The 57,671-nt window shown below is 62.1% G+C and carries 24 protein-coding genes (1 of these 24 running past the window's edge); 20 read left to right on the forward strand and 4 right to left on the reverse strand.

The annotated features are described in order from the left end of the window. The first annotated feature begins 18 nt into the window (after positions 1-18). The 6 genes from B9Z51_RS17770 (at position 19) to B9Z51_RS17795 (ending at position 11,555) form a co-directional block, all read left to right on the forward strand. Positions 19-8,391 carry an S-layer family protein gene (locus tag B9Z51_RS17770; protein WP_233255041.1) on the forward strand — a complete coding sequence of 2,791 codons (8,373 nt, stop codon included), beginning with the start codon at positions 19-21 and terminating at the stop codon, positions 8,389-8,391. Positions 8,392-9,198: 807 nt separating this feature from the next. Then, complete coding sequence (locus B9Z51_RS17775; protein WP_108376511.1) at positions 9,199-9,543, forward strand: BrnA antitoxin family protein; 345 nt, start codon at positions 9,199-9,201, stop codon at positions 9,541-9,543. A 233-nt stretch (positions 9,544-9,776) separates the two neighbouring features. Next, entirely contained in the window at positions 9,777-10,094 is a 318-nt protein-coding gene (locus B9Z51_RS17780) for a DNA-binding transcriptional regulator (protein WP_108376512.1), read from the forward strand. Positions 10,095-10,208: 114 nt separating this feature from the next. Beyond that, complete coding sequence (locus B9Z51_RS17785) at positions 10,209-10,406, forward strand: DUF2283 domain-containing protein (RefSeq protein ID WP_053173388.1); 198 nt, start codon at positions 10,209-10,211, stop codon at positions 10,404-10,406. Between the two features lie 586 nt (positions 10,407-10,992). Continuing rightward, positions 10,993-11,274, forward strand: a complete 282-nt coding sequence (locus B9Z51_RS17790) for a BrnT family toxin (RefSeq protein WP_108376513.1) — start codon at positions 10,993-10,995, stop codon at positions 11,272-11,274. Then, on the forward strand, positions 11,274-11,555 hold the full coding sequence (locus B9Z51_RS17795) for an antitoxin (RefSeq protein ID WP_108376514.1): 282 nt from the start codon (positions 11,274-11,276) through the stop codon (positions 11,553-11,555). Before B9Z51_RS17790 ends, B9Z51_RS17795 begins: the two co-directional genes overlap by 1 nt. Positions 11,556-11,694: 139 nt before the next feature. Here B9Z51_RS17795 and B9Z51_RS17800 read toward each other — a convergent pair whose 3' ends face one another. After that, complete coding sequence (locus B9Z51_RS17800) at positions 11,695-12,024, reverse strand: nucleotidyltransferase domain-containing protein (protein ID WP_108376515.1); 330 nt, start codon at positions 12,022-12,024, stop codon at positions 11,695-11,697. After that, positions 12,021-12,446: a nucleotidyltransferase substrate binding protein gene (locus B9Z51_RS17805; protein WP_108376516.1), complete on the reverse strand. Its 426-nt coding sequence runs from the start codon at positions 12,444-12,446 to the stop codon at positions 12,021-12,023. Before B9Z51_RS17805 ends, B9Z51_RS17800 begins: the two co-directional genes overlap by 4 nt. Before the next feature lie 588 nt (positions 12,447-13,034). On the opposite strand from B9Z51_RS17805, the gene B9Z51_RS17810 reads away from it, so the two are divergent. The 12 genes from B9Z51_RS17810 (at position 13,035) to B9Z51_RS17870 (ending at position 53,665) form a co-directional block, all read left to right on the forward strand. Then, positions 13,035-13,493 (forward strand): DUF6088 family protein, encoded by a 459-nt coding sequence (locus B9Z51_RS17810; RefSeq protein WP_233255042.1) that lies wholly within the window; start codon positions 13,035-13,037, stop codon positions 13,491-13,493. Further along, a complete protein-coding gene (locus B9Z51_RS17815; RefSeq protein WP_108376517.1) occupies positions 13,465-14,433 on the forward strand; it encodes a nucleotidyl transferase AbiEii/AbiGii toxin family protein in 969 nt (322 codons plus the stop codon). Before B9Z51_RS17810 ends, B9Z51_RS17815 begins: the two co-directional genes overlap by 29 nt. 157 nt (positions 14,434-14,590) lie before the next feature. Beyond that, the gene (locus B9Z51_RS17820) at positions 14,591-14,971 is read left to right on the forward strand and encodes a DUF6516 family protein (protein WP_233255043.1); all 381 of its coding nucleotides are present in this window, start codon (positions 14,591-14,593) and stop codon (positions 14,969-14,971) included. After that, positions 14,968-15,330 carry a transcriptional regulator gene (locus B9Z51_RS17825; protein WP_108376518.1) on the forward strand — a complete coding sequence of 121 codons (363 nt, stop codon included), beginning with the start codon at positions 14,968-14,970 and terminating at the stop codon, positions 15,328-15,330. Before B9Z51_RS17820 ends, B9Z51_RS17825 begins: the two co-directional genes overlap by 4 nt. A gap of 786 nt (positions 15,331-16,116) precedes the next feature. After that, positions 16,117-16,335 (forward strand): DUF2281 domain-containing protein, encoded by a 219-nt coding sequence (locus B9Z51_RS17830; RefSeq protein ID WP_233255044.1) that lies wholly within the window; start codon positions 16,117-16,119, stop codon positions 16,333-16,335. Beyond that, on the forward strand, positions 16,326-16,688 hold the full coding sequence (locus B9Z51_RS17835; protein WP_199227588.1) for a type II toxin-antitoxin system VapC family toxin: 363 nt from the start codon (positions 16,326-16,328) through the stop codon (positions 16,686-16,688). Before B9Z51_RS17830 ends, B9Z51_RS17835 begins: the two co-directional genes overlap by 10 nt. A gap of 1,053 nt (positions 16,689-17,741) precedes the next feature. Further along, positions 17,742-47,150 (forward strand): Ig-like domain-containing protein, encoded by a 29,409-nt coding sequence (locus B9Z51_RS19025; RefSeq protein ID WP_108376520.1) that lies wholly within the window; start codon positions 17,742-17,744, stop codon positions 47,148-47,150. A gap of 601 nt (positions 47,151-47,751) precedes the next feature. Then, positions 47,752-48,744 carry a glycosyltransferase gene (locus B9Z51_RS17850; protein WP_108376522.1) on the forward strand — a complete coding sequence of 331 codons (993 nt, stop codon included), beginning with the start codon at positions 47,752-47,754 and terminating at the stop codon, positions 48,742-48,744. Further along, positions 48,734-49,561, forward strand: coding sequence for an FkbM family methyltransferase (locus B9Z51_RS17855; RefSeq protein WP_108376523.1), 828 nt, complete (start codon positions 48,734-48,736; stop codon positions 49,559-49,561). The genes B9Z51_RS17850 and B9Z51_RS17855 overlap by 11 nt, the downstream gene beginning before the upstream one ends. A gap of 65 nt (positions 49,562-49,626) precedes the next feature. Next, the gene (locus B9Z51_RS17860) at positions 49,627-51,957 is read left to right on the forward strand and encodes a tetratricopeptide repeat protein (protein WP_108376524.1); all 2,331 of its coding nucleotides are present in this window, start codon (positions 49,627-49,629) and stop codon (positions 51,955-51,957) included. Between the two features lie 486 nt (positions 51,958-52,443). Beyond that, entirely contained in the window at positions 52,444-53,118 is a 675-nt protein-coding gene (gene pcp, locus B9Z51_RS17865) for a pyroglutamyl-peptidase I (RefSeq protein WP_108376525.1), read from the forward strand. A gap of 118 nt (positions 53,119-53,236) precedes the next feature. Further along, the gene (locus B9Z51_RS17870; RefSeq protein ID WP_108376526.1) at positions 53,237-53,665 is read left to right on the forward strand and encodes a c-type cytochrome; all 429 of its coding nucleotides are present in this window, start codon (positions 53,237-53,239) and stop codon (positions 53,663-53,665) included. Positions 53,666-54,158: 493 nt separating this feature from the next. Here the strand turns inward: B9Z51_RS17870 and B9Z51_RS17875 are convergent, their stop codons facing one another. Continuing rightward, entirely contained in the window at positions 54,159-54,734 is a 576-nt protein-coding gene (locus B9Z51_RS17875; RefSeq protein ID WP_369959567.1) for a lipocalin family protein, read from the reverse strand. A gap of 72 nt (positions 54,735-54,806) precedes the next feature. Beyond that, complete coding sequence (locus B9Z51_RS17880; protein ID WP_108376527.1) at positions 54,807-55,601, reverse strand: SDR family oxidoreductase; 795 nt, start codon at positions 55,599-55,601, stop codon at positions 54,807-54,809. A 71-nt stretch (positions 55,602-55,672) separates the two neighbouring features. Between B9Z51_RS17880 and B9Z51_RS17885 the strand changes: the two genes are divergently transcribed. Both B9Z51_RS17885 and B9Z51_RS17890 read left to right on the forward strand, forming a co-directional pair. Continuing rightward, positions 55,673-56,545: an oxaloacetate decarboxylase gene (locus B9Z51_RS17885; protein ID WP_108376567.1), complete on the forward strand. Its 873-nt coding sequence runs from the start codon at positions 55,673-55,675 to the stop codon at positions 56,543-56,545. A gap of 241 nt (positions 56,546-56,786) precedes the next feature. Next, positions 56,787-57,671: the 5' portion of a tripartite tricarboxylate transporter substrate binding protein gene (locus tag B9Z51_RS17890; protein ID WP_108376528.1), read on the forward strand. Its footprint extends 111 nt past the window's final position; only the first 885 of its 996 coding nucleotides appear in the window; it begins with the start codon at positions 56,787-56,789; its stop codon lies off the right edge, out of view.

The raw sequence follows: 57,671 nt of genomic DNA on the forward strand, positions 1-57,671 counted from the left end.
AGCAATGGCGGCACACCCGTGGCCATCAGCCTGGCCGATACCGGCGCAGTGGCAGGCAACACCATTCAGCTGAACTACGGCGGCCAAACCATCAGCTACACACTGACAGCCGCTGACATTGCCGCTGGCACGGCCAACGTGCCGGTGCCGACCGCCACACTGACCACCGTGACCGCCATTGGCGCCAGCGCCGATGTGCCCGCCACGGTGAGTTTGTTGGATGGCACGACCACGATTTCTGCAGGCGATCCGCAGACGATTGCGGTGAACTTCACCTTGCCAGCAGCGCCAACCATCAACGATGTGGCTTGGGCGGCGGCAGGTGCTGCCAATACCAGTGCGATTTCGGGTATTTCGGAGGCTTATTACGACAAACAACTCAGCGCTTTCCCGACCGTCACATCGGGCTTTGTGGTGGACAACAAGCTTTACTACTCCGAAGCGGTGGCCAGCACCAACAGCGGCACCATCATGCGTGTGCAGATACCTACTGCGGGTGTCACTGGCGTGGTTAACCCTGCGTTGGCGAATGACGTCCTGAACGTGTCATGGGGCGATCAAGCCCTTGCACCCATCACGCTGAGTGCTGCCAACATCACCGCTAAATTTGTTGAGATTTTGGTGCCCTTCAGCACCATCGACAGCCAGACATTTGGTGATGTGGCGGTGACTGCGACCATCACCAGCGCAGTCACCGGCAATACTTCGGCACCGGCCACCGTCAATGTGGACTGGTCCTACGATTTGCCTGCTGCACAGCTGACGGCTTTGAGTGCTGGCTTTGCCATCAATGGCATATTGTCTGCCGATGGAACGGGCAACCGCGCCCAGGGGGTCGTCAATATTGGCGACATCAACGGCGATGGTTACGACGACTTGTCGATCAACCAGATCACCACAGGTGGTGATATTTCCACGTTCCAATACATTGTGTATGGCCGCTCCAACCTGAGCAGCGTTGAGCTGTCCAGTATGACGACAGCAGGCAACACCATTGGCTTTGTGGTCAACGGAAGTTCTGACAACAACAGCCGAGGTGGCGACATCAACGGGGATGGCTACAACGACATCATCATCAAGCGAAATACCACCGAAACCTATGTGGTTTATGGTGGCAGCGTCAGCCCTGGGGTGTTCAATATCAGCGCTCTGGCTGCCAGCGCTGGCTTCAAGATCACCACCGCTGCATCGCTGGGCTACACGTCCAACATTGTGGGTGACGTCAACGGCGATGGTTTTGATGACATCTTGATCAACTTGCCAACGGGCGACAACTTCTTGATGTACGGCAGTGCCAACAACACGAACGTGACGGTGCCCACAGACATGACCGTCTCCTATACCAACGGATTCTTCCTGGATGGTAAGGCGGGTTTGACATCGGGTGGTTCTCTGACCGGAACATTCGGCGACATCAACGGTGACGGTTACAGCGACATGGTGCTGAACAACTACGGTACTGGCGGTGCCAATGGATTTGTGGTGTTCGGTGGCGCTAACCTGAGCACGATTGCACTGACCGCACTGGCCGCTGCCAGCAGGGGCTTTGAGATCTCTAGCGTGAGCGAAGCGGCAACCTCGTATTTGATACAGAACACGGGCGATGTGAACGGTGACGGCATGGCTGACATCATCTTCAACAACGGCTCTGTCAACGGCAACGCTGCTTATGTGGCGTTTGGAAAGACGAGCAGCAGCACGGTTCAGATCAGCGCTTTGACGGCGGGTTCGGGTGGTTTCATCATCAATGCCGGAGGCAACAGCAGGATCACAAGTGTCGATGTGATCGGCGACTTCAACGGCGATGGTCTCGCCGATATGGTGGTGGCCTCTGACGTGGCTACGATAGAAGGCGTGGTGGCGGGCGCAGCTTATGTTGTGTTTGGCCGAACAGCTACAACAGCGCTCACGATGACTGACTTGTCGGGCAGTGAAGGTTTCCGTATCAATGGCATATCTGGCGTGAAATTCTCTTCTGCTGTGAGTGCAGCGGGCGATGTGAACGGCGATGGTTTTGACGATCTGCTGGTGTCGGCTCCTTTGGACAGTCCGACCAGCACCCGTATCCAGGCCGGTATCACGCGTGTGATCTATGGTGGCGTTGACAAGCTCGAAGGCATGACCTTCCAGCTCTCCAACGGCGATGTCATCGGCACCAGCGCTGCAGACACCCTGACGGGCACTGCGGGCAATAACCAGTTGGTGGCCGGTGACGGCAACGACACGCTGGTAGGCGCAGGCGGTGCAGACGTGTTGTATGGCGGCCGAGGTGACGACACCCTCGTCATCAACGCGAGCAACATTGCGGCCTTGGCCGTCAACACTGGCAACGCATCGCAAGCGATTGCGCGCATTGACGGCGGCAACGGTGTGGACACGATCGAGATCAGCGCAGGTTCGCTGGACATGAAAGCGATCAGCGATGCGGCCATTCAGAGCATCGAGCGCTTCAACCTGTCGGGCACGGGCACGTCGCTCAAGATGGGCGTGCTGGATGTGCTGACTTTGTCCGAGAAGAACAACCCGTTCAACACGGCCACAGGCTGGACAGCCACAGCCACAGGCGGCCCGGCCAATTGGGGCACGGTCAACGTGGGCGCCCAGGTGGTGGTGGATGGCACGGCCAACAGCGATTTGTACCTGTCGGGTTCATGGGTCAGCGTGGGCACAGTGCAAAACAACGGCAAGACTTACACCGTGCTGGAAGACACCACCAAGGCCATGGCCCAGGTGCTGGTGGAAGGCAGTGTGAAGGTTCACTTGTCGCCCAACATCTTGACCAATGCCAATGAGTTGGCCGGTAGCCTGAACCTGGCCGAAGCGCAAAGCGATGGCGGCACGCTGGTGGGCATTTCTTTGCTGGGCACCGGTGCGGTGGCAGGCAACACGCTGCAACTGAACTGGGGCGGCCAGACCATCAGCTACACGCTGACAGCGGCTGACATTGCAGCAGGCACGGCCAACGTGCCCGTGCCTTTGGCCACGCTGACGGCGGTAACCGCCGTGGGCGCAACGGCCTCTGTGCCTGCCTCGGTGACGCTGCTGGACGGCACGACCACCGTGTCGGCCAGTGATCCGGTGGCGGTGCCTGTGAGCTTTACCACGCTGCCTGCACCGACCATCAACAGCGTCGCCTGGGCCGCCACGGGTGCAGGCAGCACCAGCGATCTCAAAGGTATCCCCGAGGCTTATTACGACAAGCAGACCGCCACGACGACCGGCACCTTCACGACCGTGGACAACATGCTGTATTACAGCGAGGCGGTCAACTCCGGCAACAGCGGCACGGTCTTGCGCGTGCAGCTGCCCATCGTGACGGGCTCGACACAAAACCCGGTGGCTGGCGATGCCTTGACCATCAACTGGGGTGACCAGGTGCTCAAAGTGGGCAACCTGACCGCCACCGACATCACCAACAAGTATGTGGATGTGACGGTGCCGTTTGCAACGGTGGACAGCCAGGCCTTTGGCACGGTGGTGGTGAGTGCGCAGTTCACCAGCGCCGCCAGCGGCACGATGTCGGCGGCAGCGCCTTTGAACGTGACTTGGGCTTATGACTTGCCGGTGGACAACCTGGCTGGTTTGAGCGAGGGCTTTGCCATCAATGGCCGCAGTGCCAGCAGCAAGACGGGTTACCAGTACCAAACGCAGGGCGTGGTCAATTTGGGCGACGTCAACGGCGACGGCTTTGATGACTTCTCATTGGTCGAATCTGTGGGCGGTGCCAAGTATGTGGTCTATGGCCATTCGGGTCTGGCAGCGGTCGAGCTGTCCACACTCACGGCACCGGGCAACACCAATGGTTTCATCATCAGCGGTGGTTCGTACTTCAACACCACCGGTGGCGATTACAACGGCGACGGTCTGAACGATGTGATCGTGCACACCGGCACCAGCACTTATGTGGTGCTGGGCAACACGGCCAGCCCGGGTGCGATTGCGGTCAGCAGTCTGGCCGCCAGCCAGGGCTTCAAGATCACGTCGCCCACTTATGCGGTGTCGGCACCGACCTTTGTGGGGGACATCAACGGCGACGGTCTGGACGACATGGTGCTGGACTTTGAAGTGCAGGGCACAGCATGGGGCAACTATGTGCTGTATGGCAGCACGAACACCTCGAGCCTGACCCTGCCAACGGGCAGCACGGGCACCTTTGCCAATGGCTTCTTCATCAACACCGGCAGCACCAACTTGGTGTCGGGTGCCCGCACGTTTGCCAAGAGTGGTGACTTCAACGGTGACGGTTACAACGACTTCATGTTGAACAACTACGTGGCCGATGCCACGTCGGACACGCCCAGCTATGTGTACTTTGGCGGCCCCACTTTGTCGGGCATCACGTCAAGCGTCATGAGCGTGGCAGGCAGTGGCCGTGGCTTTGCGGTGCAGGGCATGACGGGCAAGCATTTGTCCAACTACGGTGTGTCCACCGGCGACATCAACGGCGATGGCATGGACGACATGCTGTTCAACGATGGCACAACCCGCGCTTTTGTCTTGTTTGGCAAGACCAGCGATGCACCGGTGAACGTGTCCAGCTTGACCGCTGGCTCGGGTGGCTTTGTGATGACGGGCAACGTGGTCGATGTGGACGTGGTCGGTGACTTCAACGGCGACGGCCTGGCCGACATGCTGGTGGGCAACGATGCCATGAGCTGGAACGGTGTGGCCTATGGCGGTGCTTATCTGGTGTATGGCCGCACCAACACCAGCGCGATCACGCTGAGCGCTCTGGCGCCTTCGGATGGCTTCCGCATCGACGGTGTGTCGGTGGCGACCACAGCGTTTGGCAATTCGATCAGCGGGGGTGGCGACATCAACGGTGACGGCTTTGCCGATCTGTTGATCACGGCCAACAGCGATGACCCGACAGGTCGTCTGGACGCCGGTATCACCCGCGTGATTTACGGCGGTATTGATCGCATGAATTCGATGACCTTCCAGGTCAGCAATGGCGACGCCGTGGGCACCAGCGCAGCAGACACGCTGACAGGCACCGCAGGCAACAACCAGATCGTGGCCGGTGACGGCAACGACACGCTGATTGGCGGCGGTGGTGCAGACGTGCTGTACGGCGGCCGGGGTGACGACACGATCACCATCAACGCCAGCAACATCACGGCGATGGGCACGTACACCGGCAATGCGGCGCAAGCAGTGGCACGCATTGACGGCGGTGCGGGCACTGACACGCTGGAGATCACGGCGTCGCTGGACTTGACAGCGATGCGGTCGGTGCCGGTGCAGAGCATTGAGCGCATCAACATGAGCACAGGCGGCACCTCGCTGACCATGGGCTTGATCGATGTGCTGACTTTGTCCGAGAAGAACAACCCGTTCAACACGGCCACAGGCTGGACAGCCACGGCCACTGGTGGCGCGACCAACTGGGATGCCGTCAACAACGGCGCCCAAGTGGTGGTGGACGGTGGTGCAACCAACGACTTGTATCTGCAGGGCACTTGGCAGAGCCTGGGCACGGTGACCAACAACGGCAAGACCTACAAGGTGCTGGACGATTTGACATCGGCCAATGCGCAGGTCTTGGTGGATGACAGCATCAAGGTGCACATGGCGCCCACGATCATGACCAGTGCCAATGAGTTGGCCGGGGTGCTGAACGTGCCTGAAGCCAACAGCGACAGCAGCACACCCGTGCGTGTGTCGCTGGCCGACACGGGTGCTGTCTTGGGCAATACGATTGAGCTGAACTGGGGCGGCCAGAAGTTCACCGTGGTGTTGACCGCTGCCGATGTGGCGGCCAACTATGTGGATGTGACGGTGCCTTTGGCCACCTTGACAGCCATCACGCCCATGGGTACAGCGGCCAATGTGAATGGCATCGTGACGCTGCTCAATGGCACGACCGATCTGTCACATTCAGGCGGTCAGCCCATTGCCGTGGACTTCACTTTGCCTTCGACGCCGATCATCAGCGCAACGCGTTGGTCCACCACGACGACGGGCAGCGCCTTGAGCGGTATCCCAGAGGCGTTCTACAACATGCAGACCACGGCATGGCCGACCACCACCACGCCGATCGTGGATACGACGTTGTATTACACCGAGGCGGTGGGCACAGCCAGCCCAGGCACGATGTTGCGGGTGGAGTTGGCCACGGCGACTTTGGGTGCGCCTGTGCCTGCCCAAGCCGGTGACAAGCTGGTGGTGCGTTGGGGCGATCAGCTGATCAATGTGGGCACTTTGCTGGCCACGGACATCACCAACCAGTATGTGGATGTGACGGTGTCTGAGGCGATTGTGGCCAGCCAGCCTTTTGGCGCGGTGTCGGTCAGTGCCGAGATCACCAGTGCGGTCAGTGGCAACACGTCTCTGACTTCGCCTGTGAAGGTGAATTGGGCCTATGACTTGCCGTTGGCAGACTTGGTGGCCATGAGTCAGGGCTTCATGATCAACGGCAGCACGGCCAATGCGCAGATTGGTTTGACCAATGAAAACCAGGGCGTGATGAACGTCGGCGACGTGAACGGCGATGGCTACGAAGACATCGAGATCACCGACCTGAACGGTCAGCGTTACATCGTCTACGGTGGTAACCGCAACACGGCACTGAATGTGTCGGACATGACGGCGCCAGGCAACACCAATGGTTTCATCATCACCACCAACACGCTGCAACCTAGCCGTGGCGGTGACGTCAACGGTGACGGCCTGAGCGATATCGTGATCGGTAACGGCACGACGGCGTATGTGATTTACGGCGCCACCAGCAGCCCAGGCAAGATGAACGCCACAGCTTTGTTGGCCAGCCAGGGCTTCAAGATCACGTCGGCCAACGCGATGGTCGAGCCAAGCGTGGTGGGTGACGTGAACGGTGACGGTTATGAGGACATCTTGTTCAATGACAACACGGCGCTCAAGAACTACCTGGTGTTTGGCGGCTCCAACGTGGCGCCTACGGGCACCATCGCGGCCACGGCTGCACCGGGTGTGTCGATCACGCCGCTGGCGAACTTCACCCCGGGCGGCATCTTGTCGACCTTGCACGGTGACTTCAACGGCGACGGTTACAGCGACTTTGCCTTGGCGCAAATGCCATCAACCAGTGGCACCGGCCCTGCCTTTGTGTACTACGGTGGCACGGGCTTGACGAACTACACCAACGCCGCATTGACGGTGGCTGGCAACGGCCGCGGTTTTGCGATCAACGGTTTGACGGGCCTCAACTCGCTGAAGTTCACGTCCTCGACGGCGGGCGACATCAACGGCGACGGCATCGACGACATCATCTTCAACGATGGCGATACACGTTCGTTTGTGATGTTTGGCAAGACGGACAGCACGTCGATCAATGTGTCGCAGCTGATAGCGGGCAGTGGTGGCTTTGTCATCAACGCGGCAGGGCCGAACACGGCCACCGTGGTCGATGCTTTGCTGTGGGATACCGATGTGGTCGGCGACTTCAACGGCGACGGCTTGGCCGACATGATCGTGTCCAACAGGAACATGGCCATCAACGGCTCGGCCGTCGGCGGTGGTTATCTGGTGTATGGCCGCACAGCGACGACAGCGATTGCGCTGGCCGAGTTGCAAGCGTCCGAGGGCTTCCGCATCGACGGTTACAGCGCGACAGCAGGCAAGAGCCTGGGCCGCTCGGTCAGCGCGGGTGGCGACATCAACGGCGACGGCTTTGCCGACCTGGTGTTTGCCGACTACAGCGGTGAAGACGTGGGCACGCTCACGGCAGCCGGTGTGGTGCGCGTGATCTACGGCGGCGTGGACAAGCTCGACAGCATGACGTTCCAGACAGCCAACGGCGACGCCATGGGCACCACGGGCGCCGACACGCTAACAGGCACCGCAGGCAACAACCAGCTGGTGGCCGGTGACGGCAACGACACGCTGATTGGCGGCGGTGGCGCAGACGTGCTGTATGGCGGCCGTGGCGACGACACCTTCGTGCTGAACGCCGACAACGTGACGCAGCTGAGCAAGTCGGGCACGAGCCAGAACATCGAGCGCGTCGACGGCAGCACAGGCATCGACACCATCAAGCTCGACGGCACAGGCCTGGTCCTGGACCTGACAGCGGTGGCCGCCACAGCGGTGCAAGACATCGAGAAGGTCGACCTGACCGGCAGCGGCGACAACACGCTGAAGCTGAACCTGACCGACATCCTGCAACACGCCACCAGCTCCAACGCGTTCAACGCCAGCAACACCACCAGCGGCCTGGCCGCCACGGTGACGAAGAACCAGCTGATGATCGACGGTGACACCGGCGACAAAGTCGTCCTCTCCGACCTGACCAACTGGACCGCCGACGCGACCCACGTCGTTGCCAACGGCCACAGCTACACCGCTTACAACCACAACACCTCAGCAGCCCAACTGCTGATCGACGACCACCTGCTGGTGAGCCAGGTGTAAAGGCAAGTAGGTCGGGTTTTCGTAGGTCGGCACTCGAAGAGTCCGACGTTGGCTGTTCAACCACCAACGTCGGGGTCTGCGACCACCGACCTACGAACTCCACACCCGCATACCAACCCGCCCCTCGTGGCGGGTTTTTTTATCCCCCGCCCCTTGTAGGAGCGGCGCCCCCGCCGCGATAGAGCCTTCGCCCAACCACCACCGTCAGCGCGAAAGCCACCGACCCCCGCCCCTTGTAGGAGCGGCGCCCCCGCCGCGATAGCGCCTTCGATCAACCACCACCGTCAGCGCGAAAGCCACCGACCCCCGCCCCTTGTAGGAGCGGCGCCCCCGCCGCGATAGCGCCTTCGCCCAACCACCACCGTCAGCGCGAAAGCCACCGACCCCCGCCCCTTGTAGGAGCGGCGCCCCCGCCGCGATAGCGCCTTCGCCCAACCACCACCGCCCAATCCAATCCCCAACCTACAAAATAACTTCTAACAACCTTGTTGTTTGATGCCTTAAGTATCCATCAGGAATCCCAAAAATATCCTCATGGCCTATTTCTATTGTTTTAATTTGTAAACGCCCATCAATCCATCAGCAAACCCAAAACCATCACCCAACACCCCACCGCCCCATCCCCCTGTAGGAGCCAGCCCTGCTGGCGATCAACCCCCGCAAACCACCGCCATCGGCACCCGCCACATACCGCCCTTCGTAGGTCAGCGGCTTCAGCCCCGACACAGGCCTGCGCCAACACCAACAACAGGTCGTTTCCTTAATGTATGCACAATGAATTGAATTTTTCAGCTAGGCTTAAACGCTATGCAAATACGCACTAAATCTGTCCGCAGCGTCGAGTTGCCGACCAAAGAGGAAGACGCCCGCATCAACGCGGGCGTAGCCGCCGACGCCGATAACCCAGAGTGGACAGAGGAAGACTTCGCGCGCGCCTTGCCAGCAGCCCGGTTTTTCTCTCCCGAGGTGTACGCCGCGCTGTGCGCGCAACGTGTGCGCGGCCCAAAAAACAAACCCCTCAAAGTGCCCACCACCATCCGCTTGGATGCAGACGTTCTGGCCGCGCTCAAAGCCAGTGGACGTGGCTGGCAAACCAGGGTGAATGACGTGATGCGCGAATGGGTGCGCCAGCATCCAAGCCCGCTCGGTTGACCACCACATCGGCACCTGCCCGTACCGGCCTGCATGTACCGGTATGCGTAGGTCGGTAGCTTTAGCTTCGACGTTGGTGGTTTAACAAGCAATGTCGGGGCTAAAGCCACCGACCTACAAACACCGAAAGCCCTGTCCCTTGTAGGAGCCAGCCCTGCTGGCGATCAACCCCCGCGATCTTTTTAACGCCGTCCATCGCGTGACCAACGGCCAGTTTGAAGAGGTAAATTGATATGGTGAAAAAATACAAAAGCGATGCGCTCGCCGCTGTCCACGAAACGATGGAGGCGCTGCACGACGCAGGCGCAGTGAGCCGCCAGACCATGCGCGAATTCGACGCCGCATGCCTGACGCCCATCGAGCCTTTGGCTCCCGAAGAGATCAAGGCTTTGCGTCTGCGCGAACACATTTCCCAACCGGTGTTTGCAAGGTATTTGAATGTGTCCAAAAACCTGGTGTCAGACTGGGAACGCGGCATCAAAAAACCCGGCGGACCCGCCCTGCGCCTGCTCACCGTGATCCAGCACAAGGGCTTGCTGGCGATTGCCTAAAACACCCCAACGTCCCCGTAGGTCGGCGGCTTCAGCCCCGACATGGAGCCTTCGATTAACAAACGTCGGGGCTAAAGCCACCGACCTACGAACACCAACTTTGGATCATGAACCATGAAAACCACCTACTACGATCAGGACGACATTCTGGTGATACACCTCTCCGACAAACCCATCGCCCGAGAGGTGTCGCAAGACTGGAACACGCATGTCAGCTACGCCGCAGACGGCACCGCCGTTGAGGTGGTCGTCCTCGACGCTCGGGCCAATGGCGCCTTGCCCGTAGAAATACTGCACGGCCAAGCCGCCTGACACATCCACTTAAACCAAATGCCCCGCGTTGCGATGGGGCGAAATGGTGCGCTTCGCTTAGCTCCGCAACGCCGTCGACCGCCTCGTAGGTCGGCACTCGAAGAGTCCGACATCTCCCCAATCGACCCCATTGCCCAACCCGCCCATCGAGGTCAATCATCCAACGTCGGGGTCTCCGACCACCGACCTACGAAATCCCGGCCCCCCCGAAATGCCCGTGCCTCACCGGTAGGTCGGTACTCGAAGAGTCCGACATGTGTGTGATCCACCACCACCGCCCAATCAAACACGCTGGCCATGCAACCAACGTCGGGGTCTCCGACCACCGACCTACGAATACCAAATGCCCCGCGTCCCGACGGGGTGAAATGATCCCGCTTCGCTCCGTATCTCCCTCGTAGGTCGGCGGCTTCAGCCCCGACATGGAGCCTTCGTATAACAAATGTCGGGGCTAAAGCCACCGACCTACGAATACCGACGGTCTCATGTGTCTGGAGTTTCACTCCCAATCAATTCAACAAGCAAAAAAGTACCAACCTTATTCAGTTGTTTGACGCCTTGTGCTGTGTGTGCCTAAAATGCACACATGCAGAATCCGAAAATTTACAATTGGAATGCTGAAAAGAACGAGCTTTTGGTTCGCGAACGTGGCATTTCTTTTGAGCGGATTGTTTTCGAGATCAGCAACGGTAATGAAATCGACGTGGTCGCGCACCCCAATCAGAGCAAATATCCCGGCCAGATGATTTCGCTCGTGGAAGTGGATGAATACGTCTATGCCGTACCGTTCATTGAAAACGAAACCGAGATTTTTTTGAAAACCATCATCCCCAGTCGCAAAGCGACACGGCAATACAGGAGCAAGTGATGAAGAAAAAACCAACGTACGACGATGAAGAGTTGGAGATCTTGCAAGCGATGGAGGCCGGTACGCTCAAGTCCGTGCGCAATGCGCCAGCGCAAATCAAAAAACACCGTGCTGCAGCCGACGCAACCTTCAAAAAAGATCAGCGATTGAATATCCGAATTTCAAGCAGAGACTTGAAAAACCTCCAGGCACGCGCACTGGAGGAGGGCGTCCCCTATCAAACATTCGCAGCCAGCTTGCTCCACAAATTTGTCAGCGGCCACCTCGTCAGCTCAAGATAGAAAATTAACCACGTTCGGCTCGGCCAGTCCAGACATGGAGCCTTCGTTAACCAAGTCCCCGTAGGTCGGCGGCTTTAGCCCCGACATGAACCCACGCCGAAGCCCCGCAGGTTCGTGCCAATTCTCCCGACTTGCGGGCTCATGGATGGCGTTTGTAAATCACCTGTCCGACTCGGTCAATGTGGGCTGTGAGTTCTGCGTGGTTCAGGTGTTCGTATAAAGACAGGTCGATTTCGTAGGGCAGGAGCAAGTCGTCCAGACTCTGCTCGATATCGCCCAATAAAGAAAAATTCAGCATCGGCCCGCGCAGCGTCAGGTCGATGTCCGAGCCGGGTTTGAAGGTACCCTTGGCGCGTGAACCGTACAAGACCGCTTGCTCTACCTGCGGGTATTGGGCCAGTGCTTGCTGGATTCTTTTCAGCGTGTCATCACTCAATCCATGGCGCGCCCCATCAGGACAGCCGTTCATGCGGTGTCACCCTCGATCAGTCGTGTGCTGAGGGTCTGACTCAGCGCCACAAATGCCGGATAAAAGCGGCTCAATATGGATTGCGCGACGTCGTTGGCCACATCCACGTTGTACGTGTGCGAAGTCTGATTGCGTGCCTTGATCATGTCCATCCAGGCCTCGCCATCGGTGACCAAGCCATTTTTAAAAGCCGACCGACTGGCATCACGCGATCCAATCAGGCCCGAGATGCCTTTGAACTCCATAAAATCCTTGAGCACATTCCAGGCCAATTCGTGGGTGAATTCGAAAGCCTGAATCAGGCCTTGTTGTTCCAGATTGCTCAAAGGCCGCTGACCCGCCAGCGCGACAGCCTCGCTCAGGTTCTGCATGGCCTTGGTGTAATTCGAAAAACGCTGCTGCCAGCGGATGTCGTGTGTCATGACCGAATGCCTTGATGTGTGAAACCGTACATGCACGAATGGTAACCAATCCATCTGGCACAGTTGTCGGGGTATATGTCTATCGAGCAACGACTGCCCAATGCCCCGCGTGCCGACGGGCTGCAATACACGCACTCCGCTTCGCCGTCGACCGCCCTCGTAGGTCGGTACTCGAAGAGTCCGACAGCTCCCCAATCGACCACCACCGCTCAATCAAACACGTCCACCACACCAACCAACGTCGGGGTCTTCGACCACCGACCTACGAAAACCAACGGCCCCGCGTTCCGACGGGGTGCAACACTCGCGCTCCGCAACGCCGTCGACCGCCTCGTAGGTCGGTACTCGAAGAGTCCGACATCTCCCCAATCGACCACCACCGCCCAATCAAACACGCTGGCCATGCAACCAACGTCGGGGTCTTCGACCACCGACCTACGAATACCAAGATGTAACTTGCATCAAAACACCAACCCCAGCAGTCTTCGACCACCGACCGACACATACCAACGCCTCGTAGGTCGGCACTCGAAGAGTCCGACATCTGCCATAACACCCCTGCAAATTTCTCGATTTCATATATAGTGCATGAGCATTGTTTGCATCACCAGGGAGGGCGCGATGAGTCGGTATAGTTTGAAAGACAGGATGGTTCGGTCCATTGCTTTGCGCAAGGGTGAGGTGGTCATGCGTGCTGATTTCGAGAAGATGGGCAGCGCGAGTCAGATTAGCCGGGTTCTCAAGGAGTTGATTGCTGAGGGCAAGATTGTGCGTTTGGGTTATGGCACGTATGCCAAGGCCCGGCCAAGCACGCTGTCGGGCAAACCTGTGCCGCGGGTCACGCTTGAAGAGTTGGCTCAAGAGGCACTTGGAAAATTGGATGTGCCCGTCACGCTGGGTCGTGCGCAACGGGCTTATGTCGAAGGCAGGACGACGCAGATTCCGGTGCGCACGACGTTCAATACGGGGCATCGTCGCATCTCTCGAAAAATCACTGTCGGTATCAGCACGGTGCGATATGAAAACAATTACAGCGCAAGAGCGTAAACAGATTCTGGATATTCGCAACGAATCTCTGTCGTCGTTGCCGCCGGGAATATTCGAAAAAGACCTCCTCCTGACCGAAGCCCTCCGCCACATTGCCAGCACCGACAGCGATGGCATTGGCTTGGTGTTTTGCGGCGGCACTTGTTTGTCCAAGGCGCACAGGCTGATTGAGCGGATGTCCGAAGATGTGGATTTCAAGTTGGTTGTGCCGCAGGGGCTGTCGCGTACGGCCCGAAGCAAGCGGCTCAGTCAGTTCAAGAAGCGTTTGGCCCAGGTGTTGGGGGATGCGGGTTTTCATGTGCCGCCGGAGCAGATCGTTGCGCGTGACGAGAACAGTTATGTGGCCATGAATTTGCTTTATGAAAGCCGCTTTTCGCCGGTGGCCAGTTTGCGCCCGGAGATCAAGGTGGAGTTCAATGCACGCCCGCCGGTTTTGCCTACGGCGCCGTTGCCTGTTCGCTCGATGCTGGATGAGTTGATCGGGGCACCCACCGATGATTTCAAAATCGAGTGCATCAGTGTGGACGAGACTTTGGCTGAGAAGGTCTTGTCATTTTTGCGCCGCACCGCTGAGGCGCGTGCAGGGCGCAACCGTGCGCAATACGACGACCGCCTGGTGCGTCACCTTTACGATGTGCGAGCGATTGCCGCGAACCATGATCGTTTGGTGAATGCGTTACCACATGCGCACTTTGCAACGCTGGTGGCTGGCGATGCGGCGCAGTATCGCAATCAGTATCGCGAGTTCGAGCGCGACCCGGTAGGCCAGATGCAAGCGGTGTTGCAGGCCTTGCACGCAGAGCCCGACAGTTTTGAACGCGATTACCTCCAGTTTGTGGACGAGCTGGTCTTTGGCGAGTCCGTTTCCTTTGCCGAGGCCCGGTCCGTTTTTGTCGATCTCGCGCATCGACTCCTCAGCCCGTTGACCGTTTCGTGCTGAGTGGGTGACGTGGTGATCTGTCGGGGTCAAAGACCACCGACCTGCGAAACCCATTGCCCGAAATGTCGTCACTGACCTTGTAGGTCGGCACTCGAAGAGTCCGACGTTGCCCGCTCAAATGGGTTTTCATATTTATCAATCCATGATAAGGTTAGGCATGGATTCGAAGCATTCATCGGTCATGGGTTTGGAGTTTCTGCTGGGCATGGATGGCAACATCGAAGTTCAAAATGATGCCGGCTATTGGGTCAAGATGAAGGTTTCACGTGTGGCCGAGACGCCGGAGCGGCCACACGGTATCAACTACAGCCTGACCTTGCATGCACCGGACAACACGCGGCTGATTGGTTTTGACAATGCGCATGGTGTAAAGCCTGCCGGTTCGCGTTTCAAGCACGCGGGCAAAAAATTTCCCTACGATCATCGCCACCGCCATGCTCTCGACGAGGGCGTTTTGTATGAGTTTGATACGGCGTTTCAGTTGGTTAGCGATTTTTACGATGAAGTGGATCGCGTTTTGAAAGAGGTTTGTCCATGAACAAAGTTTTGAAATTTGCCATCGCGCCAGTGTCGGTACAACGCGCGCGCTCGCTGGCCATAGCCGCCGGAAAACGTCAGCGCAACAAAGACGATCCCGATGTGTGGTTCCCGAGTGTTGCAGCCATGGCCCGCGTGTTGTCGGACGAGAACATGGCCTTGCTCAAGGTGATCCGCGAAAGTCATCCCGATTCGATGGATGCCTTGGCCAAGGCGGTCGGCAAGCACGTACCCAACGTGTCGCGCTCACTGCACACGATGGCCCAATACGGCTTGGTCACCCTCACCAAACAAGGCCGCACCGTGATGCCCCAAGTCACCTCCGACCGCGTGACCGTTGATTTTTCCTGGGCGAATTAACATCCATAACCCAAACACACACCATTGGATTGCCACGACGCTCGCAATGACAGAGATGAACGCATTCCGTCATTGCGGGGAGCTTGCGACCCGATAATTTGGTGTGCGCGTTGTTGGTCCTCGAAAAGTCCGACGTTGCCCGCCCAACCACCAACGTTGGGGCTAAAGCCACCGACCTACGAACACCGCATACAGTTTCTGCTTGCGTTGCGTATGGGTCTGCGTAGGTCGGCACTCGAAGAGTCCGACGTTGCCCGCTCAACCACCGTCGGGGCTAAAGCCACCGACCTACAAATACCCCAACCCAACCCGCCACCCCATGGCGGGTTTTTTCATATCCCCCCGCCCTCCTGTAGGAGCCAGCCCTGCTGGCGATCAACGCTGGCCCGCCCACCAACGTCGGGGTCTGCGACCACCGACCTACGAACACCCCATTGTCCGAAATGTCCTCGCTGACCTCGTAGGTCGGCACTCGAAGAGTCCGACGTTGGCCAAACCACCAACGTCGGGGTCTGCGACCACCGACCTACGACACCCCATTGCCCAAAATGTCCTCACTGACCTCGTAGGTCGGCACTCGAAGAGTCCGACGTTGGTCAAACCACCAACGTCGGGGTCTGCGACCACCGACCTACAAACACCGCTTCCCTGTGGGTCGGCTGTTCGCATGTCGGCACTCGAAGAGTCCGTCATCTGCCCGCAATGCCGAAACCCCACCCCGACATTTCCCCGCCCCATGTTTTGTCGTACGATGAAACGCTTGATCAAGGAGATGCAATGCCAACGATGGCCGAACGGCTTTGGGATGTCACTCGCACACTGCCCGAGCCTTTGCTTGCAGAGGTTCTGGACTTCGCCGAGTTCCTGCAATCCCGGCACGCTCATGCGCCTGAATCGGTGAAGGAAATCGGTCTGGCGCAATTGAGTGGTGGCCTGGAAAAGTCCACGGCATTTGCCGCGTCGCCCTTAGAGCTCCAGCGGCAATTGCGCGATGAATGGCATTAAGTATTTGCTCGACACCAATTTCATTTTTGGGGCTGCTCAAGTCTTCACCAGAAGTGATGGCGCTGGTGTCCGAGCGGAATGTGTTGGCCAGCGAGTGTGCCTACAGCAGTATCACGCGCATGGAGTTGTTGGGTTTTCCTGATTTGTCCGAGCCCGAGCAGCAGTTGATTGAAAGCCGTTTGGCTGCGCTGACCTATCTGCCGGTGTCACCCGCCGTCGAGGATCAGGCGATCAGATTGCGCAAGCAGCGCAAAGTCAAATTGCCCGACGCCATCATCGGCGCCACCGCACAAACCTACGCCCTAGAACTCCTGACCCTGGACGCAGCCCTGCAGTCCGTGATGGCCGGATAACCTCCCAAACGTCGGGGTCTGCGACCACCGACCTACGAACACCCCATCGCCCGAAATGTCCTCGCTGACCTCGTAGGTCGGCACTCGAAGAGTCCGACGTTGGCCAAACTACCAACGTCGGGGCTAAAGCCACCGACCTACGAATACCTGTGCCCCCGTAGGAGCCAGCCCTGCTGGCGATCAACGCTGGCCCACCCACCAATGTCGGGGTTTGCGACCACCGACCTACGTACACCCCATTGCCCAAAATGTCGTCGCTGACCTCGTAGGTCGGTACTCGAAGAGTCCGACGTTGGTCAAACTACCAACGTCGGGGCTAAAGCCACCGACCTACGAATACCTGTGCCCCCGTAGGAGCCAGCCCTGCTGGCGATCAACGCTGGCCTGCCCACCAACGTCGCGGTCTGCGACCACCGACCTGCGAACACCCCATTGCCAGCCCTGCTGGCGATCAAGCCGTGTCGGTTGCTGGCTCTCAATCCTTTAAATGTCAATCATCAAATTTGACGCCATAGACAAATTTCGGATGCAGCATTCACAAAATCATTAAAAGGAATACCCCAATTGGGGGTTTTGCTGTGTCATTTTTGACGGTATCTTGAGGTATTAATTAATAAATTCAAGAAAAAAGTCAGAGATTGGGCATTGCAAAAAATGTCATTTTTTGAGTTTTGGGGTGCTGAATTCATGAGGAAAACATGAATTTGGGATGGACCCAACGGCCAGGCACCGCACGACCTTTTACAGAGGGGCGTGGGGTGCTTGGGTGCGTGTGTTTGCGGACTCAAAAAGGGCAGGGCGGGACAGCGCGAGCGCTGGCTCGTGGCTGGTTTCAAGGCTGCAAGCCAAGCTGGCGCATTCATGAATCCGGACATAAGACTGACAAAAACGCCATGCTTTTTGATTGCCGCAAAGAAACCATGAATCTGTGCTTATTTACAACGTACATGCCAAAAAAACAAAAAAAACTTCAAGCGCAGTTGACCGGCATGTCCCTCATCACGCTGATGGTCCAAGCCCTCAGGCCCCCATATCGAAGCAGGTGGTGACCCCATGACCGACACCACCAGCAATTCCACGCCCTCGACCACCAACACCGTCACCCAAACAACAACAGGCCTCACCATGAACGACAGCACCACCCCCTTCATCGCCATCGCTGCCAGCAAAACCAATCTGTCTGTGGGCGAAACCACCAACCTGTCGTTCACCCTGTCACAGGCCAGCACCAACTTCAGCGCCGCTGACGTCACGGCCATTGGTGGCAGCCTGAGCAACTTCGCAGGCTCGGGCACCAGCTACTCCGCCACCTTCACGCCCAGCGCCAACGTGTCGAGTGCCTTCGTCATGGTCGGCAGCGACACCTTCAGCAACGCCACAGGCACCCTCAACAAAGACGGCGCAGACGCCAACAACGCCGCATCCTTCAGCGTCGGCCTGCTGTGCAACACCAACGCCCCCGCAGACACCACGGCCCCCACCGTGATGATCAGCAACACCAAAACCCGTGTGCGCCCCGGTGACACTGACCTCATCACCTTCACGCTGTCCGAAGCCAGCAGCAACTTCACGCAAAGCGACGTCACCGTCATCGGCGGCACCCTGAGCGGCTGGACACAAAGCGCCACCAACCCGCTCGTCTACACCGCCACCTTCACGCCCAACGCCAACGCCCTGAGCGCAGCCCTCTTCATTGCCAGCGAAAGCTTCACCGACGCCGCAGGCAACTTCAACCAGGACGGCATGGAGTTGAACAACATGGCCTCGATCGCCATCCAGTGCAAGATCGACACCACGCCGCCCACGATTGTTGTCACCGCTGACCAAACCGCTCTGGCCGCAGGCCAGACGGCTGTCGTCACCTTCACCCTGAGCGAACTCGCCACAGACTTCACCGCCGCTGATGTCACAGTCATGGGCGGCACGCTCAGCGGTTTTGCCCAAAGCGCCACCAACCCTCTCGTCTACACCGCCACCTTTACACCCGCTGCAGGCAACACCAGCGCCACCGTGCATGTAGACAGCAACAAATTCACCGACGCTTCGGGCAACCAGAACGCCGACGGCGCAGACGCCAACAACACCGCCAGCCTCACGCTCAACCTCGACACCACGCCCCCCACCGTCATCGTCAGCAGCCTCAAGTCCAGCCTCGGGGCAGGGGAGACGGCCACCGTCACCTTCACCCTGTCTGAAGCCAGCGTCAACTTCACCGCCGCCGACGTCACCGTCACCGGCGGCACGCTGAGCAACTTCAGCGGATCGGGCACCAGCTACACCGCCACCTTCACACCCACAGCCGGTGCCAGCACCGCCAGCGTCAAGGTCGACAGCAACCGCTTCACCGACGCCGCAGGCAACAACAACGCCGACGGTGCAGACGCCAACAACACCGTCAGCTTCAACCTCGACAGCACGCCGCCCACCATCATCGTCAGCACCGACAAAGTCGACCTGCTGCAAGGCCAGACGGCCACCATCACCTTCACCCTGTCTGAAGCCAGCAGCAACTTCACGCTGGGCGACATCAGCGTCACCGGCGGCACGCTCAGCAACTTCCAGGGCTCGGGCACCAGCTACACCGCCACCTTCACGCCCACCGCCACAGGCTCCAGCGCCATGATCGTGGTGTCCAGCAACACCTTCACCGACGCCGCAGGCAACAACAACAAAGACGGCGCCGACATCAACAACGCCGTCAGCCTCAAAACCAACTGCCCGCCAGAAACCACCCCCGTCACGCCCCCCGCAGCCGACACCACGCCGCCCACCATTGCGTTGGCCAGCGACAAAGACATCCTCAACACCGGTGAAACCGCCACCGTCACCTTCACCCTGAGTGAGGCCAGCACTGACTTCACCTTGGCCGACATCACAGCCATCGGCGGCACCATGAGCAACTTGGTGCACAGCGCCACCAACCCCCTGGTCTACACGGCCACCTTCACGCCCTTTGCCACCACCCTGGGCGCCATGGTGCTGGTCAGCAGCGACCGCTTCACAGACGCTGCAGGCAACTTCAACAAAGACGGCGCAGAGCTGAACAATGCCGTTTCGCTGGGCTTCAACTGCGCCGTGGCCGACGCCACGCCGCCCACCATCGCCATCAGCGCCTTCAAAACCGTGCTCGCCGCAGGCGAAGTCACCACCGTCACCTTCGCCCTGAGCGAAGACAGCACCGACTTCACCCTGAGCGACATCACCGTCATCGGCGGCACCCTCAGCAACTTCACCGGCAGCGGCAAGGTCTACACGGCCACCTTCACCCCCAGCGCCACCGCCCGCAGCGCGGCCCTGTTCGTCAGCAGCGACACATTCACCGACGCCGCAGGCAACCTGAACAAAGACGGCGCCGACCTCAACAACGCCTGGTCCTTCGGCCTGCAATGCACGCCCACCACACCTGTGGCCCCCTCAGCCCCTGCCGCCATCCTGAACGCCATCAGCGACAGCGGCACCCAGGGTGACAACACCACCACCGACAACACCCCCACCTTGTCTGGCACCGGCACCCCTGGCGACACCATCAGCATCAAAGACGCTGCTGGCAACGTCATCGCCACCGCCGTGGTGGCGGCCAACGGCACCTGGATGGCCACGCCCGTCAACCCACTGCCTGTGGGCCTGAACAACCTCAGCGTCATCGAAACCAGCCCGGCTGGCCTGGCCAGCGCCCCCACCGCACTGCCGCTGACCATCCAAAGCGCAGTCGTGCCACCCACACCTGTGGCCCCCTCAGCCCCTGCCGCCATCCTCAACGCCATCAGCGACAGCGGCACCCAGGGTGACAACACCACCACCGACAACACCCCCACCCTGTCTGGCACCGGCACCCCCGGCGACACCATCAGCATCAAAGACGCCGCTGGCAACACCATCGCCACCGCCGTGGTTGCGGCCAACGGCACCTGGCAAGCCACACCGGCCACCGCCTTGCCCCAAGGCTTGAACAACCTCAGCGTCATCGAAACCGGCCCCACGGGCCTGGCCAGCGCCCCCACACCGCTGCCCATCACCATCGACAGCGCAGCCCCCACCATCGCCGTCAGCGCCCCCAAAGGCGTGCTGGCAGCCGGTGAAGCCACCACCATCACCTTCACCCTGAGTGACGCTGCCAGCGACTTCAGCGTTTCTGACATCACCGTCATCGGCGGCACCCTGAGCGGCTTTGCCAAGAGCCCCACCAACCCGCTCGTCTACACCGCCACCTTCACCCCCACCGCCGGTGCGCACAGCGCCATGGTCTTTGTGGGCAACGACAAATTCACCGACGCCTCCGGCAACCTCAACCAAGACGGCGCCGAACTCAACAACCTCGCCAGCTTCAGCATCAACGCTGCAGCCGTGACCCCGGTCGCCCCCGCAGCGCCCGCTGCCATCCTCGACCCCATCAGCGACAGCGGCGCCAAAGGTGACCAACTCACCAACGACACCACCCCCACCATCAGCGGCGCAGGCACGCCTGGCGACACCATCGCCATCAAAGACGCTGCGGGCAACGTCATCGCTACCACCGTCGTCCTGCCCAACGGCACCTGGACCGCCACACCGCTCAACCCACTGCCCCAGGGCCTGAACAACCTGAGCGTGGTCGAAACCAGCCCCGCCGGTCTGTCCAGCCCCGCCACACCGCTGCCCATCACCATCGACAGCGTGGCCCCATCGCCCCTGGGGGCCATCCTCAACCCCATCAGCAACAGCGGGTTGACCACCGACAACATCACCAACGACACCACGCCCACCATCAGCGGCTCGGGCACGCCCGGTGACACCATCGCCATCAAAGACGCTGCGGGCAACACCATCGCCACTGCCGTGGTTGCTGCCAACGGCACCTGGACCGCCACCCCGGCCAACCCACTGCCCCAAGGCCTCAACAACCTGAGCGTGGTCGAAACCAGCCCCACCGGCGCCACCAGCACCGCCCAGCTGCCCATCGTCATCGACAGCGCAGCGCCCACCATCGCGCTCAGCACCAACGCCAGCGCCCTCACCACAGGCCAGGCCGCCACCGTCACCTTCACCTTGAGTGAAGCCAGTGCAGACTTCACCGCTGCCGACATCACCGTCATCGGCGGCACCATCAGCGGCCTGACGCAAAGCCCCACCAACCCGCTGGTCTACACCGCCACCTTCACCCCCGCAGCCGGTGCCAGCAGCGCCGCCGTGCTGGTGACCAGCAACAAATTCAGCGACGCCGCAGGCAACATCAACCTCGACGGCGCCGACACCAACAACGCCCTGTCCTACAGCATCACCGCTGGCCCCGCACTCACCCCCCTGACCGCCGCGATCGACCCCACCAGCGACAGCGGCACCAAGGGTGACGGCAAAACCAACGACACCACCCCCACCCTCAGCGGCACCGGCACGCCCGGCGACACCATCGCCATCAAAGACGCCGCAGGCACCGTCATTGCCACCGCCACCGTCGGCCCCAACGGCACCTGGACCGCCACCCCGGCCAACCCACTGCCCCAGGGTCTGAACAACCTGAGCGTGGTCGAAACCAGCCCCACAGGCGCCACCAGCACCCAGCCACTGCCCATCACCATCGACAGCACAGGCCCCACCGCGCCCGGCGCCATCCTCGACCCCATCAGTGACAGCGGCAACAAAGGCGACCAAGCCACCACCGACACCACCCCCACCCTGAGCGGCACCGGCACCCCCGGTGACGTCATCACCGTCAAAGACCCCCAGGGCAACGTCATTGCCACCGCCACCGTGCAACCCGACGGCACCTGGGCCGCCACACCGGTCAACCCACTGCCCCAAGGCCTGAACAACCTGGCCATCACCGCCACCGACCCTGACGGCAACACCAGCGCCCCCACCGCGCTGCCCGTCACCATCGACAGCGTGGCCCCTGCCGCCCCCGCAGGCACCCTGGCCGCCATCAGCGATACCGGCGTCGTCGGTGACAAAACCACCGCCGACACCACCCCCACGCTGTCTGGCACCGGCACGCCTGGCGACACCATCACCATCAAAGACCCCGCTGGCAACGTGATTGCCACCGCCGTGGTCGCGGCCAACGGCACCTGGGCCGCCACGCCCGCCACCGCACTGCCCGAAGGCCTCAACGCCCTCACCATGACCGCCACCGACCCGGCCGGCAACGTCAGCCCCTCGGCGCCGCTGCCCGTCACCATCGACAGCGTCACCCCCAGCGTCATCGTCAGCGCCAACAAATCGCTGCTGGCTGCTACCGACACCGCCACCGTCACCTTCACCCTGTCTGACGCCACCAGCGACTTCACCGCAGCTGACATCACCGTCATGGGCGGCACCCTGACAGGCTTTGCCCAAAGCCCCACCAACCCGCTCGTCTACACCGCCACCTTCACACCCGCAGCCGGTGCCCAAAGCGCCATGCTGTTCGTGACCAGCGACAAATTCACCGACGCCACCGGCAACCTCAACAAAGACGGTGCCGACAACAACAACATCGCCAGTTTCAGCATCAGCGCCACCCCTGTGGCGCCAGCACCCGCAGCACCCGCTGCCATCCTCGACCCCATCAGCGACAGCGGCACCCTGGGCGACAAAACCACCACCGACACCACGCCCACCCTGTCGGGCACCGGCGTGCCCGGTGACACCATCACCGTCAAAGACCCACTGGGCAACGTCATCGCCACGGCCACCGTCGCGCCCAACGGCACCTGGGCCGCCACCCCCGTCAACCCGCTGCCCCTGGGCACCAACAACCTCAGCGTCACCGAAACCAACCCGGCCGGCAACACCAGCGCGCCCACACCGCTGCCCATCACCATCGAAGCAGGGGCCGGGCCAGTTGCCCCTACAGCACCCGCAGCCCAGCTCGACATCGTCAGCGACAGCGGCAAGCTCTACGACAACACCACCAACGACAGCACCCCCGTGCTCAGCGGCACCGGCACGCCCGGTGACACCATCACCATCAAAGACCCCACCGGCAAAGTCATCGGCACCGCCGTGGTGGACGCCACAGGCAGCTGGGCCATCACACCCACCACGCCGCTGGCCGAAGGCCTCAACAACCTCAGCGTCACCGCAACCAACCCTGCGGGCCTGACCAGCCCCGCCACCCCGCTGCCCGTCACCGTGGACACCAGCGCAGCCACCCTCGTGGCCGCGCTCGACCCCACCAGCGACAGCGGCACCCTGGGTGACAAAACCACCAGCGACAACACCCCCACACTGAGCGGCACCGGCACGCCCGGCGACACCATCACCATCAAAGACGCCACCGGCGCAGTGATTGGCACCGCCGTCGTCACCCCCACCGGCAGCTGGTCCGTCACGCCCACCACGGCCTTGCCGCTGGGCCTGAACGCCCTGACCGCCACCGCTACTGACCCCGCAGGCAACACCAGCGCCCCCGCGCCGCTGCCTGTGACCATCGTGCCCGGCACCATCGGCGCACCCGTGGCCAAGCTCGACCTGAGCAGCGACACCGGCACCGTGGGCGACAGCACCACCACCGACACCACGCCGACCCTGAGCGGCACCGGCACGCCCGGCGACACCATCGCCATCAAAGACCCACAAGGCAACGTCATCGCCACGGCCACCGTTGCGCCAGACGGCACCTGGGCTGCCACGCCCACCACGGCGTTGCCGCTGGGCCTGAACGCCCTCACGGTGACTGAAACCAACCCCACCAGCGGCGTCACCAGCCCCGCTGCACCGCTGCCCGTCACCATCCAGGCCCTGCCTGCAGGCACTCTGACGGCCACATTGGCTGCCACCAGCGACAGCGGCGTGGTCGGTGACAGCATCACCAACGACACCACACCGACCCTGAACGGCACCGGCATACCCGGCGACACCATCGCCATCAAGAACGCCGCAGGCCAAGTCATTGCGACTGCCGTGGTACAGCCCAACGGCACCTGGACCGCTACGCCCACCACACCGCTGCCCAGCGGCATCAACACCCTGCTGGTCACGGCCACCAGCCCATCGGGCACCGTCATTGACGCCGTGCTGCCCGTCACCATCGTCATTGACGCAGTGGTCCCCGCATCGCCCACGGCCGTGCTCGACCCGACCAGCGACAGCGGCAAACTGCTGGACAGCACCACCAACGACAACACGCCCACGCTCAGCGGCGCAGGCACACCCGGTGACACCATCACCATCAAAGACCCCACTGGCAAAGTCATCGGCACCGCCGTGGTGGACGCCGCTGGCCACTGGGCGGTCACGCCCACGACCGCCTTGCCAGACGGCACCATCGCCCTGGCCGTCACAGCCACCGACCCGGCAGGCAACACCAGCGCCCCCACACCGCTGCCCATCACCATCGACACCACTGCCCCAGCCGCACCGGCTGCCGTGCTCGACCCCACCAGCGACAGCGGCAAGCTCTTGGACAGCACCACCAGCGACAACACGCCAACCCTGAGCGGTGGCGGCGCCACGCCGGGTGACACCATCACCATCAAAGACCCACAAGGCAACGTCATCGGCACCGCCGTCGTGGCGGCCAACGGCACCTGGGCCGTCACGCCCACAACAGCCTTGCCAGACGGTTTGATCAACCTGGCTGTGACTGCCACCGACCCGGCAGGCAACACCAGCGCACCGACCCCGCTGCCCATCACCATCGACACCACAGGCCCCGCTGCACCGGCTGCCGTGCTCGACCCCACCAGCGACAGCGGCAAAAAGCTCGACAGCACCACCAACGACAACACGCCCACATTGAGCGGCGCTGGCGCCACCCCCGGTGACACCATCACCATCAAAGACCCACAAGGCAACGTCATCGGCACCGCCGTGGTCGCCGCCAACGGCACATGGGCTGTTACGCCCACAACAGCCTTGCCAGATGGCCTGATCAACCTGGCCGTCACGGCCACAGATCCGTCCGGCAACACCAGCGCACCGACGCCGCTGCCCATCACCATCGACACCACAGGCCCCGCTGCACCGGCTGCCGTGCTCGACCCCACCAGCGACAGCGGCAAACTGCTTGACAGCACCACCAACGACAACACGCCCACATTGAGCGGCGCTGGCGCCACCCCTGGTGACACGATCACCATCAAAGACCCACAAGGCAACGTCATCGGCACCGCCGTGGTCGCGGCCAACGGCACCTGGGCCGTCACGCCCACAACAGCCTTGCCTGACGGCCTGATCAACCTGGCTGTGACTGCCACCGACCCGGCAGGCAACACCAGCGCACCGACCCCGCTGCCCATCACCATCGACACCACACCGCCCGCAGCCCCTGCGGCCGTGCTCGACCCGACCAGCGACAGCGGCAAGCTCTTGGACAGCACCACCAACGACAACACGCCAACCCTGAGCGGTGGCGGTGCCACGCCCGGTGACACGATCACCATCAAAGACCCACAAGGCAACGTCATTGGCACCGCCGTGGTCGCGGCCAACGGCACATGGGCCGTCACGCCAACAACACCGCTGCCAGACGGCCTGATCAACCTGGCTGTGACTGCCACCGACCCGGCAGGCAACACCAGCGCCCCCACACCGCTGCCCATCACCATCGACACCACGCCACCCGCCGCACCGGCTGCCGTGCTCGACCCCACCAGCGACAGCGGCAAGCTGCTTGACAGCACCACCAGCGACAACACGCCCACATTGAGCGGCGCAGGTGCCACGCCCGGTGATGTCATCACCATCAAAGACCCACAAGGCAACGTCATCGGCACCGCCGTGGTCGCGGCCAACGGCACCTGGGCGGTCACGCCCACCACAGCCTTGCCTGATGGCTTGATCCCATTGAGCGTCACCGCCACAGATCCGTCCGGCAACGTCAGCGCGCCCACACCGCTGCCCATCACCATCGACACCACGCCACCCGCAGCCCCAGCGGCCGTGCTCGACCCCACCAGCGACAGCGGCAAGCTGCTCGACAGCACCACCAGCGACAACACGCCCACGCTCTCGGGCGCAGGCGCCACGCCGGGTGACACCATTACCATCAAAGACCCACAGGGCAACGTCATCGGCACCGCCGTGGTCGCGGCCAACGGCACATGGGCTGTTACGCCCACAACACCGCTGCCTGATGGCCTCATTCCATTGAGCGTCACCGCCACAGATCCGTCTGGCAACGTCAGCGCGCCCACACCGCTGCCCATCACCATCGACACCACAGCCCCCGCTGCACCGGCTGCCGTGCTCGACCCGAGCAGCGACAGCGGCAAACTGCTCGACAGCACCACCAACGACAACACGCCCACCTTGAGTGGTGGCGGTGCCACGCCCGGTGATGTCATCACCATCAAAGACCCACAAGGCAACGTCATCGGCACCACCACCGTGGCACCCGACGGCACCTGGGCGGTCACGCCAACAACACCGCTGCCAGATGGCTTGATCAACCTAGCCGTCACGGCCACAGATCCGTCTGGCAACGTCAGCGCCCCCACACCGCTGCCCATCACCATCGACACCACACCACCCGCAGCGCCCGGCGCCGTGCTTGACCCCACCAGCGACACCGGCACCGTGGGTGACAAAACCACCACAGACACCACGCCCACGCTGTCTGGCACCGGCACCGCCGGTGACCTCATCACCGTCAAAGACCCCCAAGGCAACGTCATCGGCACCGCCGTGGTCGCGGCCAACGGCACTTGGTCCATCACGCCCACCACGGCACTGCCGCTGGGCCTGAACGCCCTGACCGCCACTGCCACAGATCCGTCTGGCAACGTCAGCGCCCCCGCGCCACTGCCCGTCACCATCGAAGCCCCAGCCACTGCGCCCGCCGCACCCGCTGCCGTGCTCGACCCGACCAGCGACAGCGGCAAGCTGCTTGACAGCACCACCAGCGACAACACGCCCACTTTGAGCGGCACCGGCACGCCCGGTGACACCATCACCGTCAAAGACCCACAAGGCAACGTCATCGCCACCGCCGTGGTCGCGGCCAACGGCACTTGGGCGGCCACGCCCACCACCGCGCTGCCAGACGGCCTGATCAACCTGTCCGTCACCGAAACAAACCCCGCAGGCCTGAGCAGCCCCGCCACGCCGCTGCCCATCACCATCGACACCACACCGCCCGCCGCACCGGCTGCCGTGCTCGACCCCACCAGCGACAGCGGCAAAAAGCTCGACAGCACCACCAACGACAACACGCCCACATTGAGCGGCGCTGGCGCCACCCCTGGTGACACCATCACCATCAAAGACCCCCAAGGCAACGTCATCGGCACCACCACCGTGGCACCCGACGGCACCTGGGCCGTCACGCCCACAACAGCCTTGCCAGATGGCCTGATCAACCTGGCCGTCACCGCCACAGATCCGTCCGGCAACGTCAGCGCACCCACGCCGCTGCCCGTCACCATCGACACCACACCGCCCGCAGCGCCCACCGGCCTGCTCGACCCCATCAGCGACAGCGGCACCAAGCTCGACAAAACCACCAACGACACCACGCCCACCCTGAGCGGGCAGGGCACACCGGGTGACACCATCACCCTCAAAGCGCCCGACGGCACCGTGCTCGGCACCGCCGTGGTCGACGCCACTGGCAAATGGAGCATCACGCCCACCACACCGCTGGCCGAAGGCCCCAACGCACTGACCATCACCGCCACCGACCCGGCAGGCAACACCAGCGCCCCCGCGCCGCTGCCCGTCATCATCGACACCACAGCACCCGCCACCACCGGCGCAGGCGGCCTGACCGCCGTGCTCGACCCCACCAGCGACAGCGGCGCCCTGGGTGACAAAACCACCAACGACACCACGCCCACCCTGAGCGGCACCGGCACGCCTGGCGACACCGTCACCATCAAAGACGCCGCTGGCAACCTGATCGGCACCGCCACCGTGCTGGCCAACGGCACCTGGTCCGTCACGCCCACCGCGCCGCTGCCCACCGGCAGCGTCCCGCTGGTCGTCACCGCCACCGACCCGGCAGGCAACACCACCGCCAGCGCACCGCTGGTGCTCGTCATCGCGGTCGACACCGCTGGCCCTGCCGCCCCGGCAGCTGTTCTGTCTGCCCCGAGCGACAGCGGCGTCAAAGGCGACGGCACCACCAACGACACCACGCCCACCATCACCGGCACCGGCACACCGGGTGACACCATCACCCTCAAAGACCCACAGGGCAACGTCATCGCCACAGCCACCGTGCAACCCGACGGCACCTGGGCCGCCACGCCCACCACGCCGCTGCCCGAAGGCCCCATCGCCCTGGCCATCACCGCCACCGACCCCGCAGGCAACACCAGCCCCGCCACCACACTGCCCCTGGTCATCGACAGCCTGGCCCCCGCAGCGCCCGTGGCCAACCTGGCCGACACCAGCGACAGCGGCGTGCTGGGTGACAAAACCACCAACGACACCACGCCCACCATCGACGGCACCGGCACACCGGGTGACACCATCACCCTCAAAGCACCCGACGGCACCGTGCTCGGCACCGCCGTGGTCGCACCCGACGGCACCTGGGCCATCACGCCCACCACAGCGCTGCCCGAAGGCCTGAACAACCTCACCGCCACCGCCACCGACCCCGCTGGCAACACCAGCGCCCCGGCCACACTGCCCATCACCATCGACACCACGCCACCGGCCACCACCGGCGCAGGTGCCCTGACTGCCGCCCTCGACCCCACCAGCGACACCGGCACCAAAGGTGACAACACCACCAGCGACAGCACGCCCACCTTGAGCGGCGCGGGCAACCCCGGCGATGTCATCGCCATCAAAGACGCCACCGGCACCGTCATCGGCACCGCCGTGGTCGACGCATCGGGCCACTGGTCCATCACCCCCACCACACCGCTGCCCACCGGCAGCAACCCTTTAAGCGTCAGCGCCACCGACCCGGCTGGCAACACCGTCACCAACCCGCTGCTTGTCACCGTGGTGGTGGACACCGCAGGCCCCGTGGCCCCAGCAGCCAAGCTCGACCCCATCAGCGACAGCGGCACCGTGGGTGACAACACCACCAACGACAACACGCCCACGCTGTCCGGCAGCGGCACGCCTGGCGACACCATCACCATCAAAGACCCGCAAGGCAACGTCATTGCCACCGCCGTGGTCCAGCCCAACGGCACCTGGGCGGCCACGCCCACCACAGCGCTGCCCGACGGCATCAACAACCTGGCCATCACTGCCACCGACCCCGCAGGCAACACCAGCGCGCCCACCGCCTTGCCGCTGGTCATTGACACCACGCCGCCTGCCCCCGCAGCGCCCGGCGCCGTGCTCGACCCCGTGAGCGACACCGGCACCAAAGGTGACAGCACCACCAGCGACAACACCCCCGTGCTGAGCGGCACCGGCACGCCCGGTGACACCATCACCATCAAAGACCCACAAGGCAACACCATCGGCACCGCCGTGGTCGCGGCCAACGGCCAATGGAGCATCACGCCCACCACAGCGCTGCCCGAAGGCCTGAACAACCTCAGCGTCACGGAAACCAACCCCACCGGCCAAACCAGCGCACCCACACCGCTGCCCATCACCGTGGACACCAGCGTGCCCACCGGCGTGACGGCCAACGACCAAAACGCCAACCCTGACGGCGTCATCCTGGCAGGCACCGTGCCCGCCAGCTACACCGTGGGCGACGTGCTCACCGTCACCGTCAACGGCGCCACCTACAACGTCACCCCCGACGCACTGGGCAACTGGACGCTGAACGTGACCGGCCCCAACGCCGCCACCCCCGCCAGCGGCACCCTGGGCGCCTTCACCAGCGGCCAGACTTACCCCGTGGTCGCCACCGTGACCGACGCCGCAGGCAACATTGCCACCGACCCCGCCACCCTGAGCGTCAACGACACCATCCCGGTGGTCAGCCTCAACGCGGTCACCGACACCGGCACCCCCGGCGACGGCATCACCACCGACAACACGCCCACCTTCTCCGGCACCGGCACCCCTGGCGCCCTGATTGAGATCAAGGACAAAGACGGCCAAGTCGTGGCCAGCGCCACCGTGGACGCATCGGGCAACTGGTCCGCCACGCCCACCACCGCCTTGCCCGAAGGCCAAAGCCAGCTCAGCGTCACCGCCACCGTGGGCGGCGTCACCAGCCCGGCCACCACCTCGCCCGTCACCGTGGACAGCGTGGCCCCGGCTGCGCCCACCGGCGCACTCGACTCTGCCAGCGACAGCGGCAAACTGGGCGACGCCACCACCAACGACACCACCCCCGTGCTCTCGGGCACCGGCACCTTTGGTGACCTCATCACCATCAAAGACGCCAGCGGACAAGTCATCGGCACCGCCATCGTCGATGCGGCTGGCCAGTGGAGCATCACGCCCACCGCCCCGCTCAAAGAAGGCCTGAACGCCCTGCAAGTCAACGCCACCGACCCGGCAGGCAACGTCGGCCCCTTCGGCCCGCTGCCCGTCACCGTGGACACCACAGCGCCCGCAGCCCCTGCGGCCGTGCTCGACCCCATCAGCGACAGCGGCAAGCTGGGCGACAGCACCACCAGCGACACCACGCCCACGCTCAGCGGCGGCGGCGCCACGCCCGGTGACACCATCACCATCAAAGACGTGCAAGGCAACGTGATCGGAACCGCCGTGGTCGATGCCGCTGGCAAATGGTCCATCACCCCCACCACACCCCTGCCCGAAGGCACCAACGCGCTCAGCGTCACCGCCACCGACCCCGCAGGCAACACCAGCGCCCCCACACCGCTGCCCGTCACCATCGACACCACAGCGCCCGCCAACACCGGCGCAGGCGCACTGACTGCTGCGCTTGACCCCTTAAGCGACAGCGGCACCCAAGGTGACAACACCACCAACGACACCACGCCCACCCTGTCTGGCAGTGGCACACCGGGCGACACCATCGCCATCAAAGACGCCAACGGCAATGTCATCGGCACCGCCGTGGTCGCTGCCAACGGCAGCTGGTCCGTCACGCCCACCACACCGCTGGCCAGCGGCTCCAATGCCCTGAGCGCCACCGCCACCGACCCGGCAGGCAACACCATCACCAGCCCGCTCACAGTCACCGTGGTCATCGACCCCAACGCACCGGCCGCCCCTGCAGCCGTGCTCAACCCGGCCACCGACAGCGGCACCCTGGGCGACAGCACCACCACCGACACCACGCCCACCCTCAGCGGCGCAGGCGCCACGCCCGGTGACACCATCACCATCAAAAACCCACAAGGCGCCGTCATCGGCACCGCCGTGGTCGCACCCGACGGCTCTTGGTCTGTCACGCCCACCACACCGCTTTCCGAAGGCCTCAACAACCTGGCAGTGACTGCCACCGACCCGTCTGGCAACGTCAGCCCTTCCACCACGCTGCCCGTCACCATCGACACCACAGCCCCCGTGGGCCTGATCGCCGTGCTCGACCCCACCAGCGACACCGGCACCAAGGGTGACAACACCACCAGCGACAACACCCCCACCCTGAGTGGCAAAGGCGAGCCCGGTGATGTCATCACCATCAAAGACGCCCAAGGCAACGTCATTGCCACCACCACGGTGGCGGCCGACGGCACCTGGGCGGCCACGCCCACCACCGCGCTGCCCGAAGGCATCAACGCCATGAGCGTCACCGCCACCGACCCGGCCGGCAACACCAGCACCAACCCGCTGGTCATCACCGTCGTCGTCGACACCCTGGCCCCCGTGGCCCCGGCCGCCAAGCTCGACCCCGGCAGCGACAGCGGCACCGCAGGCGACAACAGCACCACCGACACCACGCCCACCCTGTCGGGCGCAGGCACGCCTGGCAACGTCATCACCATCAAAGACCCACAAGGCAACGTCATTGGCAGCGCCATGGTCGCGCCCGACGGCACCTGGGCCATCACGCCCACCACGCCGCTGCCCACAGGCACCACACCGCTGGCCATCACCGCCACCGACTCGTCTGGCAACGTCAGCCCCGCCACCACACTGCCCATCACCATCGAAGCGGCAGCCGTGGCCCCGGCAGCGCCAGCGGCCAAGCTCGACCCGATCACCGACAGCGGCACCGTGGGCGACAGCAGCACCACCGACACCACGCCCACACTGTCTGGCACCGGCACACCGGGTGACACCATCACCATCAAAGACCCTGCTGGCAGCGTCATTGGCAGCGCCACCGTGGCGCCCGATGGCTCATGGGCCATCACGCCCACCACACCGCTGCCCACAGGCACCAACAACCTGTCGGTCACACAAACCAGCCCGCAAGGTCTCACCAGCCCGGCCACGGCGCTGCCCGTCACCATCGAGCCCAACACGGCCACCTTCTCCAGCATGACCAAGGACTCCAGCACCGGCACCGCCCACGCCGACTGGACCACCAACGACGCCAGCGCAGGCCGCTTGCTGTCCGGTCACATCGACCATGCCCTGTCAGCGGGTGACACCGTGCAAGTGTTTGCAGACGGCAAGCTCATTGGCAACGCCGTGGTCAATGGCACCGAATGGGCCATCACCGACACCAACGGCTACAACGCCAACTGGACCTACACCGCCAAAGTGGTCAACAGCGCCAACCAGGCAGGCCCTGTGGTCAGCCAAGTGGTCACGCTGGAAGCCCCCACACTGGCCGCACCCGTCATCACCAACGTGGGTGAGGATGGAACGTATGCCGTGTCGGTGGCCAACAACGCCACCACCGCCGACAACACACTGGCCGTCAAAGGCACAGGCGTTGCAGGCTCCACCATCAGCCTGTACGACAACACCAGTGGCAACCTCGTTAAGACCGGTGTTCTGGTCGATGCGAACGGTCAATGGTCCGCCGACATCACAGGCACCATACTGTCCAACGGCACGCACAATTTCTACGCACTGCAGACCAACACCGAAGGTGCGGTCAGCGTCTTGTCGAACCAATACGCCGTCAAGATTGACGCCAACATCGCAGTCAACGGCAGCTTTGAACTGGCGCCCAAGCCAGTTTCAGGCAACTTCCAGACCTACACCACCGGTGTCCTGGGCTGGACCATTGCCGCCGGTTCTGTGGACATCATCTCCAGCCCCAACTCGTTTGGCCCCATGGCACAGTCAGGCAGCCAATACCTCGACTTGGGTGGCTTGGCGCCTGGTGTCATTTACCAGGACATCAGTGTTGTCGCAGGCCAGACGTATTCGTGGAACTTCTCGCACATCCTGTTCCAGGCTGCAGAAAAGTTCACGTTTGGCCTGACCGGGGCCACAACGTTCAGCCAGCAATACACCTCCGCCGCCAACTGGACAACCGTCTCGGGCACCTTCGTCGCGACAAGCAATACCGTGCGCATGAAGTTCACGGACATCGACTCCAACAACCTGCCAGGCATTGGCCTGTTCCTGGACGACATTGGCCTCAAGCAGACCAGCATCCTTGAGGCCGATGGCTCATTGGTGGCCGGACAAGCCATGTTGGCCGATGCCAACACCCTGAACTTCAGCACGGGCGCTCTGAGCACCTTGGGTGCCAACGACACCATCGTTGCCACAAGCACCGCATTGCAGACCGCTCTGTCCACAGGCGGGGGTTACATCGACGGCGGCTCAGGCATCGACACCCTCAAGCTGGCCGCTGGCACCACGCTCGACCTGGTGGCCCTGACGCACAACCAAACCGTCAAGACCATTCAAGAGATTGAAGTCTTCCAGCTGCAAGGCACCAGCAAAGTCACGCTTGACGCCAACAACGTGCTCAGCCTGGGCGGCACCGAGCTGGCTGGCTACAGCTTCACCGCCACCACCCAAACCGCCATTGGCAACATTGCGGCCACGGGCTCCACCAGCAGCGTGGGCAAAGTGCAGTTTGTGGTCAACGGCACCCTGACCGACACCGTGGACATGAGCGGCCTGGCCGTGGACGGCGTGACTGGCACCGCTGGCGTGCAAGGCAACACGGGTCTGACGGGCCAGTGGGACTACAAAGGCCAAGTCGTGCTGGGCGGCAAGACCTACAAAATCTACGACCACAGCACCACACAAGGCCAGCTGCTGATCGAGCTGCCCATCAACACCATCATCGCAGGCCCCGACGCGCCCAAGGGCGTGCTCGACCCCGCCACCGACAGCGGCACCAAAGGCGACAGCAGCACCACCGACACCACGCCCACCATCAGCGGCGCGGGCGGCACACCGGGTGACACCATCACCATCAAAGACCCGCAAGGCAACGTCATTGGCACCGCCACCGTGGCACCAGACGGGTCATGGGCCGTCACGCCCACCACACCGCTGCCTGCAGGCACCACACCGCTGGCCATCACCGCCACCGACGCCAACGGCCAAACCAGCGCACCGGCCACACTGCCCATCACCATCGAGGCCGTAGCCCCCGCCGCCCCAGCGGCCAAGCTCGACCCGATCACCGACAGCGGCACCGTGGGCGACAGCAGCACCACCGACACCACGCCCACACTGTCTGGCACCGGCACACCGGGTGACACCATCAAGATCACCGACCCGCAAGGCAACGTGATTGGCTCTGCCACCGTGGCGCCAGATGGTTCATGGGCCGTCACACCCACCACACCGCTGCCCGCAGGCCTCAACAACCTGAGCGTGACCGAAACCAACACGGCAGGCCAAACCAGCCCGGCCACGGCGCTGCCCATCACGATCGAGGCCAACACGGCCACGTTCTCCAGCATGACCAAGGACAGCAGCCTGACCGCTGCCAACGCTGACTGGACCACCAACGACGCCAGCGCAGGCCGCTTGCTGTCGGGCCACATCGCATTGCCTTTGGGCACTGGCGACACCGTGCAAGTGTTTGCAGACGGCAAACTCATTGGCAACGCCGTGGTCAACGGCACCGAATGGGCCATCACCGACACCAACGGCTACAACGCCAACTGGACCTACACCGCCAAAGTGGTCAACAGCGCCAACCAGGCAGGCCCTGTCACCAGCCAATTGGTCACGTTGGACACCACCGAAGCAGCGCCGGTCATCACCGGGGTGCTCGATTCCGCACAGGTCAGCGTAGGCGCCACAGGTGCCAATGCGGCCAACACGGCCCCCACAGCCAACACCCTGTCCAGCGTCAGCGGCACAGGTGTGGCGGGTGACACCATCGTGCTCTACGACAACACCTACAACAACGTGGTGGGCTCTGCAGTTGTTGGCACCGATGGCAAATGGACCGTCAACAGCCTCACCGGCACAAGCAACAGCGGCAACAGCTTTGTGGCTGTGCAGGTTGACACCTTGGGCAACCAAAGTGTGTCCTCCAACATGTGGACCGTCCCACAGTTGTCCAACGCCATCGTCAACGGCGACTTCAGTGCTGGCAACACCGGATTCACCACGTCGGCCACGTATGTCACGTCAATGAACTACGGCATACCGTGTTACTCGATCAGCACGGTCAGTGCAACACCACCGGCCATCGCTGCGTTGACCACCTCTGCGGTCAGCACCTATTCGCATGGCACTTGGTATGACAAAACAGTAGCAGCCACCAACGCCACCGATGCGCAAGGCCTCTATTCGGGCAAATACTTTGTCGCCAGCCTCGATGGCTTGGGCACTGCCACAGCCCCCTACAAAATCTGGTCAGAAAACATCAATGTGGTTCAAGGTCAAACCTATGAATTCACCTTTGATTACATGACGCAATATTTCAAGGTGGTGTCTGACCAAGGCGGCAGAACGGCCATGGACATCGTCATCGACGGCGAAACCGTCATGACCACCCGAGCCCTGACGCTGGGTAAGGTGTTCATCTCCTACACCGCCACGGCCACAGGCAGCATCCCGCTGCTGTTCCAGACTTATTCCAAGCTCAACGCATCGGACTTGTCGTTTGACAACCTGTCCTTCAAACCCGTAGCCCCAGTGGTCAGCCTGACGGCCGGTGGCAGCGGCGCCAGCCCCAACCCCGACACGCTCACCTACACCGGCGGCGTGCTCGACAGCATGGACGGCGTGGACACCATCAGCGCAGGCACCAACTTGCAAACCCTGCTGGCAGCAGGCGGCAGCATGCTGGATGGCGGCGCCAAGGTCGACACCCTCAAGCTGGCCGCTGGCACCACGCTCGATCTGGTGGCCCTGACGCACAACCAAACCGTCAAGACCATTCAAGAGATTGAAGTCTTCCAGCTGCAAGGCACCAGCAAAGTCACGCTTGACGCCAACAACGTGCTCAGCCTGGGCGGCACCGAGCTGACCGGCTACAGCTTCACCGCCACCACCCAAACCGCCATTGGCAACATTGCGGCCACGGGCTCCACCAGCAGCGTGGGCAAAGTGCAGTTTGTGGTCAACGGCACCAACACCGACACGGTGGACATGACCGGCCTGGCCGTGGACGGCGTGACTGGCACCGCTGGCGTGCAAGGCAACACGGGCCTGACGGGCCAGTGGGACTACAAAGGCCAAGTCGTGCTGGGCGGCAAGACCTACAAAATCTACGACCACAGCACCACACAAGGCCAGCTGCTGATCGAGTTGCCCATCAACACCGTGATTGCAGGCCCCGACGCGCCCAAGGGCGTGCTCGACCCCGCCACTGACAGCGGCACCAAGGGCGACAGCAGCACCACCGACACCACGCCCACCATCAGCGGCGCGGGCGGCACACCGGGTGACACCATCACCATCAAAGACCCGCAAGGCAACGTCATTGGCACCGCCACCGTGGCACCCGATGGCAGCTGGTCGGTCACGCCCACCACACCGCTGCCCACAGGCACCACACCGCTGGCCATCACCGCCACCGACGCCAACGGTCAAACCAGCGCACCGGCCACACTGCCGATCACCATCGAGGCACCAGCCGTAGCCCCCGCCGCCCCAGCGGCCAAGCTCGACCCCGCCACCGACAGCGGCACCAAAGGCGACAGCAGCACCACCGACACCACGCCCACACTGAGCGGCACCGGCACACCGGGTGACACCATCAAGATCACCGACCCGCAAGGCAACGTGATTGGCAGCGCCACCGTGGCACCAGACGGTTCATGGGCCGTCACACCCACCACACCGCTGCCCCTGGGCGCCAACGCCCTGAGCGTGACCGAAACCGGCCCCACCGGCCTGAGCAGCCCGGCCACGGCGCTGCCGATCACCATCGAGCCCACAGTTGGCCCGCAGGTGTCCATCACCAGCATCACCAACGACACCGGCACCAGCAGCACCGACGCCCTGACCAAGGACACCACCCCCACCATCAGCGGCACCAGCGACCAGCCGAACCGGCCGATCACCGTGACGATTGGCAGCGTCAGCTACAACGTCATGACCGACGCCAGCGGCAACTGGAGCGTGGACACCGGCGTGGCCACTCCCATAACGGGCACCTTTGACAAAGCCGTGGGCTTTGGCGACGGCCTCAAAGACATCAGCGTCAGCCTGACCGCGACAGACGGCACCGTGGGCACTGCCACCGGCAAAGTCACCATCGACACCACCACCAACATCACCGTCACCAGCGTGGCCGGTGATGCGGTGGCTGCCACCGGCACCACGGGTCTGAACGGCACCTTCAGCCTGCTGGAGCGTGGCTTTGACACCGCCACTTACACCCTCAATGGCACGGTCACCACGCCGCCCGTCGTCAGCGGCACGACCGAAGCCGACGTGGGCAGCAAAGTCACCCTCACGCTCAACAACCAGACCTACACCGCCACCGTGGTGGCCGGTGTCAGCGGCCAGCCCAACACCTGGGCCTACACCCTGAGCGAAGCCGATGCCAAGGCCCTGAACCACGGCACCACCTACGCCATCACCACCAGCGTGACCGACCTGGCGGGCAACACCGCCACGGACAACAACAACGCCATGGTCGTGGACATTGCGCCGCCCGATGTGCCCACGGTCAACTTGCAGCCCAACCTGGCCACCCTCACGCCCACCATCACCGGCACGGCCAAAAAGCTCGACACCACCGGCGCCACCATCAACCTGGTGACCGGCGACACCGTCACCGTCGTCCTCAAGGACTACGCAGGCACGGCAATTGGCACCTACACCCTGACTGTGGGCGCCACCAACGTGACCACCGGCACAGGCGCCAACACGGAACTGAGCTTTGACAAAACCACCGGTGCCTGGACCTTGGGCCTGCCGCTGACCGGCACGGGCGCAGGCGTGCCCGCACTGCCAGGCGCAGGCACCTACAACGTGGACGTGACCACCACCGTGTCCAACGGCGCGGGCGGCACCGTCACGCGCACTGACATCAGCACCAAAGAGCTGATCATGGCGCCCACCGCGCCCACCATCAGCGCCACCGCCTGGGCCGCTACCGGCGCAGGCAGCACCAGCGACCTGACGGGTATTCCTGAGGCCAACTACGCGCTTCAGACTGCCACCATGCCCGCGACCACACCCTCAGCGGCAGTGGACAGCGCGCTCTACAACTCCGAAGTCTTTGGCACGGGCACCGTCATGCGTGTGCAGCTGCCCATGGCAGGCGCGGTGCCACCCAAAGCGGGTGACAGCGTACTGCTGGACTGGGGCACGGCCACACCCATTAGCCATGTCCTCACGGCCGCTGACATCACAGCCAAATACGTGGACTTCACCGTGCCCGAGGCCACCATCCGCAGCCAGGGCTACGGCATCGCTTCGGTCTCGGCACAAATCGTCACGGCTACCGGCACCGCATCAGCACTGGCCAAGGTCGATGTCAACTTCGCCTTTGACTTGCCACTGGCTATGCCGGGTGATCCCACCACACCGACGTATGGTTACGTCATGAACGGCGGCGGCTCTGCTGGCACCACCAACGCAGCCAACAACCAGTTTGACGCCGCGGGCGGCACGGTGGTCAGCGTGGGTGACCTCAACGGCGACGGCCTGGATGACGTGCTGGTCACCGACAGCGCCAACTACAAATCCTATGTGGTCTATGGCCACACCGGCACCAACAAGGTCGAGTTGTCCACACTGGACGCAGGCAGCACCACACAGGGCTTTGCCATTTCCAGCCCAGGCTATATGGGCCGTCTGTACTACAACTCGGCCAGTACCGACTTCAACGGTGACGGCCTGAACGACATCATGCTGACCATGGCCAAATCGGCGGTCAACCCCGACGGCGGTGGCAACCGCGTGTTTGTGGTCTACGGCCGCACCGATGGTTCGGTGGTCGACGTCAGCAAGATCGAAGGCGGCACCGCCGTCAGCCAGGGCTTCATGCTCACCGATGCCAACACGCGTGCCGAGTTGGGCGATAACAACTACACCTACGCAGGCGCCACACAATACAGCCAGCCACGTTTTGGTGGTTATGGTTTGCCTTCCAACATCGGCATGTTCGATGCAGGTGACGTCAACGGTGACGGCATCAACGACTTCATCGTGGGTGAAAACTGGGCCAACGACACGACCAATGGCCGTGCCTTCGTGATGTTTGGCACCACGGGCACCAACACGCCCAACGTGGTGTTGCCACACATGAGCACCAACCCCACGTCGATGACCAACGGCTTCTTCATCAACGGCAACGGTCCAGAGACTGCCGGTTCTGTGGGCGGTGGCGGCGACGTCAACGGCGACGGTCTGGCCGATCTGGTGGTGGCAGGCACCACCGGCGCTGCGGCAGGCTCGGCCTATGTGGTGTTTGGCAAAGCCAATGGCACCACACTGAGCATGTCTTCCTTGTCGGCAGCTGGCAACACCAGTGGCTTCAAGATCACCGATGCTGTGCAGGGCCTGGACCCCGCAGGCGTTGACCAGACACCCAAAATCCAGATTCTGGGTGACGTCAACGGCGACGGTCTGGACGACGTGTCCATCACCGAATACGACCGTGCCGTGGTGGTGTTTGGCAAGGCCGATGGCAGCTCCGTCAGCGCCAGCGCCATTGCCGCAGGCACCAGCAGCGCAGGCTTTGTGGTCAAGGGCTCGTCAGCATTGGACGGCTACATGGGCTTCTTGTCCAACGTGGGCGACATGAACGGCGACGGCCTGGACGACATGGCCGTGAACACCTCACGGGGTCACTCTTACATCGTGTTTGGCCAAACGGGCAGCAGCGCAGTCAATTTGACGGTGCCCAACATCAATCAGTTCGTGCCGATTGCCAACGAAGTCAAGCCGCTCATTAAAAACAACTTCCCGTCGACATCCATGATCACCGCCGCAGGCGATGTGAACGGTGACGGCTTTGCCGACCTGATGGTGGGCGTGGCGTTCGCAGATCCAGACACGACAGATGCCATTCTGGAAGGACAGACCTACGTCGTGTTTGGTGGCTTCTCTGAAGTCTCCAGCGCGGTCATTCAAGCCAGCAACGGCGACATCATCGGCACCACAGCCGCCGACACCCTGACCGGCACCAGTGGCAACAACCAGCTGATTGCGGGTGACGGCAACGACACCCTGATCGGTGGCGGTGGCGCCGATGTGCTGTATGGCGGCAAGGGCAACGACGTGTTCGTGCTCAATGCCGACAACGTGGCCATGCTGGCCCGCAACGCAGGCAACGCCGCACAGGCGGTGGCCCGCATCGACGGTGGCAACGGCATCGACACCATCCGTCTGGATAACGCCAACCTGGACCTGAGCGTCATCCGCAACGCGGCCATCGACGACATCGATCGCTTTGACCTGAACGGCAGAAGCAACACGCTGAAGATGAGCAAGCTCGACGTGATCGACCTGGCCAGCGAGAACAACAACTTCAACACCACCACCGGCTGGGTGGCCAGCGCCACCGGCGGCGCCACCAACTGGGGCGCCATCAACAGCTATGCGCAAGTGGTCGTTGACGGCGACAACACCAACACCCTGTCGCTGGGTGCCACCTGGAACAACATCGGCACCGTGGAAAACAGCGGCAAGATCTACAAAGTGCTGCAAAGCGCCACGGGCAATGCCCAGGTCATCGTCTACAACGATGTGAAGTTGATCTTGGCCCCCACACCGCTGACCAACCTCAACGAATTGGCCAGCGGCCTGACCCTGTCCGAAGCCAACAGCGACGGCAACACACCGGTGGCCATCAGCCTGGCCAGCACCGGTGCGGTGGCAGGCAACACGCTGCAGCTGAACTGGGGCGGCCAGACCATCAGCTACACGCTGACGGCGGCCGACATTGCCGCAGGCACGGCCAATGTGCCCGTGCCCACGGCCACACTGACCACCGTGACCGCCCTGGGCACCGCCGGCAACGTGGGTGTGGGCGTGACGCTGTTGGACGGCACAACCGCCATCTCGGCCTCTGACACGCTGCCTGTGGCGGTGAACTTTGTTCAGCCCAATGCCCCGACCATCAGCGCCACCACCTGGTCGGCCACGGCCACCAGCACGATGGACGGTATTCCCGAAGCCAACTTCGACAAGCACGCCACGCCGTTTGCCAGCATCACCAGCGCCACGCTGGACAACAAGCTGTATTACAGCGAGGTGCAAAACACCGCCGACGCAGGCACCATCGTGCGGGTGCAGTTGCCCACAGCGGGTGTGGTGGGTGCCACCAACCCGGCTTTGGCGGGTGACAAGCTCACCTTGGTCTGGGGTGACCAGACGCTGAGCAGCTACACGCTGACAGCCGCCGACATCACGGCCAAGTATGTGGACATCACCGTGCCCTTTGCCACCATCGACAGCCAGGCCTTTGGCACGGTCGTGGTGGGTGTGCAGCTGACCAGCGGTGTCAGCGGCAACACGGCCAATGCCCCATCCTTGAATGTGGACTGGACGTATGACCTGGGTCTGGACACGATCAACACCGTGGGCGGCGGCTTCAACATCAATGGCCGTGCGGCCAGCGACAAGACCGGTGTGAGCAGCCAGAGTGCGGGCGTGGTCAATCTGGGCGACGTCAACGGTGACGGCTACGACGACTTCGCCGTTCGCGACGGCGTGGCAGGCGCCAACAACTCGCTGTATGTGGTGTATGGCCACTCGGGCGTGAACAACCTCGAACTGTCGACCTTGCAGACCGCTGGCAACTCCAATGGTTTCATCGTCAGCGGCCTCAACGGTTCGTTTGTCTCCACGGCTGGCGACATCAACGGTGACGGTTTGAACGACGTGGTGCTCAACAGCGCATCGACCACGGCCTATGTGGTTCTGGGCAAGACGTCCAGCCCTGGCACGGTGGCGTTCAGCAACTTTGCGCCCAGCAACGGCTACACCATCACCACATCGGCAGCGCTGGAAAACGCCAGCGTGATTGGCGACGTGAACGGCGACGGCTACGACGATGTCTTGATGAAGTTCGGCACGGGCTTCAGCGCGCAGCCCAACTATGTGATGTATGGCAGCTCCAGCACGTCCAACATCACCCTCCCCACAGTGATGTCGGGCACCTACAGCTCGGGCTTCTTCATCACGTCTGACACGGGCACGGCTTTGGGGGGTGTGATTCCCCCGATCTCGGGCGACTTCAACGGTGACGGTTACACCGACATCGCCATGCGTTCGCTGTACATCAGCACCGCTGGTTTGGGTGAGGTCGATGTCATCTTTGGTGGCCCCAACCCGACGGGCTTCAACGCTTCGTCGCTGTCTGTGGCGGGCACGTCTCGCGGGTTTGCCATCACGGGCATGACGCAACACTATTCGGTCACGTCCATGAACATGGGCGACATCAACGGCGACGGCTTGTCTGACTTGATCTTCAACTCCGGCAGCTCGGCCGATCCAGGCACGCAGACGTTTGTGGTGTTCGGCAAGACCGATTTCAACAATACCAGCCTGACCGCACTGGCCGCAGGCAGTGGCGGCTTCCGCATCATGGCCCCAGGCTCGAACTGGGACACCGATGTGGTGGGCGACTTCAATGGCGACGGCATGGCCGACATGTTGGTCTCCAACAGCAACTTGTCGGTCAACGGCGTGGCATCGGGTGGGGCCTACCTGATTTATGGCCGCACGGGCACCTCGGGCTTGCAGCTCAGCGCTCTGGCCGCGTCTGAGGGCTTCCGCATCGACGGCATTTGCGCCAGCGATGCCACCGGTGAATCCATCTCTGCGGGTGGCGACATCAACGGCGACGGTTTTGCGGACTTGGTGATCACGGCCAACACGGCCGACCCGATCAACCCGGCCCGTGCCGATGCCGGTATCACCCGCGTGATTTTTGGTGGCCTGAGCCGCCTGAACGCGACCACCTTCCAGGTCAGCAATGGCGACGCGGTGGGCACCAGCGCAGCAGACACCCTGACGGGCACAGCAGGCAACAACCAGATCGTGGCCGGTGACGGCAACGACACGCTGGTGGGCGCAGGCGGTGCGGACGTGCTGTACGGCGGACGCGGTGACGACACCATCGTCATCAACGCGAGCAACATCACGGCGCTGGGCACCAACACGGGCAACACCACCCAAGCGATTGCGCGCATTGACGGCGGCAACGGTGTGGACACCCTCGAGTTCGAGGGTGTGCTGGACCTGAAGGCCATCAGCAATGTGGCGATTCAGAGCATCGAGCGCTTCAACATGACCGGCACGGGCGCAGCGCTCAAGATGGGCGTGCTGGATGTGCTGACTTTGTCCGAGAAGAACAACCCGTTCAACACAACCACAGGCTGGACAGCCACAGCCACCGGCGGCCCCGCCAACTGGGGTGCGGTCAACACCGGCGCGCAAGTGGTGGTGGATGGCACGGCCAACAGCGACTTGTACCTGAGTGGTTCATGGGCCAGCGTGGGCACCGTTCAGAACAACGGCAAGACGTACACCGTGCTGGAAGACCAGACCAAGGCCATGGCCCAGGTGCTGGTGGAGGGCAGCGTGAAGGTTCACTTGTCGCCAAGCATTTTGACGAGTGCCAACGAGTTGGCCAGCGCCTTGAACATTCCCGAAGCCAACAGCGACGGCAACACACCGGTGGCCATCAGCCTGGCCAGCACCGGTGCAGTGGCTGGCAACACGCTGCAGCTGAACTACGGCGGCCAGACCATCAGCTACACACTGACAGCCGCTGACATTGCCGCAGGCACGGCCAACGTGCCCGTGCCTTTGGCCACGCTGACGGCCGTGACGGCCGTGGGCGCCAGCGGCGATGTGCCCGCATCGGTGACTTTGCTGGACGGCACGACCACGATTTCTGCAGGTGATCCGCAAGCGATTGCGGTGAACTTCATTTTGCCGACTGCACCAACCATCAACAACGTGGCTTGGGCGGCGACAGGTGCGGCCAATACCAGCGCGCTCACCGGTATCCCCGAGGCTTATTACGACAAGCAAGTCACTGCGGCCACGACCACAGGCGCGGTGATTGACCAACACCTGTACTACAGCGAAGCGGTGGCCAGTGCCAACAGCGGCACCATCATGCGTGTGCAGTTGCCCATGGGGGGCACGGTGCCGCCGGTCGCAGGCGACACCTTGACCGTGACCTGGGGCGGTGTGACGCTCAGCAGCTATACGCTGACAGCGGCCGACATCACCACCAACAAGTTTGTGGACATCACGGTGCCTTTCAGCACCATCGACAGCCAGGCTTTTGGCACGGTGCCGGTGACGGCGACGGTGACCAGTGTGGCCTCGGGCAACACATCGCCAGCGGCCACGGTGAACGTGACCTGGGCTTATGACTTGCCGCTGGGCGACTTGACCGCCTTGAGCGCAGGCTTCGCCATCAACGGCGCGGGAGCCAGCGAAAAAATCGGCTACAGCGGTTTGCCAACAGGTGCTGTAAACGTCGGTGACGTGAACGGCGACGGTTACGACGACGTGATGATTTCTGAAACCGGAACAACGCGCTACGTGGTGTACGGTCGTCCTGGCTTGGCGACGGTGGAGTTGTCCTCCATGAGCGTTGCAGGAAACACCGATGGCTTCATCTTGACCGGCGGAGCCCCTACCAGCACCCGTGCAGGCGATATCAACGGTGACGGCTTGAACGACATTGTCGTGATGGTCGGCGGCACCTCCGCCTATGTGGTGTACGGCAGCACCGCCAGCATAGGCAAAGTTGCCTTGACTGCTTTGGCGGCCAGTTCTGGCTTCAAGATCACCTACGCCGCCGGTGCCGGGTCTAACAACCTGTTGGTTTCCCCCAGCGTGGTGGGCGACGTCAACGGCGATGGCTATGACGACATCTTGTTCAACTTATCCGATACCGCAACCTCGGGCAACTTCTTGCTTTACGGCGGCTCTGGCTTGAGCAACATGACCCTGCCCGCATATTCTGCCGCCGGCACGGCCAGCAATGGCTTCTTCATCACGCCAGCGTCCGGTCTCTCCGGTGGTCAGGTCGCCACCATGAGTGGGGATTTCAACGGTGACGGCTACAACGACTTTGTCTTGTTTGGGTACAACGGCACTGTAGCCACGACCAGTTACGTCTATTTCGGTGGCTCTAACCTGACGGGCGTCAACGCCACGTCCCTCAACACTGCAGGCAATGGCCGTGGCTTTGCCATCAACGGTCTGACCGGTGGTAACACCGCGTTCTTTGGCACCAATGCAGGTGACATCAACGGCGACGGCTTGGAAGACATGATCTTCAACGACAAGGATACGCGCGCCTTTGTGTTGTTTGGCAAGACCGATACAAGCCCAGTTAACGTCGCTGCTTTGACAGCAGGCAGTGGGGGCTTCATCATCAACGCCGGTAATTCAGCGACCAGCGCAGGCTATCTGTACGACGTGGACGCCATTGGTGACTTCAACGGTGACGGCCTGGCCGACATGGTGGTGGCTGACCACACGCTGAGCATCAACGGCTCTGCCGTGGGCGGTGACTATGTGGTCTTTGGCCGCACCAGCACATCGGCCCTGACGCTGAACAACCTGGCACCGTCCGAAGGCTTCCGCATCGACGGCCCATCGGGTTCACCCGCTGCAGGTTACACATCGACCGCTGCGGGCGATGTGAACGGTGACGGTTTTGCCGACATTTTGGTGATGGCTTACACCGACACGCCAAGCACCGGTACACGTTCACAAGCGGGTATTGGTCGCGTGGTGTTTGGTGGTGTGAACCGCTTGAACGACATGACCTTCCAGGTCAGCAATGGCGACGCCATCGGCACCACCGGTGCCGATACGTTGACAGGCACCAGCGGTGCCAACCAGCTGGTGGCCGGTGACGGCAACGACACCTTGGTCGGCGCAGGCGGCGCAGACGTGCTGTATGGCGGCCGAGGTGACGACATCTTCGTGCTGAACGCGGACAACGTGGCGCAGCTGGGCAAGTCGGGCACGAGCCAGAACATCGAGCGCATCGATGGCGGCGCGGGCATCGACACGATCAAGCTCGACGGCACAGGCCTGGTCCTGGACCTGACAGCGGTGGCCACCACAGCGGTGCAAAACATCGAAAAGGTGGACCTGACCGGCAGCGGTGATAACACGTTCAAGCTGAACCTGACCGACATCCTGCAACACGCCACCAGCTCAAACGTGTTCAACGCCAGCAACACCACCAGCGGCCTGGCCACGACAGTGTCCAAAAACCAGCTGATGGTCGACGGCGACACCGGCGACAAACTGGTCCTGTCCGACCTCACCAACTGGACCGCTGACGCCACCAACGTCGTCGCCAATGGCCACACCTACGTTGCCTACAACCACAACACCTCAGCAGCCCAACTGCTGATCGACGACCACCTGCTGGTGAGCCAGGTGTAAAGGCAACGAGGCTCACCCCGATCTTCGGATTGGGGTGCGTTGTGGGGGTGTATGGGTACGCGTTTTGGTCTGCGTAGGTCGGCACTCGAAGAGTCCGACGTTGGCTGTTTAACCACCAACGTCGGGGTCTGCGACCACCGACCTACGAATACCGCGCGTCCTCCCCCCGTAGGAGCCAGCCCTGCTGGCGATCAACGCTGGCCAAACCAATGTCGGGGTCTTCGACCACCGACCTACAAAACACCATTGCCCGAAATGTCGGCACCTCACTTGTAGGTCGGCACTCGAAGAGTCCGACATGTGCGTGATGCATCACCACCGCGCAAACAATCGCGCCGATCAAACTCTGTACCGTCTTCAAAAAAACTTCCACCACTATTACCCAATTGGGGGTTTTTTCTTGACGTATTTATCGATATCTTCAGGATCAAATTAATTTAATCACCAAAAAAGACAGCCAATTTGGTTTTCTAAAAATTCCTTTGATTTTGCGTTTTATGTCAATTTATGGACAAAAACGACGGAGTCGGGCTGTTTGCAGGGTGATGACGTTGGATGAAGAGGTTTTTATGACACGGTTTGCAAAGAGAGGGTTTCAAAGATGAAGCCGACGATTTATTACGCTTGTCGCTTGCCGGTGGCTGCCGGGGGCGAGTTGGTGAATTTTCAGCATGTGGCGGCTTTGCGGCGCAAGGGGTGGCGGGCTTTTGCGCTGCTCGATGACGGCTCCAAGGTGGCGGTGCCCAGCCGACCCTATGCGGTGCCGATGGTGCAGCTGGGCGAGTCGATGTTGTTTCAGCCCGACGATGTGTTGGTGCTGCCCGAGATCACGCCGCCTGCGGCCTGGGAGAAGTTTGCAGCGCTGCCTTGTCGCAAGGTGATGCACAACCAGAACCCGTATTACACGTACCAGAGTTTCACCTCGATGCAGGCGCTCAATGCCTATGGCATGTTGGGCGGGCTGTGTTGCAGCCGCTTCACGGCGCAGATGTTGACGCGTTTGGGCACCACGCTCGATTGGCAGGTGGTGCGGCCTTATGTGTTGCCGGTGTTTGCGCAGATGGCGGACAAGCCGAAGAAGCGGCAGGTGGCGTTCATGCCACGCAAGCGGCCGGTGGATGCGATGCTGTTGCGTCAGATTTTCAGCAATTTGTACCCGCACATGGCCGATGTGCCGTGGGTGGAGATCAGCAACATGGCGCGTCCGCAAGTGGCGCAGGTGCTGGGCGAGTCGCAGGTGTTTGCAAGTTTGAGCCAGTATGAGGGCCTGGGTTTGCCGCCTCTGGAAGCCATGGCCGCCGGTTCGCTGGTGTGTGGTTTTGACGGGCAGGGCGGACAAGAGTACGCCACGCCGGACAACGGTTTTTGGGTGCCCGATGGCGATCTCGAGGGCTTTGCCCATGCGGTGGCCAAGGCGCTTGAGTTGCCCGCTGAGGATGCGCAGATGCGTGTGCTCAATGGTCAGGCCACGGTGTCGCGCTTTACCGAGTCGCGTTTTGAGCAGGAGCTGGAGTTGGCTTGGCTTGCTTTGCTGGGCGATCAGTCTCAAAGTTTCATGTTGACCCAGCCTGCAGGAGAAGCGCATGCGAATTAACCATTTGATCCAGGCTGATGTGCCGAGCACGCTGGTGCGCTCCGATGCGTCTGCGCGCTTTTGGATGGATTCTTGCGGTGGCCGCGATCAGGTGGCGCAGCAGATGCAACGCGACGGCTGGCAAGCCTATGAGGCGCCGCTGCCTGATCTGGTGGCGCGCTGGTGCAGTGCCTTGCAGCCTTTGATGATTGATGTCGGCGCGAACACGGGTTTTTACAGTTTGCTGGCCGCCGCTTGCGGCGCACGTCATGTGCATGCCTTCGAGCCGGTCACGGAAATTGTGGAGGTGTTGAAGGCCAATGTGTCCATGTCGGAGTTGTCCGATCGCATCACGCTGCATCAGGTGGCGCTGGGCGCGCAGGCAGGCGAGGGCTTGTTGTTCATGCCCACGACCGAACATGGTTTGGTGGAGACGTCGGCATCGCTCAATCCGAAGTTTCGCAGTCAGCATTCGGGCCAGCGGCCGGTGCCGGTGCGCAAGCTCGATGACTTGATGCCGAGCTTGACGCAGGGCATGTCACCAGGACAGCCGCCTTTGCTGATGAAGATTGATGTAGAGACGGCCGAGTCCGAGGTGTTGACCGGTGCCATGCAGGTGCTGCATCACTGGCGCCCGGCGCTGGTGTGCGAGATTTTGCAGGGCACGGATGTGCGCTTTTGGCAAGGTCTGGTAGAGCGTTTTGACTATGTGCATTTTGCGATGAAACCGCAGGCGCCCTGGCTGCAGGCCGAGCAGCAGGTGGTGCCCAATGACCGCGCCCGCGACCATGTGTTTTTGCCCAAAGAACACCTGGTGCAGTGGATGGCTTGTTTGTGATGCGTGGCATCGACCCGATATTTTTTCCAATCGTTTAATCAAGAACCTATCAAGGAGTGAATGACATGAACCAAGAGATCACGGATGTGATTCCGAAAGAGTTGACCGCATTGGTCGAGCAAGGTGTGAAGCTGCGCCAAGAGGGCAAGAACGCAGAGGCGGTGCAGGTGTACCAGCAAGCCGCTGCCATGCCGGGCGCACCCGGTGTGGTGTTTTTCAATCTGGGCAATGCGCTCATGGATGCGGGCCAGTTGCCTGAGGCGCAAAGGGCTTTGCAAGAAGCTTTGCAGCGTGACCCGACGATGGAGCCTGCGGCTTTGCAGTTGGCACGTTGTTCGGTGCGCATGAACGATCCCAAGCAGGCGCGTGAGTTGTTTGCGCAGATCCTCAAGGCCAATCCGAACCATTTCACGGCGTGGCTGGAAGCGGGGCATTTGTGCCGCCAGTTGGGCATTCCGGCGCAAGCCTTGATCAGTTATCAGCGTGCCGTGATCGCGGCGCCAGACCGTTGGGAAGGTTTGCTGTCGCTGGCGCGTGAGCTGGAAGATGCCGGCCGCTTTGAAGAGGCTGCGGTGCAGTACCACCGCGCTTTGCCCTTGGCCGCAGACAAGGCTGGCGGCATTCGCCAGGTGCACCGCTTGATGGGGCGTTATCGCCTGGAGCGCGGCGACACGTCGCGTGCGCTGGAATCGCTGCGCCAGACGCTGGGCATGATGCGGATTGAAAAGCCAGAGCCGGATGTGAACGAGCGTGCCGATGTGCAGATTGATTTGGGCGAGATTTTGATGCGCCTGGGCTTGCATGCAGAGGCGCACCGTGCGTTTGAGCGTGCTTCGGTGGCCACGTCCGAGGCGGTGTTGTCGCGTTTGGCGGCGCAGTCGTTTCAAAACAATTTGTGGGTCGAGGCGCAAGAGGTGCTCAAGCGCAATGTGGAGTTGCACCCGGACAGCGCCACGGCGTATTGGAATCTGGCGCACTCGTATGCCGAGAGCTGGATGATGGAAGAGGCCATGGAGGCTTTGGCCAAGGCCGAGTCGCTGGCACCGCAGCCGGGCGCCAAGTCGATGCGCGCTTCGGTGGCGGGGCGTCTGGGCGATGTGGACACGGCCATGCGCTTGTACCGCGAGTTGTCTGATATGGAAGGGCCGCGTTCGCCGATGCGTTCCAGTGCGGCCATGAGTTCGCTGTACAGCGATGCGATGACGGCCGAAGAAGTGGCTACGTTGCACCGCGAGTTGTTTGCCGCTTTGGGTGAGGGGGCGCGTGCAGCCAGCTCTTTCAAGAACGAGCGCAATCCGAACAAACGTTTGAAGCTGGGCCTGATCAGTGGTGATTTCCACCACCAGCATCCAGTGAATATTTTCATGCAGCCGGTGTTGGCACGTTTAGACAAGCAGCAGTTTGAAGTGACGATTTACCACACGGGTGTCTCGCACGATGACCAGACCCAACTGGCGCGCAAGCGTGCGGACCATTGGGTGGCGTGTGCGACGCTGACCGAGGTGCAATTGGTGCGCCGCATCGAGGCCGATGGCATCGACATCGTGATGGACCTGGCCGGTCACACCTCTTTGCAACGTGTGGCCATGTATGCGCAGCGCGTGGCGCCGGTGCAGGCGACATTTTTGGGTTATCCCGGCTCCACCGGTGTGCCCAACATCGACTGGATGCTGGCCGATTCGGTCGTTGTGCCCAAGGGTGCCGAGGCCTTGTGTACCGAGCAGGTCATGCGTTTGCCCAACACGGTGTTTTGCTATGCGCCCGAGGCCACTTACCCCTATCCGCAGTACAACGAAACACATGCCCAGCGTCCCTTGACTTTTGGCTCGTTCAACAACGTGCCCAAGCTCACGCCGCACACCATCAAGCTGTGGTCGTCGGTGCTCAAGGCAGTGCCCGATTCGCGATTGCTGCTCAAGGCACCGAGCTTCAAGGACGAGTCAGCCATCAAGGTGTTCAGCGAACGTTTCGAGAAAGAGGGCATCGACGCTTCGCGCCTGGAGTTCCGTGGCCCGGTCGGCTTGACCGACATGATGGCCGAGTACGCCGACGTGGACATCGCCCTCGACCCTGTGCCCTACAACGGCGGCACGACCACGCTGCAAGCCATGTGGATGGGCGTGCCGGTGGTGGTCAAGGAAGGCAACAACTTTGTCTCGCGCATGGGTGCCAGCTTCATGCGCGCCGCCGCGCTGCCTGAGTGGGTGGCCAAAGACGATGCCGAGTACGTGAAGATTGCTGCCCGCATGGCCAAAGACCGCAAGGCCTTGCTCAAGCTCAAACAAGGCTTGCGCGAGCGTCAACTGGCCCTGCCCGCCTGGAACGTCGACACCTACACCCGCGACATGGAAAAAGCCTTGCGCAGCATGTGGACGCAGTTCTGCAAGAGCAAATAAAACCAGCCAGGTCGTTTGGCAATGTCGGACTCTTCGAGTACCGACCTACAAAACATCATGGTCTTGTAGGTCGGCGGTCGAAGACCCCGACGTGGGGTAAATGGCCGGGATGGGCGATGGGTCAGCGGTACTCGTAGGTCGGCGGTCGAAGACCCCGACATGGGTTCGCTTGCCGCTGCTGCCCCTATCGAGCGCAAATGGTCAATTTGCCCATGTCGGACTCTGCGAGTGCCGACCTACAAATTCACACCAACACCGACGACAGCACCCATGCCTCTCGTCACCTCTGACGACAGCGCCCATGCCCCCTCGTAGGTCGGCGGTCGAAGACCCCGACGTGGGTTCGCTTGCCGCTGCTGCCCCTATCGAGCGCAAATGGTCAATTTGCCCATGTCGGACTCTGCGAGTGCCGACATGCGAAATCACCCCAAACGCCTGGCCCGTCATCGGGCATGATCTGCATTCATATTTCATGAAAGGCATGCCATGTCCCGCGATGCAACTGTTCGGATTTTGTTGACCGGTTTTGAGCCATTTGGAGGCCAAAGCGTCAATCCTTCCTGGGAGGTGGCGCGGGCCTTGCAGGGCGCCGATATCTTGGGTGCGCGGGTGTCGGCGGTGCAGTTGCCTTGCGTGTTTGCACAAGCCGCAACAACGCTCAACGTCGCCTTGAGCGACTTGCGGCCCCACATCGTGCTGGCGCTGGGTCAGGCTGAGGGGCGCAGCGATTTGTCGGTGGAGCGTGTGGCGATCAATGTCATGGATGCACGCATTGCCGACAACGCTGGTGATCAGCCGATTGATGTGCCTGTTGTCTCCGGCGCTCCAGTGGCTTACTTCAGCACCTTGCCCATCAAGACTTTGGTGGCCGGGTTGAAGGCGGCAGGGTTCCCGTCTTCGGTGTCGCAAACGGCGGGCACCTTTGTTTGCAATCAGGTGTTTTATGCCTTGCAGCATGCGTTGGACGGGCGGGGTGTGTGCAGCGGTTTCATGCACTTGCCGTTGCTACCCATTCAGGCGGCCACTTGGCCCGGGCCTGCAATGCCGAGCATGGCGCTGGAGGTGCAGCAAGCCGGTGTGTCGCATGCGCTGACTTTGCTGGTGAAGGCTCAACAGCAGGGCTTGGGCGACCTGCACATCAGCGGTGGCACCCTCAATTGAGTGCCGATGAAGACAAATCAATCAAGCTGTCAGATTGATTGATTTGTGCGCGCTGGCGTACTGAGGCGAGTGGGTGTTTTTTCGAAGATGAGTGCTTCACTCATTTTGGAGCTATTCCATGAAACACCCCCCTATGAGTCAAGCCTTGATCGCCAGTATTTTGGCGGTCACGTCGTCATCGTGGGCGCAAACTTCTGCGGCTTTGGGGCGCGCTGATTACAAGGACAATTGCGCCAGTTGCCATGGCGCCACGGGCAAGGGCGATGGCCCGGTGCAGTCCTTTCTGATCAAACCCCCTTCGGACCTGACCACCATTGCCAGGCGCAACGGAGGCAAGTTTCCAGAAGAGATGGTGTGGGAAGTGATTGATGGACGCTGGTCGGGCGATACAGGGCCGCACGGTTCGCGTGAAATGCCGGTCTGGGGTCAAGAGTTCAAAGCCCGCGCCATGGGCCAGCCCGGCGATTCCTCAGTCACCGCCGAATGGTCCGCCCGCAACCGCATCGTGTCATTGCTGAAATACCTGGAGACGATTCAAGTGCGGTGATTTAGCAGGTCGGTATTCGAAGAGTCCGACGTGGGTAAATCGACCATTTGTCCCCGATATGCGCATCAGGGGTATGCATGCCCATGTCGGGGTCTTCGACCGCCGACCTACAAGGCGGCAGGCGCCCATGTCGTCGATGATGCCGTGATTTCGCACGTCGGTGCTCGAAGAGTCCGACGTGGGCAAATCGACCATCTGCGCTCGATTTGGGCAACAGGGGTATGCATGCCCATGTCGGGGTCTTCGACCGCCGACCTACATGGCGGCAGGCGCCCATGTCGTCGATGGTGCCGTGAAATCGTAGGTCGGTACTCGGAGAGTCCGACGTGGGTAAATCGACCATTTGTGCCCGATATGGGCATCAGGGGTAAGCATGCCCATGTCGGGGTCTTCGACCGCCGACCTACAAGGCGGCATGTCGATGGTGCTGCCGTGATTTCAAAGGTCGGTACTCGGAGAGTCCGACGTTGCTGCGAAGGCTAAGGCAATGCGTTTAAGGTGGGCTGCGTTCGAGGCGGTTCAGGTCGAAGCCTTGGGTGCGGAGTTTGGCGAGCAGCATTTGGTGGGTGTCCTCAGGCAGCTGCGGTGTGCGCGACAAGATCCACAGGTATTCGCGTTGCGGTTCGCTCACGACCACCCATTGGTATTGCGGGTCGAGGTCGATGATCCAGTAATTGCCCCAGACCAGCGGGATGAAGGACAGCCAGGCCGGGGCAAAGCGCACTTGCAGGGTGGGTGCGTTGGGGCCGCCGATTTGGCGGGCTTCACCCAGGGCCTCTGTCCATTCACCTTTGTCGGTTTTGCAGCGGTTGAGCACTTGCACGCTGCCGTTGTTTTGCAGGCTGTAAGTGGCTTGTGTGCTGCTGGCGCATTTTTTCTGGAACCAGTTGGGGTACTTGGCGATCTCGTGCCAGGTGCCCATGTAGCGCGGCACGTCCACCGAGGTCACAGTTTGCAAGGGGGCTTTTTCGGGCTGAGCCGCCGCCAGGCTGGCGGCCATGGTCAGCAGGACCGTGATCAGGCCGTAGCCCATGGTGCGCAGCAGGCGATGGGGTTGTGAGTGGGTCATGCGTGGCGATGTTGAATGACAAATGAATGGCCGAGTTCCAGCTTCACACAGGGCTCGCCCCCTGTCTGTCGCTCAAACCACGATGGGGTTGAGCGCGCCGTCCATGCTCAAGCAAATGCCGGTGACGTAACTGGCTTTGGACGAGGCCAGAAAGAGCACGGCATTGGCGACTTCTTCGGGCTCGGCCATGCGGCCCAGGGGGATTTTGGCAACGGCCTGGCTCATGGCTTGTTCGCTGCTGATGCCTTGGTTGCGGGCGTCTGCGGCCATGCCTTCCTTGAGGCGGTCGGTGCGCGTCAGGCCGGGGTTGATGGCGTTGACGCGGATACCTTGCGGGCCGTAGGCGGCGGCCAGGCCAGCGCTGGCCAGCATCAATGCTGCATTGGCTGCGCCGCCGGGCAGGTGGATGGGGCTGGCGACTTTGCCGCCGTTGCCGACCACGTTGACCACAGCGCCTTGTCCTCGTGCGGCCATGCCTTTGATGGTGGGGTCGATCATGTGGATGTAGGTGAAGTATTTGGCCTGCATGGCGTCGGCCCAGGCGTCGGGCGTCAGCTCGGGCGCGGGCGTGCGCTTGGCGGCACCGGCAGAGTTGACGAGCACGTCAACGGGGCCGAAGGTGGCTTGCGCTGATTCGAGTGCAGCGGCGGCCGCTTGCGCATCACGCAAATTGGCGGCCACGGTGTGGATGCGTTCGGCAGGGAAGGTGGCTTGCAGCTGGGCGCGTGCGGCGTTCAGGTTGGCGATGTCTCGCGAGACCAGGCTCACTTTGGCGCCCTCTTGCAAGAAGGCGTGGGCACAGGCCAGGCCAATGCCTTTGCTGCCGCCGGTGATCAACACATGTTTGTCGCTTAGGTGCAGGTCCATGGTGTTCTCTTCTGCTGAAATGAGGAAATTGAGCCGCAGATTTGAACATCCTTTTGGAAAGCAGTGCCTTCATGAACACAAAAACCTCTGCCTTGCGTGCGCGTTTGAATCAACCCGGCCTGGTGGTCGCACCGGGTGTGTTTGACATGGTGTCTTTGCGCCTGGCCGACAGCTTTGGTTTTGATGCGCTGTACATGACCGGCTACGGCACCGTGGCTTCGCACATGGGTTTGCCCGATGCGGGCTTGGCCACCTACAGCGACATGGTGGGCCGCGTGACGGCCATGGCGGGCATGGCGCGTACGCCCCTGATTGCCGATGCCGACACGGGCTATGGCGGCTTGCTCAACATGCGCCACACCGTCCGGGGCTATGAGGCGGCTGGCGCTTGCGCCATCCAGCTCGAAGACCAGGAGTTCCCCAAAAAATGCGGCCACACGCCGGGGCGCCGCGTCATCCCCATGGCCGACATGGTGCGCAAGATCCAGGTGGCAGTGGACTCGCGCGAATCCAAAGACTTTTTGATCATCGCCCGAACCGACGCCCGCACCACGCTGGGTCTGGATGAAGCGTTGCGCCGGGCTGAGGCGTATGCCAAAGCGGGGGCAGACATTTTGTTTGTCGAGTCGCCCGAGTCCGAAGAAGAGATGCGCCGCATTGGCCAGAGCTTTGATGTGCCTTTGGTCGCCAATATGGTGGAGAAGGGCCGCACCCCGGTGCTGACCCGGCCAGAGCTGGAAGCGCTGGGTTACAAGATCGCCATCTTCCCCGTCACCGCCTTGTTGGCCGGTGTGCAGGCCATGACGCAGGTGTACCAGCAGTTCAAGGACACGGGCTCTTCGGCCAATGGCCCAACGGCGCTGTATGACTTTGCCGACCTGACCAAGCTCATGGGTTTTGAAGATGTGTGGGCGTTTGAAAAGCGCTACGCCGAAACCGAGTGATTTGTCGCACTGTCCGCCCGTGGGTCGGCGGCTTCAGCCCCGCCATGCAGCCTGTGCCAAAGCTCGAAATGTCGCCTCTGTTGTCACCGACCTGCGAACACCCATTCCCCCGTAGGTCGGCGGCTTCAGCCCCGACAAGAGCCAGCGGGCCACACGCGCTTGAACGGGTCGTGAGGGTGAAGCATCCTTGACCCTTGAAGACTTCAGCGTGCCAGAACCATCCAACCCTTAGGAGACAAGCATGACCCCATTGAAATCATCACCCCGCCGCCAGTGGTTGACCACTCTGCTGAGCGCAAGCTTGGCACTGGGCACAGGCATATCCGCAGCGCAAAGCGCCTACCCCAACAAACCGATCCGGCTGGTGGTGCCCTTCACCCCCGGTGGCGTGACCGACACCAGCGGGCGGCTGATTGCCGAGCAACTGTCCAAGCGCCTGGGACAGCAGGTGGTGGTGGACAACAAGCCAGGTGCTTCGGGCAACATCGGCACGCAAATGGTGGCCGCGGCCGAGCCCGATGGCTACACCTTGCTGCTGGGCTTTGATGGCACCCTGGTCATCAACCCGCATGTGTTTCCCAAGGTGGGTTTTGACACGCTCAAAGACTTTGCGCCGATTGGGAAGATTGGCGATGCGGTGCTGATTTTGGTGTCGCACCCCGCTGTGCCCGCCAAGAGCCTGAAGGACGTGATCGCCTTGTCCAAAACCCAGGCGGGCGGTTTGTCTTATGGCACATCAGGCACGGGTGGCACGCCGCACATTGCGGGCGAGTTGCTCAAGCAGCGCACGGGGGCCAACTTGACGCACATCCCCTACAAGGGCGGTGGTCAGGCCATGACCGATGTGCTGGGCGGCAACATTCCGCTGGTCTACACCGCGATTGCGGGCGCGATTTCGCACGTCAAGTCGGGCAAGTTGCATGCGGTGGCGGTGTCCAGCGCGCAGCGGTCATCTTCATTGCCCGACGTGCCGACCTTCATCGAAAACGGTGTGCCTGATTTTGAGATCAATTCCTGGGTGGGCTTGCTGGCCCCGGCCAAAACGCCCAAGGCGGTGCTCGACAAACTGAACACCGAACTCAACGCCGTGTTGGCCGACGCCGCCGTGCGCGAACGCCTGAACGGC

The organism is Limnohabitans sp. T6-5 (assembly GCF_003063315.1).
Classification (GTDB): domain Bacteria; phylum Pseudomonadota; class Gammaproteobacteria; order Burkholderiales; family Burkholderiaceae_C; genus Limnohabitans_A.

Excerpts from the sequence above, each read along its gene's own strand:
- B9Z51_RS17785 (WP_053173388.1), top strand. The coding sequence starts at position 10,209 with ATGAAAACCACCTACTACGATCAGGACGACATTCTGGTGATACACCTC.
- B9Z51_RS17850 (WP_108376522.1), top strand. The coding sequence starts at position 47,752 with ATGAAGCCGACGATTTATTACGCTTGTCGCTTGCCGGTGGCTGCCGGG.
- pcp (WP_108376525.1), top strand. The coding sequence starts at position 52,444 with ATGTCCCGCGATGCAACTGTTCGGATTTTGTTGACCGGTTTTGAGCCA.
- B9Z51_RS17855 (WP_108376523.1), top strand. The coding sequence starts at position 48,734 with ATGCGAATTAACCATTTGATCCAGGCTGATGTGCCGAGCACGCTGGTG.
- B9Z51_RS17800 (WP_108376515.1), bottom strand. The coding sequence starts at position 12,024 with ATGAACGGCTGTCCTGATGGGGCGCGCCATGGATTGAGTGATGACACG.
- B9Z51_RS17885 (WP_108376567.1), top strand. The coding sequence starts at position 55,673 with ATGAACACAAAAACCTCTGCCTTGCGTGCGCGTTTGAATCAACCCGGC.
- B9Z51_RS17780 (WP_108376512.1), top strand. The coding sequence starts at position 9,777 with ATGGTGAAAAAATACAAAAGCGATGCGCTCGCCGCTGTCCACGAAACG.
- B9Z51_RS17835 (WP_199227588.1), top strand. The coding sequence starts at position 16,326 with ATGGCATTAAGTATTTGCTCGACACCAATTTCATTTTTGGGGCTGCTC.
- B9Z51_RS17775 (WP_108376511.1), top strand. The coding sequence starts at position 9,199 with ATGCAAATACGCACTAAATCTGTCCGCAGCGTCGAGTTGCCGACCAAA.
- B9Z51_RS17820 (WP_233255043.1), top strand. The coding sequence starts at position 14,591 with ATGGATTCGAAGCATTCATCGGTCATGGGTTTGGAGTTTCTGCTGGGC.
- B9Z51_RS17875 (WP_369959567.1), bottom strand. The coding sequence starts at position 54,734 with ATGACCCACTCACAACCCCATCGCCTGCTGCGCACCATGGGCTACGGC.
- B9Z51_RS17870 (WP_108376526.1), top strand. The coding sequence starts at position 53,237 with ATGAAACACCCCCCTATGAGTCAAGCCTTGATCGCCAGTATTTTGGCG.
- B9Z51_RS17825 (WP_108376518.1), top strand. The coding sequence starts at position 14,968 with ATGAACAAAGTTTTGAAATTTGCCATCGCGCCAGTGTCGGTACAACGC.
- B9Z51_RS17830 (WP_233255044.1), top strand. The coding sequence starts at position 16,117 with ATGGCCGAACGGCTTTGGGATGTCACTCGCACACTGCCCGAGCCTTTG.
- B9Z51_RS19025 (WP_108376520.1), top strand. The coding sequence starts at position 17,742 with ATGACCGACACCACCAGCAATTCCACGCCCTCGACCACCAACACCGTC.
- B9Z51_RS17815 (WP_108376517.1), top strand. The coding sequence starts at position 13,465 with ATGAAAACAATTACAGCGCAAGAGCGTAAACAGATTCTGGATATTCGC.
- B9Z51_RS17790 (WP_108376513.1), top strand. The coding sequence starts at position 10,993 with ATGCAGAATCCGAAAATTTACAATTGGAATGCTGAAAAGAACGAGCTT.
- B9Z51_RS17795 (WP_108376514.1), top strand. The coding sequence starts at position 11,274 with ATGAAGAAAAAACCAACGTACGACGATGAAGAGTTGGAGATCTTGCAA.
- B9Z51_RS17860 (WP_108376524.1), top strand. The coding sequence starts at position 49,627 with ATGAACCAAGAGATCACGGATGTGATTCCGAAAGAGTTGACCGCATTG.
- B9Z51_RS17880 (WP_108376527.1), bottom strand. The coding sequence starts at position 55,601 with ATGGACCTGCACCTAAGCGACAAACATGTGTTGATCACCGGCGGCAGC.
- B9Z51_RS17805 (WP_108376516.1), bottom strand. The coding sequence starts at position 12,446 with ATGACACACGACATCCGCTGGCAGCAGCGTTTTTCGAATTACACCAAG.
- B9Z51_RS17810 (WP_233255042.1), top strand. The coding sequence starts at position 13,035 with ATGAGCATTGTTTGCATCACCAGGGAGGGCGCGATGAGTCGGTATAGT.